The sequence below is a fragment of the Acinetobacter sp. genome (assembly GCF_036666595.1).
Lineage (GTDB): Bacteria > Pseudomonadota > Gammaproteobacteria > Pseudomonadales > Moraxellaceae > Acinetobacter.
On the sequence record NZ_JAVWVO010000013.1, the window covers coordinates 57,203 to 100,532 of the forward strand.

Consider the following 43,330-nt stretch of genomic DNA (forward strand, 5'->3'; position numbering starts at 1 on the left):
AAAGAAGTGGTCGATTATTATTTAGAAAAAACAGGTTTAGAAGTAGAAAATTGGACCTTTTATGAAGTCTTTGGTATTTTCCGTTTAGCCGTGATTGCCCAGCAAATTTATTATCGCTATCACCACAAACAGACCAATAACCCTGCCTTCAAAGATTTTTGGATTTTAATTCATGCTCTCCATATTCGCGCACTTAAATTGATTGGTTTACAAAAAATTGAAGCCAATGAAGTCGCTCAAAAATACATTGTTAAAATGAAGGAAATATTAGGCAAATGACCACTATTTATTTCATTCGCCACGGGCAAGCATCTTTTGGTGCAGAAAGTTATGATCAACTCTCTCCCAATGGTGAACTCCAAGCCAAAATTTTAGGTCAATATTTTGATCAGATCTTAAAAGAAGCACCTGTGGTGGTGTCAGGCTCCATGCAGCGACATCAGCAAACGGCATGTATTTCTTTGGCTGAATGCTTTCCTGAGGTGGATGTCTTAACAGATTCTGCATGGAATGAGTTCAATCATCAGCAAGTCTTTGCTCATTACGAACCACGTTTTAACGAGCCACATTTACTAAAAGCCGATGTGGCTAAAGAATCGAACCCACGTGCATATTTGGCCAAGATATTTGAAGGGGCAATTGAACGCTGGACAGGTGGCGACTATCACCATGAATACGATGAATCATGGCCTAAATTTAAAAGTCGAATTGAAGCCGCTTTACAAGATTTGTGTGATGAATTGGCTCAAAGCAAACCACGTTATGCTGTGGTGTTTACTTCAGGTGGTGTAATTTCAGTGGTTGCAGGTAAGCTGTTGGGTTTAAGTCCAAATAAAACCTTTGCTCTAAATTGGGCTATTGCCAACAGCAGCATGACCACATTACGACTGGTGGGCAATGAACCGCAGCTTTTAAGTCTCAATGAACATCATTTTATTAAAGCCGAAAACTCAAACTTACTGACATGGATCTAAGGACAGGATTAAGACATGGCTAAAACAATTTTAATTACAGGGGCAAGTTCTGGCATTGGTGCAGGTATGGCGCGCGAATTTGCACAAAAAGGCTATAACTTGGCGATTTGTGCACGACGCTTAGATCGCCTTGAAAGTTTAAAGCAGGAACTTGAGAGCAAGTACGGCATAAAAGTCATTCCTAAAGTTTTAGATGTAACCAATTACGATCAAGTGTTTGCAGTTTTTCGTGCATTTAAACAAGAATTTGGTCATTTAGACCGTGTAATTGTGAATGCTGGAATTGGAGATGGGCGTCGAATTGGCAAAGGCAGTTTTGCGATTAATAAAGCCACGGTTGAAACCAACTTTATTTCAGCTCTAGCGCAGTGTGAAGCTGCAGTCGAAATTTTCCGTGAACAAAATGCAGGACATTTGGTTGTTATCTCTTCTATGAGTGCAGTTCGCGGGATGCCAAAACATTTGACAGCGTACGGTGCGAGTAAAGCAGGTGTTGCACATTTGGCCGAAGGTATTCGTGCTGAACTGCTCAATACTCCAATCAAAGTCACCACGATTTTCCCTGGCTATATTCGTACAGAAATCAATGAGGGCGCAAAACCACTACCTTTTGAAGTGGATGAAAAAACAGGTTCACGACTGTTGGCAGCAGAAATTGAAAAAGCCCCTGTAAAAGCCTATGTCCCTAAATGGCCGTGGTTACCATTGGGTTTGGCGATGAAAATTTTACCGCTGAAATTGGTCAATAAACTGGGCTAATGATTGAAATAAAAGGCTGTGAATCAGCCTTTTTATTTTTAACTAAGCGAGTGCCTTCTAAACAATAACTGCTATTTCAAATGAGCATTTGAATGTATTCATGAGTTGGTCATAAACCCGAGGTAGCATTGCAGAAAAAGGTGATTAAGATGTCCACACAATTCGACTTTGTTTCAGTTAGAAAAAAGCCCAATGTCCATTTTGGTGGGCGCTCAATCAGTCATGTCATTCAATGTGAAGATGGTTCACAAAAGACCCTTGGGGTTATTTTGCCTACAGATCAACCACTGACTTTTGAAACGCATGTCGCAGAGCATATTGAAATTGTTTCAGGTCAATGCCAAGTTAAAATTGGGCTACAGACTGAAATGAGGTTGTATCATGCAGGTGAAAGTTTTGATGTTCCTGCCAACAGTCGCTTTAGTATGATGACAAGTGAAGTCGTAGATTATATTTGTCACTTAGAAAAATAGCCGAAGATAAAGACTTAAAATGGCTAGAACAATGTTAATTCTTGTAACTTTATGATTATATGTATTTTTATCATTAACTTTAAAGCAATATTTCTGAAGAATATTTAAGTCTGTGTATCGGTGCAATTCAACGTATACTATTTTCATCTTTCACCTAGCTTAGACCCAGTCACTGAATATGCGATTAAAAATTTATACGCTGGCTTTGATTCCAGTCATTCTTTTTCAAGGTTATGCCGTCAAAAAAAATACACCAAGATTGGCTGAACCCGAAGGAGAGCGCATTGGACAAAAAGGCGTGGGTAAGTCGCTTTCCTTGCTCATTTTGGGGGATTCAGCGGCGGCTGGAGTTGGTGTAAATGTTCAAGATGATGCCTTATTGGGTTCAATTTTAAAAGAACTGTCATCTGAGTTTAGTATTCAATTTTATTTACACGCAACGACGGGATTCACCACAGATCAGGTCATTCAGTCCATCCAAACGCTTGAGACACAGCATTTTGATGTCATCATTACTTCTGTGGGCGTAAATGACATTACAAAATTCACTTCGCCGCAGGCTTGGATCGCAAAACAGAAGGAGCTTTATGACATACTCAAACATAAGTTTAGTCCACAACTAACAATTGCATCGGGTGTCCCCCCGATGGATCAGTTTCCCGCACTTCCAAACCCACTTGCATGGTTGTTCGGTCAATATGCCAAAGCAATGAACTTAGAATTAGGCCAATTTGTCGCACAGCACAATCAGATGGAGTGGGTAGAGTACGATCTAAAGAAGTTTTTGGCTTTAAACTTAGCTATGGCCAAAGATGGTTTCCACCCCAGCAAAGAAATTTATCAGTATTGGGGTAAACAAGTGGCTGAAAAAATACGCCAATCTTTTTAAAATGCAATAAAGACAATTTTTTATAGCTTATGACACATTCAGTTGAAATCGAAAAACATCCACTTAAACCGTTCCTCCCAGCTAATGCCAAATTATTGATGCTGGGCAGCTTTCCGCCGCCCAAGACCCGCTGGAAAATGGACTTTTACTATCCAAACTTTCAAAATGATATGTGGAAAATATTTGGCCTGTGTTTTTTCCAAGATAAAAATTATTTTCTCAATATCGAGCAGAAGACATTTAAAGAACAGCAGATCCGTGCATTTTTAAATGAATGGGGCATTGCGATTTTTGATACGGCCTATGAAGTGATTCGCCAAAAAGGCAATGCTTCAGATAAGTTTTTGCACATTATTACCCCAACCAATGTACAACATTTACTGGAACAAATGCCCGAATGTCATAGTGTGATGACCACGGGTGATAAAGCTACGGATACGCTCATGCTGTCTATGCCTACAGGTACGTTAAAACCACAAATTGGCATGAAGTCCGAGACACATTTTGCTGGGCGAGACCTGAGGCTTTATCGGATGCCATCTTCTTCTCGTGCCTATCCTTTGGCTTTAGAGAAAAAAGCCGAGGCTTATTACAACTTATTTTCTGAAATAGGCTTACTTTAGGTAACTATTGAAATTGCCTCTATACCTGAATTTTTAAGTATTCGTAGATGGTTGGTCTGCTTTAGTCTTCGTACTCAACATAGTCCCAGAGATTAAGCCTCGCTTTAATCTGTTTACGTAGTTGTGGCAGCATAGGGAATAATGTTCCATCAAGCCAAAGGCTGAGTGCACCTGCCGAAAGTGGCTGTTGCGATTCATCGATCAATTGTGCACCTTTCACCAAAACAAAAGTCTCTTCGCTTGCAGCTGTTTCGATCCCTTTAAACTGAACCAAAAGTTCATGGCCTGTATCTTGGATTTGCCACTCCAGTTCAATTTGGATATTTTGATTGGATTTTAAAACGACTTGCCCTTCAACCATGTCACTGTCACTCAAGCAGTCATGTTCAACACGCACTTTACTTAGAAACCATTCTTGTCGAGCAAGATCTTCTAGTGTTTTGTAGGGGGTTAAAATATTGCTGAGATTAAACTGACGACTTAAATCAAAAAATTGCATTACTAAACTTTATAGAGGAGAGATAAAAAGAAGGGCTGCATGTTAAATCAAAGTGTGTACTGAGTAAAACCTTTCAAGACCTTGAATGAGTTTAGGTATCAGAGCCAATTATTCTGTTCGGATTTTATATTCAATGGTGTTTATTAAAAATAGCAATAGATAAAGCATTTTTAAGCTGAGCCTAAAAAACAAAGCACTTAGCCTAAACAGAAAGCTATCGTACGTTAGAGAATATGGATAACGTCATTCACCTGTAATTACATCATCCATTCAATTGGTAGGTATGACACGGCTTTCATCATAAAACGCTGAAATTTTGTAGTTTCGGGTTCTTTTTGATGTTCAATGACACTTCCATCTTTTTGATGCTCAAGCCAAATGATATCGCCTTGAGAGTTGAGTTTTAACTCATAAGCAATATGCGGGAGAAATTCATCTAACTTATGTGAAATTGCATTTTGCAATTGATCTGACTCTACCACTAAGCCCACTTCTGTATTTAAATGGGCTGAGCGTGGGTCAAAGTTAAACGAACCAACAAAGACTTTTCCGTCTATATCAAAAAATTTGGCATGGAGCCGTGAGGAACTTCGACCTTTAGCTGGAATCACATGCCCAGTTGCCACTTCATACCATGTGTATTTTTCTCGTTCGATATAGGGTTTAAATTCATATAATTTGACGCCATTTTCGAGTAAGCCACGGCGATATTTTTTATAAAATGCATGCACAATGGCAACATCATTAGCCAATAACGAATTGGTTAAGACCCGAACTCGAGTTCCATTTTTTGCCAAATTGGAAAGATAGTCGGCACCTGCTGTGGTTGGGACAAAATATGCGGAGACCAACTCCATATGCTTTTCAGGCTTGCCCATCAAATCAAACATTTGTTTGACAATGATTTCATCAGGCTTTGCTTCACCACGAATTTTATTGGGAGAATCAGCAATGAAATGAGCCTTTGCCCAGTTAACAGGATGTTTAGTCAGCTCTGAATCCACTTGTATCCGAGCCAGATCAATTTTCTGTTCAATCACATTTTTATCTAAGGCATCCGCTTCATAGTGCTGTTTTAATTGAGCCAGTTCTTCTTTTGTTCCACGACCCACTAATTGGGGAATTGTATAACTGAGATCATCATTCCAGAAATTTAGAAATACGCTATTCGCATGTTCTACAGCTTGCCCATAAAACAAAATGTCCAAATCGGTAAATTGGAATTTTTCACTGGCATCAAAGTATTCACTGCTGATGTTACGACCACCAGTTACCGCAATTGCACCATCAGCAATGATCAGTTTGTTGTGCATACGATGGTTAATGTGATTGAAGCGGAAAGCATAATCAATCACACGTAAATGACGGTATTTGTAAGGGTTAAATAATTTGATTTCAAAATTGGGGTGAGCGCTCAGCTTTTTGAAAGTTTCATCAAGTGCCGTGCCGTTTTGGTCATCAATTAATAAACGTACTTTCACCCCACGATCCGCAGCATTCAGCAGTTCGTGCAACATCATATGGCCTATAAAGTCATCTCCCCAGATATAGTATTGGACATCTAGACTGTGCTTGGCCTCTCGTATCAAGTGTAAGCGTGAGGCAATGCTCATAAACGCTTCGTCCAACGCCAAATAAGCCGTAAGTCCCTGTTTTTGCTGTGCAGACGCATCTTGACCCTTGAGCCAATGCTCTGCATATACCTCTACAGGGGCTGAAGGCTTAGCCTGATTGGGGGCGAGCTGGCATCCCGCGAGTGTTAAAACGGTGCTTAACAAAATCAGCGGTCGACAATGAGTTGGTATCGCCATATTTCTTTTAAAGACCTAATTTTTATAAGTTATATATTTCACATGTTATAGGTTGAAACAAAGAATAAAAAGCGGTTACTGTAGCGCATCTGTTAAAGACTTCCTTAAGGATAGCGAAAATGAAATCACGTGCAGCTGTTGCCTTTGGACCTGGACAACCTCTCGAAATTGTAGAAATTGATGTTGCTCCACCGCAAAAAGGTGAAGTTTTAGTCAAGATTACCCATACAGGTGTATGCCATACCGATGCATTTACTCTATCTGGTGATGATCCCGAAGGTGTTTTTCCAGCAGTTTTAGGCCATGAAGGTGCGGGTATCGTAGTTCAGGTCGGTGAAGGCGTAACCAGTGTTCAGCCGGGTGATCATGTTATTCCACTGTATACGGCTGAGTGTGGCGAGTGTTTATTCTGTCAGTCAGGCAAGACCAATCTATGTGTTGCAGTCCGTGCGACGCAGGGCAAAGGTCTGATGCCAGATGGTACAACGCGTTTTTCTTATAATGGGCAACCGATTTATCACTACATGGGCTGCTCAACGTTTTCTGAATATACCGTTGTCGCAGAAGTGTCTTTGGCTAAAATCAATCCAGATGCTAACCCTGAACACGTCTGTCTATTGGGTTGCGGCGTGACCACTGGTTTAGGTGCAGTCAAAAATACAGCCAAAGTACAAGAGGGTGATACCGTTGCAGTCTTTGGTTTGGGTGGTATTGGTCTAGCGGTTGTACAAGGTGCAAAAAAAGCCAAAGCCAGCCGTATTATTGCGGTTGATACGAACCCTGAAAAATATAAATTAGCAGCAGAATTCGGGGCAACTGATTTTGTAAATCCAAAAGACCATGACCGTCCTGTACAAGAAGTCATTGTTGAAATGACGGGTTGGGGGGTTGATCACTCATTTGAATGTATTGGTAACACCAATGTCATGCGCTCAGCACTTGAATGTGCACACCGTGGTTGGGGCCAGTCGGTAATTATTGGCGTGGCAGGTGCAGGTCAAGAGATTTCAACACGTCCATTCCAACTAGTAACTGGCCGTACCTGGAAAGGGACAGCTTTTGGCGGCGTAAAAGGTCGTTCACAACTGCCAGGTATGGTTGAAGAAGCAATGACTGGTGACATTCGTTTAGCCCCATTTGTTACACATACCATGGGTCTCGACAAAATCAATGAAGCCTTTGACTTAATGCATGATGGAAAATCAATCCGTACAGTGATTCATTTTGAAGACTAATTCTTTGTAATATGTTTAAAAAACCAAGCTTCGGCTTGGTTTTTGTTTTTGGCTTGAAGAAAAGTGAATTGGCAGAACTGTTCATGTTGTTAGACAAAAATGATAAAAAATGTCAATTCGTTAGATTTTGTCCTTTTATGACATAGTCGAAAATAGGTTCTGACCTTATCTTGATGGCTCAATAATGCACACTTGTATAAAAATAAACTAAAGCAGAGGGTGACTATGGGAAAGCATGTTGAATACCGTCCTGAATGGGTACGTGAAGATTTCATCGATTTTTTGGCTGAAAAAGTAAATCCGCTATGGTCATGGAAAAAAGCCAAAGCTCGGATTGTTGCAAAGCATCATTTGTCAGATGACTTCGTGTACATGCAGTTACAGCCAAATCATCATTTTAAAGCAGCCGACTATCAAGCTGGGCAAAGCATTTTAGTGACAGTACTCATTGGTGGTGTACGTTGGCAACGCAGCTATTCAATTGTCGAGATTTTAGAAAATGGCAATCTTGTGATTGCTGTCAGACAACAGGGCAAAGTCTCAAATGGACTCACTCAACAGCCTGTAAAAAGTGTAGTTGAAATTTCCCAAACGCAGGGCGAATTTGTTTTAAAAAGTCAGCCTCACTCTGCACTGATGATTGCCTCGGGAAGTGGTATTACCGCAATTTACGCATTGATTAAGGCTGCATTAAAACGCCCACAAACAGTTTCCAATATCGATCTCATTTACTTTACGCGGGATGATGCCTTTCACGCAGAACTGCAACGTCTGGCCGAACTCTATCCGCAGTTTAAATATCACCATATCAATACACGGACTCATAAACAACATCTGAGCCAAGACGTGCTTAGCCAAAAGGTTGAAGGTTTTGAACAACGTGAATGCTATGCCTGCGGTGCTGCAAATATGATGCAAAGCCTGACAAAAATTTATCAGGCTTTAGACTTAGTTGACCATCTGCATACAGAATACTTTCAAATTGTTGTCGATCACACCCAGAGCGCTCAAGTGGTCACGTTTCAACGTTCGCAGCAACAGTTTCAGGCCCAAAGCAATTTATTAGACAGTGCAGAACAGGCGGGTTTACGTCCCGCACATGGCTGTCGTATGGGCATTTGTAATACTTGTTCATGTACAAAAGTTCAGGGTGTGGTGCGGAATCTGCTCACAGGCGAGCTTGATCAAAACAATAACACACAAATTAAATTATGCATTTCACAAGCTGTCAGTCCTGTTGTGATCAACCTCTAAGAAGGTATAGATATGAATCTTCCCGTTTATTTTAATGAAAGCAGTAAATCCAAATATTTAAGTCCTGCACAAATCGAAGAGTTTGGTTTGAAGGTTGAAGCAATCCGTCGTGAAGTGATGGAAAGTCTCAATGAAAAAGATGCTCAATATATTTACAAAATCCGAAATTTTGTGCGTTATAGCGAAATAAGCGCACGTGCAATGCTTATGTTTGCAGGATGGTTACCTCCAGTATGGCTCTTGGGCACGGGTTTATTGGGGGTATCTAAAATCGTAGAAAATATGGAGCTTGGGCATAATGTCATGCATGGTCAGTTTGACTGGTTAAATGACCCGAGTCTCAACGGGGCAAATTATGACTGGGATACTATGGCCACAGGCCCCGACTGGAAACATACGCATAATTATATCCACCATACTTACACCAATATTGTTGGTATGGACCATGATGTCGGCTATGGCTTAGTCCGTGTGAGCGATGCACAGGTCTGGGAACCTCGCTTTTTGCTGAATCTGCCTTTAGCTGTACAATTGATGGTATTTTTTGAGTGGTATGTTGGTATACAAAATCTGCATATAGAAGATGTAGTGGCCTATAAAACAAAAACTTGGCGCGAAGTTTGGATAGAGTCATATGATTTTAGGCTGAAAATGAAACGCCAAGTGATTAAGGACTATATATTTTTCCCAATCATTGCTGGGCCAAATGCACTGCCAGTCTTTGCAGGAAATGCAGTAGCCAATGTTATTCGTAGTTTATGGGCATCCGCAGTGATTTTTAATGGTCACTTTACTGAAGACGCTGAAAACTTTGAAATGGACAATATCGACAATGAAACACGGGCCGAGTGGTATCTGCGCCAAATTCGAGGCTCAAGTAATTTTAGTGGGACACAGGGCTTGCATATCTTAAGCGGGAACTTGAGTCATCAAATCGAACATCATCTGTTCCCAGACATGCCTGCCAATCGCTATGCACAAGTAGCTCCCAAAATTAAAGCACTGTGTGCAGAGTATGGAATACATTATAATGAAGCGAGCTTTATCAAACAGTTTTCATCTGTTTGGGTGAAATTGGCTAAATACTCGCTGCCAAATGAATGTTATGAAAAGAGCGACCCTACACAGTCTTTTCTGAAACACAATTTGGGTTTATTGAAGAAAAAAATCTTTAAATCATAACTCACAACCATGTACCAGATCAGAAGCCTTATTGGATAATATTGACCAATCAGGCTTCTGCTTTTTTTGCACAAAATTAGGGCGTAAAATGCCTATGAATGATGTCTTTGTGTAAGTCGGATTAAATTTAATCATTATGTGAATAGTCGGTATTTACTTAAAATAAATTATTGTTATTATTGGTTTTTCATTGAAAAAATTTTAGCTTCATTGTGTTGTTCAAATGAATGCTCATTTACTATTGAAAACCGCTCTCTGTTATTTGTCTGATTTGTGTAATAGTTGCAATTTTTCATTGGTATACGCTTATATAAGTTGTATATGATGCATATTGTGATGGTAATCACGCAGCGTCATTATACTTATTATTTACTTTTTGTTTTTTTTATTGTTTTTCATGACTTTGCTTGATTTCTTTTTTAAACAATATGTCTGGTTATGGACTAAACCAGCGAGTTTAAGTTGCAGATAATTATTATGTCTCGAACCCATTCACAGCCTAAAATTAAATCTAAAAATATTGCTTATGATCAACAGGCAGAGAAGAGTTCTACTTCAAAAAAAGACCACCATCTGATTGATACTATTCCTCAGCTTTTTTGGATTCATAATAATGTCTGCAAATATTTAAATTTACCCTTACGCCAGTATGTAGGGGGGATGGATTTATCCGCAGATAGCTTCAATTTAATCGAATATATTCATCCTGAAGATGTGCCAGCATTAGATGAATTTTTGCATCAACCGATAATTGTTGAGCTCACATTTGAAAAAACCTGTCGTATTCGTAATCATCAGGGCCAGTATCATTGGTTCTTAGTCCAAGGTGAAATGGATCGCTCTACGGCGGGATTTCAACTGAGTTGTACTGATATTCATCAGGGCATGAAAATTTATATCGAGTCTTTGGCGCTGTTACGTGCTCATTCGGATATGTTAAATGCCAGCGTAGACTGCATTATTGTGGTTGAGCCAGATGGTACGGTCACCCATATGAATAAATCGGCATGTGTCATGTTATTGGGAAGTGCAGATATTAATGACTTCGGTATGTCTTGGGTTGAACTACTGCCTCCTGCGGTGCGTAAAAAAGCCAAAAAAGCATTGCATGATGCGGGTCAAGGCCAAATTTCCCATTTTAATGGCATTAGTTTATTGAATGAAAAAGTTTATTATTGGGATAATGTTCTGACACCTGTACTTGATGTTAATGGAAAAACCCAAAGTATTTTATGTGTTTCACGTGATATCACATTGCAATATCTGACCGAAAAAAAATTAAAACAAGGCAGTGAACGTGATGAATTAACAGGTTTAAATAACCGACGTGCGTTTAAAGAAAAAATCAGAAAGCTTTATAGTAGTGCGCGAGATAAAAAACAAAAGTTAGCCGTGATGCTGATGGATTTAGACCACTTTAAAACCATTAATGACACACTCGGTTATGCCGCAGGCGACCACCTTTTAAGAATTTTATCAAAACGCTTAAAACAAATTCTAGAAGGCCGTGCTTTCTTGGCACGTCTTGGTGGGGATGAGTTTGGTGTGATTATTCCGCATGTGCAGGATATAGGCGAGCTCAATCAAATTGCCCAGCAGATTTTGCAACAACTCGAGATCCCTATTACATTTTCGGGGAACTACATCAATGGTGGCATGAGCATTGGATGTGGCCTATACCCAGATGATGCCAATGACCTCAGTGAGTTACTCAAGTGTGCCGACACAGCCCTTAATGATGTTAAAGCACAAGGTCGCGGTGGTATGCGCATGTTTGATCAGGATATGTTTAATGCGGTACGTGAACAATCGGAACAACTTAATTGTGCACATCAAATTATCCGTAATGTTGCCATCGAGGCTTTCTTTCAACCGAAAGTCTGTTTAGATTCAGAACGAATTATTGGTTATGAAGCGCTATTACGCTGGCGTGATGATCAAAATAACATTCAAAGCCCTGCACGAATTGCAGCAGCCTTTAATGATTATGAGTTATCCAGCCGTATTGGTGAGATTATGCAGCATCAGGTCTTCAAGCAGATTACTGAATGGCGGGCAAAAGGCTTACAGATTGTACCCATTTCAATTAATGCAGCACCTGTTGAGTTTATGCGTGATAATTTTGCAGAGATCTTTTTAAAACGTCTCAAAGCCTACCGCATCCCCTCAAAATTTGTTGAAATCGAGGTCACTGAATATCATTTGGCTGAACGCGGCTATGAATATGTGGTTCGTGCCTTAAAAAAACTCAAAGCAAATGGTGTGCGAATAGCACTGGATGATTTTGGTACTGGGCATTCTTCTCTTACTCATTTACGTGACTATCCCGTTGATATTATTAAAGTTGACTGCTCTTTTGTGCAACGTTTAAGTGATGATAAATCGATTTATGCCATTGTCGAAGGGTTAGCCAAACTTGGCCCGATTTTATCGATGGATATCGTTGCTGAAGGGATTGAAACTGAAACACAATTGCAGCTTTTAAGAGATATGGGTTGCCATATTGGGCAAGGTTATCTGTTTAGTCCACCTGTTTGTGCTCAGCAGGCAGAAATGCAGTTGCTAAAACTACACTAGGCATGGCTATATTGTTCTCATGAACTCAAATATGATGAGGCAATTGAGCTAAAGGCTAAGACAGCAACTTAAACAGGGTGGAACTGAATTTTTTGTATAAAAAAGTGTTGTAAAAGCAAAAAAATCAGCGTATTTTAAATTTCAGATAACATATTTTTTGAAGATATAAAAATGTTAAAGCAACCTGTAATCTCTAACGCAAATTATTACTTTTGGCAATTTAGATAATTGCCTGAACGCGTTCGGGCATCAAAAGGTTGCCCACCTAGTTAATACCTGATCGGCAACCCTGGTCAGGTTTTTTTATATCTGCTGTTTTAATAAATTTTGGAGTACTTCATGAAAACAACTAACTATTCATACTTTAGCAACTTTTATTGGTTTTACTTTAGTCAATTTATGACTTTAGCCCAGCAATCCATTAGACCCATAACGCTCAAATAAAAGATCGGACTGAAGACCACAGTCCAAAGGATACAAACCAATGAATGCTCTAAATACTGCACTACAAAGTCCTCAAACGACAGTTCAAGAAACACTTTTAAGTTTGCCACAGCAACTCAAAGCACAGTTGCCACTTTCAGCGGCATTAAAACTACAAATTGCTGAACAGCGTCAAACCATTCAAAATATATTAGAAGGCAAAGACCATCGTTTAATGGTCATTACTGGCCCGTGTTCCATTCATGACCCTATTGCGGTTTTAGAATACGCTGAAAAATTAAAACAACTACAAGCCAAAGTTTCAGATCAGATTTTCTTCGTGATGCGTGCTTATATTGAAAAACCACGGACTACAGTGGGTTGGAAAGGTTTTTTATACGATCCTCTACTCGATGGATCCTCCAATATGCAGTTGGGATTAGAGCAGTCTCGAGCATTGTATTTAGCGATTATTGACATGGGCCTACCGATTGCTACAGAAATTTTAAGTCCAATGGCGACTGCTTATTTCGATGATCTGTTGGCATGGGGAGCCATTGGTGCGCGTACCAGCGAGTCGCAGATTCATCGTGAAATTTCGAGTCATATGCCGTTCAGCATTGGTTTCAAAAATGGCACAGATGGTTCAATTCAAATTGCACTGGATGCGATTCAGTCTGCATCAAACCCTCACCAGTTCATGGGAATTGGGCAGCAAGGCATGGCATGTATGCTTCAGTCTCAAGGAAATCCGAAGCCACACTTGATTTTACGTGGTGCAAACTCAGGGCCTAACTATGCTTTAGCAGATATTCGTCATATGCAAGGTAAAGTCAAAGGTGAATTACCTGCTTTGGTGATTGACTGTAGTCATGGGAACAGTAGTAAAAATCCACTTAATCAACCTGATGTACTGCGTAGCATTGTTGCAGAACGCACGCAAAGCAATGTGTGTGGTGTCATGCTTGAAAGTCATTTAGTTGATGGCAATCAGAAAATTTCAGATGACATGGTCTATGGTCAGTCTGTTACCGATGGCTGTTTAGGCTGGGAAAAAACCGAGCAAGTACTTTTAGAGGTTGCTGATACATTACGCAGCCATGCTGTTCAACGGAGTGCTTAATCAACGCAGCCAAAAAGACCTTTCATTGAAAGGTCTTTTTTTTGTGATGTAGTTCAATAAATGAAGATAATAAATTGAAAAATAAGTTAAAAGTTATTTATCAAACGATAAATTAGGTTGAGCTAGAGCATAAACTTATGCAAAATCAGAAGCCTGAAACAACACGATAAAAATTGTATTTTGAATAAAAGAAATGCTTTTTAAAGTCAGCTATTTGTACTAATTTTTAGAGAACACTATGTATTCTGCAGAACTTTTAGAAGAAGCCCGTCGGATGATGTTTCACATGCTCAGCAAAGTGGTTGAGTATGGTGGCTCAGACTTATTTATATCTGCAGACTTTCCGCCAAGTATTAAGCATCAGGGCCTTATGAAGCCATTGGGTCAACAAAACTTGCCATCTGATCAGACCAAACTCTTTGCTTATAGTTTAATGAACGAAAAGCAACGATTGGAGTTCGAAACCGAGCTTGAGTGTAATTTTGCAATTAGCGTTCCCAATGTTTCGCGTTTTCGTGTCAATGTTTTTCAGCAGCAACTGCATGTGGGGATGGTGATTCGTACGATTACCGCGGAAATTCCTAACTTCACCAAGTTACAACTTCCGACGTCTTTAAAAGACGTGATTATGGAAAAACGTGGTTTAGTATTGGTAGTTGGGGGTACAGGGTCGGGTAAATCTACGTCTTTGGCGGCCATGATTGATCATCGAAATGAAAACTCGGCAGGGCACATTATTACGGTTGAAGACCCTGTGGAGTATGTACACAAGCATAAAAAATCGATGATTACTCATCGAGAAGTAGGTGTGGACTGTCACTCTTGGCACAATGCTTTGAAAAATACTTTGCGCCAAGCACCTGATGTCATTTTAATTGGTGAGATTCGTGACACGGAGACTATGGAGCATGCCATAGCTTTTGCAGAAACAGGCCACTTATGCCTAGGCACATTACATGCTAATAATGCAAATCAGGCTTTAGATCGAATTATTAACTTTTTCCCAGACGAACGTCGCAATCAACTTTTGATGGACTTATCTTCCAATATGAAGGCGATTATTTCACAGCGTCTGGTGCGAACTGAAGATGGGCGTGGTCGCCGAGCAGCAGTGGAAATCATGCTCAATACGCCGTTGATGTCAGACTTGATACTTAAAGGGAATTTCCATGAACTCAAAGAAGTGATGTCTAAGTCACGAGAGCTAGGTATGCAGACCTTTGATCAGGCTTTGTTTGATTTATACAATCAAGGTGCAATTGCTTATGAAGAAGCGCTTAGAAATGCAGACTCGGTCAATGAATTACGTCTACAGATTAAATTAAAGAGTAGTCGTGCCAACCCGCAGTTAAATTCAAATAGTGCTTTGTCTTTTGATCAAGCGGTTGCTGAAAAGGCCAAAGAAGCTGAAGAAGAGAAAGACGACGCTTAATTTGTGAGTCCGTATGTTCATTACTATGCGCATACGGACTGATGTGTTAAGCGGTTTTCTTTTTATTCGCGATAAAGGCATAGAAAAATAAACTTAAAATAGTTGTTAGTGCACAGAATAAATAAGTGAAGCTATAACCTTGCTTAGAAATGAGTATACCCAACAATACAGAACCAAGTGCAATACCTAAGTCATACATGGTAAAGAACGTGGAGGTCGCATGGCCAATCCGATGCTTTTCAGCACCTTGAATAGCGAGAGTTTGTAGACAAGGCTGTGCAGAACTAAAACCCATACCAACGCATACAGCCGCAACCAATAAACCTGTCAAAGATTGAATCTGACTGAGAATCATAAGCCCCAAGCTAAATAATATAATTGCTGGGTAAATCACATAGCTTGCACCGCGACGGTCATAAACTTTGCCTGTAATCGGGCGTAGACTCATCATGGAAATTGCAAAGACGATAAAAAACAAGCTCGCGTAGTTCAGCAGATATTTAGACTCTGCATAAGTTGAAATGAACGACATGATACTGGCATAGGAAAAAGAAACGATCATGCCCATAATTGAAATATTCAAGGCTTTAGTTTCAACAAAGTCATGGATACTGAGCTTGCGTTTCACGGTGGGTGTCAATTTTTGAGTGGTCTGCTGAATTGGGATAAAGAAGCAAAACAAGAAACCGAGACAGACACTAAACGCTAAAATCCCTGCGACCATTGGATAGGATGCAGACTGAATCAAGGTTAAACCGAGGAATGGCCCAAGCACAATGCCTAGATTAATGGACATGACAAAATAGCCCATACCTTCGCCTTTACGTTTTTCTGGAATAAACTCATTGACGATAGGTACGGCAACTGTGGTGACGATGCTGAACCAAATACCATGTAGAAAACGAATCAATAACAACAGTTGTAAATTATCGGCAAATAAATAAGCCAAGGAAAATAAACAAAATAGGGCTTCTGCGATAAAAAGCGTTTTCTTATTGCCAAACTTCTCAATAATGAGTCCGCTAAAAGGACGAACTGCGATAGACGATGCCATGAACAAAGTCATGGCTAAGCCTGCTTGTGCAAGGTTTCCTCCCAAATCATTCAAAATATAGATTGGGAGGATTGAGGTCTGTGCAAAGTAAAAGATGAACAAAAACATATTGTTCGCTAAACAAAGAATAAAAGACTTATTCCATAGCGATGATGTATTAAGAGCAGACATGCAGAACCTTTGGTTCGAAGATGAGGCCACAAGGCGTGAACTGTTGCTATTATTTTATGCAGAAGCTAGGTCACGGCTGTGAAATTTTAAACAACCAAATTATAAGATAATGCACGTGAAAAGTATAATTATAGTAATAAATACTGGTTTTTAAGCGAGATGAATATGTAAATATCGAGTTAATTTATCAGAATAAGAGTATAGGTATAAAAAATCAGTCCGCAGACTGATTTTTCTTGAGCAGTAAATATGAATACTAGGCTTATAGACCCGCTTCATAGGCTGTGCTTGAAAGGAGTTGTTCTACATCTGCGATATTGTCTGGTTTGATTTTATAAATCCAACCTTTACCATAAGGGTCATCATTGACGAAGTCAGGATCATCTTCCAGATTGGGATTGATTTCTACTACGGTGCCAGAAACCGGTGCATGAATATCAGAAGCCGTTTTTACAGATTCAACCACACCCGCTTGTTCGCCCGCAGTGATTTGTTGACCAACTTCTGGTGTTTCAACGTAGACTAAATCGCCTAAGGCATCCTGTGCATGGTCTGAAATACCAGTTACAACAAGATCACCTTCAATACGCACCCATTCATGTGTACTTGCATACTTCAATTCTGAAGGATGATTCATGAATAACTCCTTAAAATACAAAAATCATTTTTCGCATGATTTATACATGCTTTTCTATCAAAACAAAAGATCTATAAATACGGATCTTTACGCCAATTACTCGGGCTGCGCCCACTCCAACGCTTAAAGGCTCGGCTGAAATTTGCCACATCACTATATCCCAGTTCATCCGCAATTTGCTCTAAGCTATAGTCTGTACGTGACAAAAGTGACGTGGCATGACGGTAACGTACTTCATCCACAATGGTGGAAAAAGATGTGCTTTCAGCAGCCAGTTGGCGTTTCAGTGTTCGATCAGACATGTGTAAGAGGTCAGCCACATGCTCGATGCTTAAATAGTGTTGTTCTGAGCGCGTTAAAATGTCACGAACACGCATCGATAATCTTCGGCGTTCGCCCATGGCTGAGAGTTCAGCTTCACATTGATTAATGGCTATTTGGCTTGCAAGTGGGTCAGCATTGACCATTTTAAAGCCGAGATAATGCTTATCAAAACTCAAAAGTAAATGTGGTTGATCAAAGCGAACACTATGGTTAGGTAGCTTTGCACGATAGCGATCAAAACCTTCAGGTTCTGGAAAATCGAAATCAATTTCCCCAGCCAGATTTTCAATGCCAGTGAGCGCCTTACTCATAGAAACAATGCCAAAAATAATACTGATCGCAATATCGGTACGCAACGGCTCTATATCGACATCACAGCGTAATTGTAAAGTCGCTTTTTCTCCGAAAGTGGAAAAGAAAAGCTGCAAAAAAGGCATGCGTAGTTGAATAAAACGGTTAGCAAGTACCAAGGCTTCGCCAATATCATGAGTTGTCATAATGGCATAGCCAATGAAGCCATGAATTGAAATACGCATTTGCGTGCCTAGATGGTAGCCAAGCGTGGGCTCACCAGTGAGACGGCTGGCCAACTTCACAAGTTCATTGGCAGTATGAACAGGTATGCGAAAGTCAGGCTCTGCGAGTTGTTCGCTCGTGAGTTGAAAAGGGGAAAATAGGGTCTCTGCGTTATAGCCCCAACGAGACACAACATCTAACAACAATAAACCATAAACACCAGGAATTCCTTGATCTTGGCGAAGTGAAACTGTTTTCATGCGCGATCCATTGCATTTTTCTTTCTTTTCTGACTGAAGTTATATTGGCATGAATATTTCAAATTCATGGAGCATATTGTCCAACAATATGCTCCGAGCCTATATCAATTCAGTATCCTTTTCATTTCTGATTTAGTGGAACGATATTATAAATATCATAAATTTCTGAGCAAAAATATAAGACTCTCGATAAAAATAAAGGCTCAGCAAATGATGCTAAAAATTAAGTGAAATCTTTTAAAATCAGCATGCTAAAATCATTGATGATAATGATCTAAGCGTGCTGAAAATGGAAAGTAAAGTTAGGCTTCTTTCTTTTTAATTGGATGTTGTTCCGTTAAAAATCCACCTGTTTGACGCTGCCAAAGGTGCGCATAGATACCATTTTTTTGAATCAGTTCTTCATGTGTGCCTTGTTCTGCAATACGACCTTCATCAAGCACGATCAAACGATCCATTTGGGCAATGGTTGAAAGACGGTGCGCAATCGCAATCACCGTTTTATCTTGCATTAAGTCATCAAGACTAGATTGAATTGCAGCTTCAACTTCTGAGTCTAGGGCACTGGTGGCTTCATCTAAAATTAAAATCGGTGCATCTTTTAAGAATACACGAGCAATGGCGATACGCTGACGTTGACCACCTGAAAGTTTCACCCCACGTTCACCAACATAGGCTTCATAACCTGATTTACCACGTAAGTCAGTCAGCTGAGGAATAAACTCTTCGGCTTTGGCTTTACGTACAGCAGCATACATCTCTTCATCACTGGCATTTGGACGGCCGTATTTAATATTTTCTGCAACACTACGGTGTAGCAGGGAGGTGTCTTGAGTCACTAAGGCAATATTACGACGTAAGCTGTCTTGGGTGACATCTTCGATATTCTGTCCATCAATTAAAATTTCACCCTGTTTCAATTGATAAAAATGCAGCAATAGTTGAATCAGTGTTGATTTCCCTGCACCCGAGCGACCTACGATCCCAATTTTTTCACCAGCTCGGATGCGTAGGTTTAAATTATCGATGACATTTTTACTGTTGTACGCAAAAGTTACGTCTTTAAACTCAATCACACCTTGTTTAACCTCAAGGTCTTTGGCATTAGGTTTGTCTTGAATGGTGATCGAACGACCGAGAGTTTTCATGCCGTCTTGAATGGTACCGACACTTTCAAAAAGTGCTGAGGTTTGCCACATGATAAATTCTGCGATACTGCTCAGTTTTAAAATCATAGCCGTTGCAGCAGCAATAACACCGAGTTCAACTCGCCCATTCATCCATAACCAAACCGCTGTGCCCAATACGCCCGCATAAAGCACTATGTTTAAAAACAGGATGCCGATTTCATATTTAGCACCTAAACGCATTTGTTTATAAACAGTGACCATGAACTCTTGCATCGAGGATTTGGCATATAAGCTTTCACGTCCTGCATGGGCAAAAAGCTTCACTGTTTGAATATTGGTATAGGCATCAGTAACACGACCAGTCATTACAGCTCGGGCATCAGCCTGTTCATTTGAAACTTTGCTCAAACGTGGGATGAAGTAATATGCTGCGCAGATAAACAACGCCAACCAGACCAGTAAAGGCAATATTAGGAGTGGAGAAATAGCAGCAAGCACTAGATTGACCGTGACAAAATAAATTAGCACATAAGCCAACATGTCACCCAAAATAACCCAAAACTCACGTATTGCTAGTGCAGTTTGCATGACTTTTGCGGAGAGTCGTCCTGCAAAATCATTGTGGAAAAAGTCGAGACTTTGCTTCAGCAGTAAATTATGAAAGCGCCAGCGCAGACGCATGGGAAAAGTGCTAAATAATATTTGATGTTTAATAATCGACTGTAAACTGGCAAATAAAATATTGGCCAATAAAATACAGAATAACAGGACTAAATTTGAACCATGTTCTGCTAAAAATGTTTCTGGCTGGCTTTTACTGAGCCAGTTTACTAAGTCACCAATTTTGGCATAAAACAATGCTTCAAAGCTGGCAGCACCAGCCGTGAATAAAATCAAAATCAGCAAATAGCCACGTACACCTTTAGCGGCCTGCCATACAAACGGAAAGAACGTGGTCGGTAAAGGTTGGTTTAAACCTTCTTCTGGATAGGGATCAACACGTTTTTCAAACCATTTGAACATGAATAAAACCTTCTAAAAATAAGCCATTTATGAGGTAATGACTTGTTTTATAAATAAGTAGAGTTTGAAAATTTTAGCATGAAAAGACTTCAGTGGTCTGTGTAAATTGCGAGAGATTAAACGTGGTTGTAGCAGTATTGATGGCAAGAAATGTAGATGAATAGATATAAAATTCTGATATAGAGAAGAGTGATAAAAGGGAATCCAACCAAATGAATCCCCCAAGATGCTTAAAGCATTAGTTTGCTTGAGCTTCTGAAGCAGGTGCTGCATTTTCAGTTGCAACAGCAGCTTGAGTGGTTTCTACAACTTGAGTTTCTGCTGCAAAAGAAGATGTCGCTGCTACAGCTAAAAGGGCAGTACATAAAGATTTATTTAAAGTATTCATTTTAGAAAGTCTTACAAAGTGAAAAGGAGTGGCTAATTTAATGAAGAGAAAAGGTTGATATTGTGATATTGCGGTATATTTCATGTAAATAATCACGTATTTAATTTACATAATACACAACGTAAATAACACAGTTGTTGAAAAACCAATGTTATGTATTTTCAAAATCTTTATTCTAAAACTAGTAATTTAGACCGTATGTTGAGATGCTTATTCTGCATTTTTAAGACCTTGGTATGCCAAAACTAGGATGGTTTTAGCATACCAAAGTGAAAAAATTACTGGTTTGACAGTGCGATTTGCATGTCATATCCCGATGGTGCTTGGTAAATTTTGAGACCAAATTCGGGAAGAATGGCAATCAAATGATCGAAAATATCCGACTGAATCGCTTCATAATCTTTCCATGCAATTTGATTGCTAAATGCATAAATTTCCAGTGGCAAGCCTTTTTCAGTCGGCTGTAACTGACGTACGATTAAAGACTGATGTTTTGAAATGTTCGGATGCTGATTAAGGTACAGCTCAACATACGCACGGAAGGTTCCAATATTGGTTAAACGTCGCTGATTGCAGGGAGATGTATTGCTCAGTTTTTGATTAAACTCAACCAGCTCTGTACTTTTGTGATCTAGATATTGGTCTAATAATAAAAACTCTTTAAGTTTGCTTTGTTCTGCTTCAGACATAAAGTGAACGCTACTTTGGTCAATATAAAGTGCGCGTTTGATACGACGTACGCCTGCCTGTGACATACCACGCCAGTTTTTAAAAGTATCTGTGACTAATTTGTTGGTTGGAATCGTGGTAAAGGTTTTATCAAAGTTCTGTACGGTGATGGTATGTAATGACATATCAATGACATCACCGTCTGCATTAAGGGATGGCATTTCAATCCAATCTCCAATACGGACCATGTCATAGGATGAAATCTGAACAGAGGCCACCAAAGACAAAATGGTGTTTTGGAAGACTAACATCAGCACTGCTGCCATAGCACCGAAGCCCGCTAGCAAGGTGAAGACATCTTTTTTCAGGAAAGTTCCTAAGATCATCAAACCACAAACGATGAAAATAATCAGTTTGATTAGCTGTAAATAGCCTTTGATGGGTTTATTTCTAGACTTCGGATTGCGTTGATAAACCAAATTGAAGATATTCAGTAATTCACCAATCGCGAGTGCAATGGTTAAGAAAATAAAGGCCTGTGCCGCCATTTGGACAAAGCTGACCATTTTCGCAGACAGGTGAGGAACGGTGACGATACCATTCATAATGACGATTGCTGGGACAATGTTCGCAATTCGACGAATCACGCTATGCTGCGACATAATGTCGTGATTGGCAAATTTTAGCTTAGTGATGAGATGCCGAATACCACGAACGACAACATGCTTGGCAATAATATACGCCAGTATAGCCACTAGAATGAGTATGCAGAATCCTGTCAGCATTTCGATCCACGGATACTGATCCGACCAGTCTTTTAAACTCTGTATAAAATGAAAATTATCCAAAATGCGATCTTCTTTTGATTAAAACACTGTAAATAGTGTAATCAGCTATACGAATTAAGCAAATTGTGTCACTAAGTTTATACATGTTTTCAACGACTTGTTTATTTACTCTCTTAGATTCGGCTTTTAAGTCGTTATTTGGATGTCGTGAAATATAGTTTGTTGATGGTCGGGATGGTGTCAGGTCAGTAGAAGACGGGTGAGTTTGGTTTTTAATCGATTAGGAAAAAAAGAAGCTTCCAATGCGGAAGCTTCTGATGGTTTAAATTACCACATAAGATCATCAGGGATCACGTACGCAGCGTATGGATCTTCCTCATCGGTGACTGCTTCATTTTTCTCTGAGGTATTTACGATAATAAAGCCTTCAAGTTTGGCATTAATACGATCAGCTAAGGCTTTAGGTAAGAAGGCATAGCTTTCATGATCTCGTGCAATCACGAGGCTACCAGCAACCAAGGCATTATAAATTTGTTGATTGATATATTGTTTTTTGATTTTGCCATCATCAATAAATTGATAGGTCACTTCACCATCGGTATCCCGAATTTTATGCTGCGTGATCATTTGAATGATCGTCGCTTTGAGCTCTTTTTCTTGCAATAGCGCTTTCTTTTCAAGCTCAATGGCTTGATCTTTAGCTTGTTTTTGCTGTTTGTCTTGTGCAATTTTTGCCTTTATCTCAGCTTCACTGCTTTGACCTGTTCTTTGCTCATGCACTGCTTGTTTAGAAAGTTTTTTGGCCTTTTTGTTGTCAACTAAACCGGCTTTGAGTAACTGAGCCTGTAATGCATTTTTTACCATAGCGAATTCCACAACTGCGTTTAAAAACGACGATAACGAAAGTAAATGATCCAATATACAACACTAAGGATCAAGCTTAATGCTGTTGGAACTAAAAAAGAATTGAGTTTTAAATAGGGATACATCCAACTTGCACAGAGTCCGCCGATCAAAAAGCCACTTAAAATCAAAAGATGTAAAACCACACGTCGACGCTCAACCACGAGTCCGCGCATACGATAACCAAGCGCTAAACCGAGGTCGGTAAGGACACCCGATAAATGTGTAGTGCGAATGATAGTACCTTTATAGTGGCTCACCATTGCATTTTGCACACCCATCGCGACGCAGGCCCACAGTAAAGCATAGCGTGGAAAATAAGGTAGAAAGAACCAACATAGGAAAATAAAAAAAGCCACTAAACTAAGTGGTACGCCATAGCGGCGTCCCAATCGAAAGTGACTATTTCCCAGAATTACACCGCTATAAAATGAACCGATGACATAGCAGACAGTTACTAATAGCAAATATAAAATGCTTTCGGGTTGCCAATGTACAAGCGACATCGCCAAAACACTTACATTTCCAGTCATATGAGAGACGGACTGGTGTAAAACAGTCACCAGTCCTAAGACATTAATCATTCCTGCATTGACTGCAAGAAAGAATGCCCCCAGTTGAATCCAAAGCGGTAAGTGTTGAAATGGCATAACTTCAAAAAAGAAATAATATACTGATTCTACAATATATTATTTTGAAGCGCGGTCAACTGCTGCGGTAAATAATACGTCAGTGGATGAGTTCAATGCGGTTTCAGTAGAGTCCTGTAGGACGCTAATCACCATACCAATCGCAACAACTTGCATTGAGATATCAGATGAAATACCAAATAGTCCACATGCCACGGGAATCAAAAGTAGAGAACCACCCGCTACACCTGAAGCACCACATGCTGAAATTGTAGCAAGTACTGATAAAATCATCATGGTGGTAAAATCAACATTAATACCCAGTGTATTGACTGTTGCAAGTGTAAGCACCGTAATAGTTACTGATGCACCGGCCATGTTAATGGTTGCACCGAGTGGAATGGCTACACTCGCTGTAGATTCAGACACTCCCAAACGTTTTGCAAGGTCTAAGTTCACAGGAATGTTCGCAGCAGAACTACGCGTGAAGAAAGCAGTGATACCGCTTTCACGTAAACATTGAAATACCAAAGGATACGGATTGCTACGTGTTACTGCGGCAACCATAAGCGGGTTGATGACTAAGGCAACGAAAGCCATTGTACCGAGTAAGACTGCCAATAAATGTGCATAGCTTGCTAATGTACTTAAACCTGTTTCTGCAAACGTTACTGCTACTAGACCGAAAATACCAATAGGCGCAAAGTTAATCACCAAACGAATCACGCTATTTACTGCGTGTGCAGTATCATTTAGTAAGTCTTTGGTTGAGTCTTTTGCATGACGGAACGCAGCACCCAAGGCCACAGCCCACGCTAAAATACCAATGAAGTTTGCTTCACTAATAGCAGTCACAGGGTTAGCAATAAAGCTCAGTAGTAGGTTCTTAAAGATTTCAATCAAGCTACTAGGTGCTTGTAAGTCAGTATTTGCAGGCAAGTTTAAGAACAAAGTACTTGGGAAAATGATGCTGACTGCAACTGCTGCAAAAGCCGCCAGTAACATACCCACTGCATACATGATGATGATGGGACGTAGATTCGCACTATGACCCACTTTAAAATTTGCAATAGAAGCAAGAACCAAGACAAATACAAGTACAGGCGCGACAGATTTTAACGCTTTAATAAATAAGTCGCCTAGCAGGCTCAAATAAGGTGCAACGCCCGGGAAAACGAGGGCAACACCAATACCCAAAATAATGGCAATGATAATTCGAGTAACTAGACTCATTCGCGCTAAAACAGAAAACATAGAGGCGCCTTGTTGAAATTACGAGGACAAAATACGGATTTTAAGTGCGCCATTTTATACCTAATTTGCTAACTGACTGAAAAATATTTAAATATAAAAATTAAGTTATTGTAATTTCAGTTTTTATTATTCATTTTAATTCATAAAAATGACATGTTTAATGGATTTTTATCACAAATGCCTGCTTGATATTTCTCACTATATTGAAAAAGTGCAAGCAGGCATTCTGTCTCTTATAAGGTTTTAAGCAGCTGTGGAGAAAGGGTTTGAATGGCTTGATAATGGGTTAAAAAGACATTCCCACTCAAATGCTTCAACAGTTTGGAGCTTTGTAGTCGATCCATCACAGGGCCCTTAACTTCGGACAAATGCAGTTGAATGTTTTGCTTGGCCAATTCTAGATTAATATCTTCCAGCATTTCTAAAGCACTCAAGTCGATACTGCTCACACTGGAGCAATTAATCACGACATGGGCTAATTCAAGTTGTTGGCTCACGGCATTGATCAGCTCGCCTTTGAATATATTGGCATTTAAGAAGGTTAGGCTTTCATCTATACGCATCGACAGTACTTGTGCCGTTGTTTGAACTTGATGTCGTTCAACATTGCGAAAATGTTGCGTCCCTTCGACCAAGCCAATCACAGCGATATGAGGCCGACTAATCCGCCAAAGTAATAAAATAAAGGTTGAGATCATGCCAATGATCAGGCCGGCTGAAATATCGATACAGACAACACCAAAAAAGGTAATCCACATTGCGATGCCATCTGCTTTAGAATACTTCCATGCTTCTATAAAGGGTTTAAAGTCCACAAGTTTCCATATCGAGACGATAATCGTTGCAGCCAAAATAGCTAAAGGAAGGTCCTGAAAGAAACCTGTAAAGTATAAGCTCACTACAATAATCAACAGCGAAGAGAGCACACCAGCCATAGGCGTTTGAGCACCTGCATCTGCATTAACAACAGTACGAGAAAGGCTGCCTGTCACAGGAAAGGCTGAACTGAAACCTGCACTGATATTGGCTAATCCTAAAGCGATAAGTTCTTGGTTGCTGTTGAGTTGGCTTCGGTTCTGTAAAGCCGTGGCTTGAGCAATGGAAAGTGATTCAACAAAACTGATCATCGCGATCATGGTTGCACCTGGTAAAAGTTGCAGAACTAAAGTCCAGTTCCAATACGGCATATCGAGTGGAGGCATACCAGATGGAATGATTCCAACCGTTTTGATTCCAAGCGTTTGCAGCTGGAAAAAATAGACCAAGGCAATCGAGGCAACCACTAAAAATAAAGGAATAGTACGCGAAAGTAATAGGGTCGATCCGAACCAACCTTTTAAGGCATTAGTATTCAGCAGCTTTGGTACATAAATTAAAAATGCGATTGCACACAGGCCAAACAGCAGCGTACCTATGTGAGTCAAACTGATGTATTGCCAAACACTAACCACAAACTCGGGGATATTATTGGCTTTTAAGGGCAGATCGACAATAAACTTCAACTGACCCAAAGCAATCAGCAAAGCAGATGCAATAATGAAACTTTGGATGACGGGGTGGCTAATCAGTTGGATGAGGAAACCAAACCGAAATAAACCCAACAGCAGGGAAATGATACCGACCATTAGGGCTAATAAACATGCCGCTTGTATATACACAGGTGAACTAACTTCAAACATAGAGTTCAAAGTCGCAAAGGTCATCATCGAAATGATGGCAACAGGCCCAATAGAAAGAGTCGGGCTGCCACCAATTATGGCATAAATAATCATTGGAATAATACTGGCATATAACCCAGTGATTGGCGGTAAGCCTGCCAACATGGCATAGGCCATGCCTTGAGGAACCAACATGGCAATGACGATAAAAGATGCAAGTAAATCTGACTTAAACGTAGGCGTGTCATAGTGCTTGAGCCATTGCCATGCGGGTAGATAATGGCTTAGACGACGATTCCAATCAGACATAAAAAAATCTAAATCACAAATTTAGATATATTATGCATAAAAAATGCTAAGAAGTCTTAGCATTCGTTTTCATAGCACAGAAAATATAGCAGTGATTTGGTTTAGAGACGTGGTTTTGGGCAGTACAAGCTATACAAAGTATTTAAAACTTCAATCATGCGTTCATCTTTAATGGAGTAATAAATTTGTTTACCATCACGGCGCGTATTTACCACATCACTTTTACGTAGCATCATTAATTGTTGAGAAAGTGTCGGCTGTTTGATGTCGGTAATTTCTTCAATTTGGGAAACATTAAGTTCTTGTTGTGACAAATGACACAAAATTAATAAACGATCAGTATTGGCTAGAGATTTTAAAATACTCACAACAACTTCAGCAGAGTCGCGCATAGACGTTATTTCAAGTCCTGTGTTCATTTAAAACCTACTCATAAAACAAAAACAACTGTGCACTTAGTATAAAACCAAGCCGTTCATAATGCTGTGTTTTCAAGTCCAATATGCATGGCTTTTAGTGAAATGAAATATTAGTTTAAGTTATATATACTTTATTTTTACATCAAAATTAGTTATCTGAAATTTAGCTTAAGTTCCAGATATTTATATAATTTAAGTAGAAAATTGCATTAGAAATAGTTTTCTTTATGACTTTTTATAATAAGCTTTGAATATTTTATCATATAGTGTGTTTTAAAATCATAATTACATAGCTATTTTAAGATAGCATTATAAAAATAAAAAATATATACATTTATTAAAGGCATAATTGTTACTGGATAATATTTTTGAACAAAAAGTAAACTTTGAGATGAGTGTATAAATTTTTCCACCTCCTACAAAAGATGCTGATTATGTGGTTTTATCGTCTGGCTTCTTGGTAAAAGCGGCTGTTTTTTTCAAGTAAAAGCAGGGAGAAACTCATGCTTTTTCTGTTTAAGTGATTTATTTATCAAATAAAAACATAAGCTCGACCAAATGTCAGTTTGCATTTAAAAATCAGGGTATGATAATGAGTGGATCATTAAAAACAACATAGGAAACATTGGTATGAGTACTGACTCAGCTTTTCCAACGCCTAATAATTTAGGGATAGCGGTTTATAGTAATAATGCAGAAGCGATTGGTAACACACCATTGGTTCGTATTAACCGAATTATACAAAGTCCAGCCACCGTTTTAGCCAAAGTTGAAAGCCGTAATCCTGCATTTTCAGTAAAATGTCGTATTGGGGCTGCGCTGATTGCGGATGCGGAAGCACGCGGTGTACTGAAAGCAGGAATGCACATTGTCGAACCAACCAGTGGTAATACAGGCATTGCTTTGGCATTTGTTGCTGCTGCAAAAGGTTATGCGTTAACCTTGACTATGCCATCAAGCATGAGTATCGAACGTCGTAAAGTGATGAAAGCTTTGGGTGCGAACTTGGTTCTTACCGATCCTGCAAAAGGGATGCGCGGTGCGGTAGAAGAAGCCCAGCGTTTGTTGGATGAAAATCCAGACACTTATTTTTTGCCACAACAGTTTGAAAACCCAGCAAATCCAGCTATTCATGAAGCAACCACTGGCCCAGAAATTTGGGAAGCAACAGGTGGTAAAGTTGATATTTTAGTTGCTGGTGTCGGGACGGGTGGTACGATTTCAGGGATTTCAAGTTATTTTGAAAAAGTAAAAAAACAAGCCTTGTATTCAGTTGCGGTAGAACCTGCTGAGTCGCCGATTATTGGTCAAACCAAACGTGGTGAAGCTTTGACGCCTGGACCACATAAGATTCAGGGTATTGGTGCTAACTTTATTCCTAAAAACTTAGACCTCGACTTGGTCGATGAAGTGATGCCAATTGATGCAGCAACAGCAATTGATTGGGCGCGTAAAACAGCAAGTCAAGAGGGTATTTTGGTGGGTATTTCAAGTGGTGCAGCGATGGCAGCAGCAGCTGAACTTGCTGCACGTCCTGAAAATGCAGGTAAAACCATTGTGGTGATTTTACCTGATGGTGGTGAACGTTATTTATCTTCAGTCTTGTTTGAAGATATTTCCGTAGACTAATTTTCTGAAATGTATGAAAAAAAGCTAAACATGAAATGTTTAGCTTTTTTTATGCCGTTTAGAAACTTAAAGTGCTGCGTGTGAAATTTTATCAGGTGTCATAAGGGCTTGGTTGACATACAGTTTAATCAGACGGTCACGTGAACCGATTGATTTTTGATAATGCGTTGAATTGAGTAACAATGACGCACCGTAGGTCACTGTCCATACATAAGATAAATAATCACGAATGGACATTGCACTGTCTAAAGACTTTAAGTAGTCAGAAGTCATGTCTTTAATTTCGATAATACGTTGCTCACGTATTTGATAGAGCTTCTCAAAAAGTTCTTTGAGTTTACGTTCGTTATTGGTTAAACGTTCTTCAATAACGTGCAGTAAAATCGTACGGTTCGAGTTCAACATATTATAAAGCATGTATTCGGAAACATACGTTTTAATATCGTTGTTATGCTTTTGAGAAATTTCTAGCAGGCGAGTTTCATTCAAGATAATCAGCTCTAAATAAAGTTGATTTTTACTTTTGAAATGCTTGTAGATTGTACCCTTTGCAATATCGAGTTCCGTTGCTAATTCGCTTAAGGTGATGTCTTGATTATTGTCTAATAATAAAGTCTCAGCCATGGCTAAAATTTTCTCTTTGCGTAATAGAAAATTTTGTTGGCGTACTGAAGTCATTGGCTTATTCCAGTGTATTCCATGAGAACTATAGAGAGGCTATTGAACTTGGTTGAAAATGAAAATTCAACTAAGGTCTTGGATATTACTACAATCGTTTTAAAAATATCCACTTGTTCAACAATAGAAATAAATACAGGTGCATTTTCGCATTTCGTTGTCAATAAATTTGATCTCTAGAGATCAAATTTGGGCCATCGCATTCCTTTTTCGTGATTTTTACACTATTGTCAGTATAGCCACTGTGTTCTTAGAGATGAGAACCTTTAGTGCTAAAGTCTCAAATGCAGTGCGGGTTGATAAATGGATCATCTATCGTATGGATCGATGTCTTATTCATGTGTGTTTGTTTTAATGTCTTTATAGATGACTCGCTTTGAGACGGTAGCACTATGAAAAACATTAAAATAAGATATGAAACGATTAACCCCTTTGTAATATGAAAAAATAGATAGGGAATGTCTTTAAGCCTTTTAATTGGGCTTAAAGCAAGTAAACCGCGAAAAAGGATGAAATAGAAAATGATTGTTATTGTAGACGGTGTACGTACAGCAATGGGTGGTTTTCAAGGTTCACTGTCGAGCTGTACCGCACCTCAACTTGGTGCGGTGACAATTAAAGAAGTGTTAAACCGTTCTGGCTTACAGCCGACCGATGTGGATGAAGTGATCTTTGGTTGCGTACTTCCAGCAGGTTTAAAACAAGGCCCTGCACGTCAAGCAATGCGTATGGCAGGTCTACCTGACTCAACGGGTGCAACAACCATCAATAAAATTTGTGGCTCTGGGATGAAAGCCGTTATGCAAGCGGCTGACGCGATTAAAGCGGGTTCAGCTGAGATTGTGGTGGCGGGTGGTATGGAGTCGATGTCAAATGCGCCGTACTTACTTGAAAAAGCACGCGCGGGTTACCGTATGGGACATGGTAAAACCACTGATCACATGTTCCAAGAAGGTTTAGAAGACGCTGAAACAGGTCTGTCAATGGGTGTACTTGCTCAAGAAATGGCAGATAAAAAAGGCTATACCCGTGAGCAGCAAGATCAATATGCCATTGGTTCTTTAAATAAAGCCGTTGCTGCGATTCAAGGTGGTTTCTTTAAAGATGAAATCGTGCCTGTGACGGTGAGTAGCCGTAAAGGCGATGTTGTGGTTGATCAGGATGAACAGCCGCTCAATGCCAAAGTGGATAAAATTCCAACTTTACGTCCGGCATTTAAAAAAGACGGCACGATTACTGCTGCAAATTCGAGTTCTATTTCGGATGGTGCCTCTGCATTGGTTGTAACTTCATCCGAAGTGGCTGACGCACGTGGTCTTAAGCCATTGGCAAAAGTTGTGGCTTATGCAAGCAACTCTCAGCATCCATCTGAGTTCACCATTGCCCCTGTAGGTGCCATTGAGAAAGTTTTAGCCAAAGCAGGCTGGTCTGCGGATGATGTAGATCTGTGGGAAGTCAATGAAGCATTTGCGATGGTCACAATGCTTGCAATTGATGGTTTTCATTTAGACCCTGCAAAAGTCAATGTGAATGGTGGCGCTTGTGCACTTGGTCATCCATTGGGTTCATCTGGTTCGCGCATTATGGTGACTTTACTGCATGCTTTGAAACGTACTGGTGGGAAAAAAGGTGTAGCTGCTTTATGTATTGGTGGTGGTGAGGCGACTGCTATTGCCGTAGAGTTGCTGGACTAAAGCTGTAATATCCTTACTGTGGCTACTGAAAAAATGATTTAAATAGCTATAATTCGGCATGGTTGATTTCATCAAAGGTTCGATTGATTCGAGCCTTTTTTGTTATGTAAAATACATGCAGATCATGCTACATAAATTTTCAGGAAAAGCATCCATTGTTCAGTACAGCTAAAGGTATAATTAATGTACTTTTATTGCTGAAACGTCTGATATTAGACCTAGATGCCTGTAAAAGTAAGTTTTGAGCATTGGATCATCGCTATAATGGGTAGATGATGGATCGTCTACCATCACCATACATATAAGGAACATTTTTTTCGTGTTTGAACTGGACTGTAAATTACTCAGTATCTTTTTTTACGTTTATAAGTTTAAAAGTGTGTCACTGGCGGCTGATCATTTAGAAATGAGTCAACCGACGGTGAGTAACATTCTGAATAAAATTCGCCAACATTATAATGATCCACTGTTTTTACGGATTGGCAATGAAATGGTGCCGACTGAGCTGTCGAAACAGCTGTTTCCATTGGTCAGTGAGGCGTTAAACAAGGTTGAAATCATTAATAACTTTACGATTGATTTCGACCAAGCCACTTCACAGCAACAGTTTAGTTTGGCTATGACCGATGTTTCACATTTGGTGTTGTTGCCGAAAATTTCGCAATACTTAAAGAAACATGCGCCGCATATTCGTTTGAATATCCGTCCAATTACCTCTGAAACCAGTTATCAAATGGCAAATGGCGAGATTGATTTGGCGCTGGGTTTTTTACCTCAACTGGAAAATGGCTTTTATCAACAGCAACTATTCGAGCAGTATTATGTGGTGATTGCCGCCAAAGATCATCCTCGTTTGACAGGTGACAGTATCAGCACAGCGCAGTACTTGGCTGAGTCACATATCGATATTGATGCGGGCATGGGGCATTACCATATTGAAAATGAACTGCTTAATTTAGAACTAAAACGTGACATTTTGATGCGTTTACCGAGCTATTTAGGGGTTGGCTTGGTGGTACAAGAAACCGATGCGATTGCCACAGTCCCGTATTATTTGAGTGAAGTGCTGCTTTCACGTGGCAATTTAAAGATCTTCAATGCTCCAATTGCCTTCCCAAGTTATGGGGTGAAACAGTATTGGCATATGTCTTGTCATCACAAAACCAGTCATCAGTGGCTGCGTCACATGTTCCATGAAATTTTAATGAAGTAATTCTTAAAATTTGATGCTTTTTAGTGCGCATAGCGAAAATATGTGTGCTTGAAATCTAAAGTGCCCATTTATTGCTCATAAATAGTATTACGAAGTTTAAAAATCGTAATACTAAATTGGCACAGCCTTTGCATCGTCTAATCTGAAAGAGTGATCTAGGGTTCCGATACATATCTATTTTATGTATGTCTGCGACCGAGAGTTCACGGTTCGAAAGAGCTACACGGAGGGATAAAAGCCCGGGAGGTAAACAGTTACGATTTAGGCAGAAGCGCATGAGCACAATAACTTATCACGACGATAACGCACTATGGACTGAACTTTTACCGGGTGGGCATCACTGGTCTGGGCGTATTCAACGCGGCACTGTTTTACAGTTTAAAGCCTTGGGGGCACAAGCCAACGTTTCACTTTTCTGTGTCAACAGCGAAGACAAGCTCGAACGTTTTAATATGCCAGATAGCCTAAAGGCACAACATACGGCATTTCTAAGTACAGGGCATGTGTTGTATTCAGACTTAGGTCGGGTTATGGCCTCAATCATTCAAGATGAGCATGGTTGGAATGATGCCTTGTGTGGTCCAAGTCGCACAGAACAAATTCAAAAACAGTTTGGTACTCAAACTTTTCAAGATATACGAAATGAGATGTATCGGAGTGGACGCGACAGCCTGTTGCTTGAAATGACCAAGTTCTCATTAGGTCAAGCCGATCTGTCAGCTACGGTCAACCTATTCTCTAAAGTTCGCCCTGATGATGCAGGCAACTTATCTTATATTGATACTGACAATACCCATCAAATCATTGAACTGCGTTTTGAAATGGACTGTCTGGTGTTCTTATCTGCTGCGCCACATGGTTTGAGCCAAGCAGCAAAGTATCAGCCTGCCGATATTCAAATGCGCTTATTCAAAGCCTCCGCTTTAGCAGTACACGATGTCTGTCGTGATTCATGCCCACAAAACCAACGCGGTTTTCAAAACAACGCACGTTATTACGCATTTGATGCTGCTTAAGCCCGAGGAGAATACGCATGACCAGTTTACAAGCATTTGATCAAACCGTTTTAAATGAAGTCTGTCCAGCGGGTGAGGCATGGATGTGTGAAGTCCAGAAAGGGCAATATTTCCGCATTATTGACCTCGAAGGCAACCAAGCAGTCGATACTTTATTGATTTCTGCGAACAATCCTGAAGAACGTTACAGCGCAACCGATACTCTAGCCATTAATCAGCAGATTTATCTCGAAAAAGGCACAGCCCTATATACCAACTATGGCAACAAAATCGCCACGATCCATGATGATAACTGTGGTCGCCATGACACCTTAGGCGGTGCTTGTTCATGTGAGAGTAACACCGTACGTTATGCACACGACACATTTCCGATGCACAGTTGCCGTAATAACTTTATGACAGCTTTAGCTTTGCATCCAATCGCGAAAAAGTATGGACTGAATGTCCGTCATATTGGCCCGAATATTAACTTCTTTATGAATGTTCCTGTGAGCAGTGATGGGCATCTCAAGTTTGACGATGGAATATCGGCACCGGGTAAGTATGTTGAAATTCAAGCAGAGATGGATCTTATCGTGCTGATTTCTAATTGTCCGCAGTTGAACAATCCATGTAATGCCTATAACCCGACCAAAATTCAACTGATTGTACGTGACGGCAAGGAGTAATCAGCATGTTTAAAAAAGTTCTTATTGCCAACCGTGGTGCAATTGCTTGCCGAGTAATTCGGACATTAAAGAATTTAGGTATTCAGTCGGTTGCGGTGTATTCAGAAGCAGACCGTGATTCCTTACATGTGACTTTGGCTGATGAAGCGGTATTTATTGGTGATAGCCCAGCCAACCAAAGTTATCTAAATATTCAAAAAATTTTACAGGTTGCCAAAGAGACAGGTGCTGAAGCCATTCATCCAGGCTATGGTTTCTTGTCTGAAAATGCAGAGTTTTGTGATTTGTGTGAGTCACAGGGCATTGTGTTTCTAGGGCCGAATTCTGCGCAAATGCGTAGTTTTGGCTTAAAGCATACTGCGCGTGAACTTGCCATTCAGGCGAACGTGCCATTGTTACCGGGTAGCCAACTTTTAGCAGACGAAGCGGAAGCACTGGTGGAGGCGAATCATATAGGCTATCCCGTGATGCTGAAAAGTACCGCAGGTGGCGGTGGTATTGGTATGCGTTTGGTGTGGAACGAAACAGAGCTTAAAGATGCTTATGCAACGGTATCTTACTTGGCCCAAGCGAACTTTAAAGATGCAGGCTTGTATTTAGAAAAGTTTGTGGAAAATGCGCGTCATATTGAAGTCCAAATTTTTGGTGATGGCCAAGGTTTGGTTTTGGCTTTGGGAGAGCGGGACTGTTCAGTACAGCGCCGTAACCAGAAAGTAATCGAGGAAACTCCAGCGCCGCATTTAAATGATGAACAACGTGCTTATATTCAAGGTGTTGCGGTTCAACTGATGCAGTCAGTGAATTACCGTTCAGCAGGTACGGTTGAATTTGTGATGGATAGCGACACACAGCAATTCTACTTCTTAGAAGTGAATACACGTCTACAAGTTGAACATGGTGTGACTGAACAAGTGTTTGGTGTAGACCTTGTGGAATGGATGATCACTTTAGGTAGTGGTGACTGGACTGCACCGATAGAGGCGCTTAAATCTAAAGGCCATTCGATCCAAGTCCGTTTATATGCCGAAGATCCAATTAAAAACTTTCAGCCCAGTGCTGGCTTACTGACCTATGTCGAGTTTGACCCACAGGCCCGCAATGAAACATGGGTAGAAACGGGTTCAAATGTATCTTCCTTTTATGATCCGATGATTGCCAAGATCATTGTGACCCGTGAGAACCGTGAGAGTGCAATTCAGGCCATGAGCGATACTTTGGCAAACACCTCAGTGGCAGGAATTGAAACCAATCTTGAGTATTTACAAAATATTATTGACTGTGAAGTGTTTAAAGCAGGGACACAGACTACACGTTTCTTAAATACTTTTGAGTGGAAAACCCAAAAAATTGAGGTATTACAGTCCGGTATTCAAACGTCAATACAAGACGTCACAGGTCGTTTGGGATACTGGGATGTTGGAGTGCCACCTTCGGGTGCGATTGATCCTTTATCTTTAAATGTAGCCAATCAACTATTGGGGAATCCATTTAATACCGCAGCGTTAGAATGTACATTACAAGGCCCAACTTTAAAGTTTCACTGTGATAGCCAAATCGTGATTACGGGTGGCGACATGCTTGCGACATTGGATGGTGTCGACGTTGCCATGTGGCAGACCCTCAATGTTAAAAAAGGGCAAATTCTTAAAACGGGTAAAATCACCACAGGTTGTCGCAGTTATATTGGCATTAAAGGCGGGTTCAATGTACCTACCTACTTAGGCTCACAAGCGACTTTTACTTTAGGTCAGTTTGGTGGTCATGCAGGACGCAATTTACTCATAGGAGATATGTTGCCGATTACGGCTTATACCTCGGCAGAAACTGTTGCACTGAGTACAGCACAGGTGCCGAGCTTTAGTCAGACTTGGAACATTGCAGTGATGTATGGACCGCATGGTGCGCCAGACTTTTTCACCAAACGAGATATTGAGCGCTTCTTTGAGCAAGAATTTGAAATTCATTTTAACTCAAGTCGTACAGGCATTCGATTAGTGGGTGAAAAACCTGAATGGGCGCGTATCGATGGTGGTGAAGCGGGGCTGCATCCTTCGAATATTCATGATAATGCTTATGCCATTGGCGCGATTGATTTTACTGGAGATATGCCGATTATTTTAGGACCCGATGGTCCAAGTTTAGGCGGTTTCGTTTGCCCAGCAGTTGTGGTCAGCTCTGAACTTTGGAAAATTGGTCAGCTTAAAGCGGGTGATAAAGTTAAATTTATCCCAATCTCTTATGATCAAGCGCAAGTATTGAATCAAAAATATAGCGCAGCGTTAACAGCGGATACGACTGAAAACGTAGAATTTTCTCCAAGCTTTCATGCTGAAATGGAGATCTTATCAGATGCCGTTTTAGCGACTTTAAAAGGTGAGAACGCTAGACCTGATGTGACTTATCGTCCTGCAGGTAATAGTTATCTGTTGGTTGAATATGGAGAGTTGGTTTTAGATCTCAATTTACGCTTCCGTATTCATGCTTTAATGCAATGGGTTAAAGACCAAAGTATCGAAGGGATTATAGACTTAACACCGGGTATTCGTTCGCTGCAAATTCATTTTGATTCATTGGTGCTAGATCAAAAACATTTATTGGGCCTTTTACAGCAAGCAGAAAGTGAATTGCCTGATGTGACCGCAATGGAAGTCCCGTCGCGCACAGTCTATTTGCCTTTGGCTTGGGAGGATTCTCAAACTCAGTTGGCGACTGAACGTTATATGCAAACAGTACGTCCAGATGCGCCGTGGTGTCCTGACAATGTTGAGTTTATTCGTCGTATCAATGGGCTAGATTCAAAGCAAGCAGTGAAGGATATCGTATTCAGCACCAATTATTTGGTGATGGGTTTGGGGGATGTGTACTTGGGTGCACCTGTGGCAACGCCGCTGGACCCACGTCATCGTTTAGTGACCACCAAATATAATCCTGCACGCACTTGGACGCCTGAAAATGCAGTCGGCATTGGTGGAGCGTATATGTGTGTCTATGGCATGGAAGGCCCGGGCGGTTATCAGTTTGTTGGGCGTACAACCCAAATGTGGAGTCGTTACCGCAAAAATCCAGACTTTGAACAGGATAAGCCATGGCTACTACGTTTCTTTGATCAAATTAAATTTTATGAAGTGTCTGAAACAGAACTGATGCAAATGCGGGACGACTTTAAAGCGGGGCGCTTAAAGCTTCGCGTAGAAGATGGGGTTTTAAATCTAAAACAATATAATGACTTCCTCATTGAAAATGCAGCATCCATTTCAAGTTTTAAAGCGGTACAGCAAGCAAACTTTGAAGATGAACGCCGTCGCTGGCATGAGGCAGGTTTGGCTGAATATGTTTCTGAAAGCATAGATGTGGTTTTAGATGACAGTGAAATCCAAATTCCTGAAGGTGGCTGTGTAGTAGAGTCGCACATGCCCGGTTCTATTTGGAAAATTGAATGTACCTCTGGAGACATTGTGGAAGAAGGGGCAACTTTGGCCGTGATTGAAGCCATGAAAATTGAAATTCCCATTATTGCACCTGAGCGAATGAAGGTTGAAGCCATTACCATTGAAAAAGGGCAAACGGTAAAAACAGGTCAGGTGCTGTTTACACTGGCACCTGTAGCCTAAAGTCCAATATTACGACATAGAAAAAAAGACTGCTTAGGTGGTCTTTTTTCGATTCTGAAAATACAATTTATCTAGTACTGGCAATAAGTCGTTTTGTTAAATCGAGATTGCAATGCATAGCAAAAATAGATTGTTATGAAATGGTTATAAAATGATGTTTTGAATCAAAATATGCTAATTTAGTGGGACGCTTAAAAACATTATGGCTTGTATGAAAAAAACATTATTCGGCATGTTATTCATGTTAACTTCATCAGTGCTTATGGCAAATACGCCAAGTCAGGTTGAGGATACTCAAGCATCAAATCAAAATAATATTCGTGTAACGACTCGCCCTGAAATTGTGGGCTTATGGGGAATGGAAATTCCAAATAATCGTAAATGCGTTGAATACTATAATTTTAAAAGTAATAGTGATGTTGTGATTAAAAGTGGGGAAGAATGGTCTACAGGAATTTATGATTACCAGCCATCTACCGATAAAAATGTGCAACTACCTGTTTTGATTTTACAGGTCAAATTTGACAATAACCAAGTGGATTGTTCTGGGTCTCAAGAAGATCAGACTGGTGAAATGTCTCAGTATTTTGTGAAATGGCAAAGTCCATCGACCATTAATTTTTGTGCCAATGATAAAGCACAGCAATGCTTTGCAACACTACGTCGCGTACTACCTTAATTAATGATTTTATAAATAAAAAAACCGCGATAAATCGCGGTTTTTTTATTTAAGGATCAAGACAATTATTTGTCTTGATTACCTTCAATTTGCTTTAATAAGTGCTTTTCAAGGTAGTGAATATCCATTGCTTGTTCACAGAATTTTTCATCTTGAAGAATCAAATCTTTATGCAATGGAATATTGGTTTTAATACCGGTCAAAATCATTTCATCAAGTGCTTGGCGCATGCGAGCAAGTGATGTTTTACGATCCTTACCGTGTGCAATCAGCTTTGCAATCATCGAGTCATAGTAGGGCGGAATGCTATAGCCTTGATAGATATGTGAATCAAGACGAATACCTGCACCACCTGGCACATAAAAATTCTCAATTTTACCTGGTGAAGGTAAGAAGGTCGTTGGATCTTCAGCATTGATACGGCATTCAATCGCATGGCCTTTGACTTCAACTTGATCTTGTTCAATTTCAAGACCTAAGCCACCAGCAATGCGGAGCTGTTGTTCAATAATGTCGATACCTGTCACCATTTCAGTTACAGGGTGCTCAACTTGAACACGTGTATTCATCTCAATAAAGAAGAATTCACCATCTTCAAACAAGAACTCGAATGTACCTGCACCGCGGTACTGCATTAATTTACAAGCATTTACGCAAGCTTCTAAAATGTCAGCACGTGCTTGTTCAGGTAAATTTGGCGCTGGCGCTTCTTCTAGCACTTTCTGATGACGACGCTGTAAAGAGCAGTCTCGGTCATACAGGTGAATCGCGTGGCCATTACCGTCAGCAAGAACTTGAACTTCAACGTGACGAGGTGTTTGTAGGAAACGTTCCATATACACCGTGTCATCTCCAAACCACATTTCAGCATCACGCTGTGCGGCTTGAACAGATTCAAGTAGGGTGTCGACACGTTCTACAATACGCATACCACGGCCACCACCACCAGAAGCAGCTTTCACGATCAATGGGAAACCAATTTCTTTAGCTTCAGCCAGTGCATTTTGCGGTGTCACTGCATTTGCAGAACCGGGTACGGTTGGAACACCTGCTTTACGCATTGCAGTAATGGCAGAAACTTTGTTACCCATCAAACGAATATGTTCAGGGCGTGGTCCAATAAAAATGAAACCTGAGTTTTCTACAATTTCAGCAAATTCAGCATTTTCTGATAAGAAGCCATAACCTGGGTGAATGGCATCTGCACCTGAAATTTCAGCTGCTGTAATAATGGCAGGAATGTTCAAGTAGCTTTCGCTGCTCGCACCTGGTCCAATACATACAGCTTCGTCTACAAAACGTAGGTGCATTAAGTCTTTGTCGGCATCTGAATAGATCCCTACCGTCTTAATTCCTAAAGTTTTGCAGGCACGGGTGATGCGCAGGGCAATTTCACCACGGTTTGCAATTAAAACTTTTTGCAACATTATGAGTCCCCGTCTATTACGCGCGGTAGCGGAATAATGGTTGACCGAATTGGATCACTTCGCCGTTTTTCACTAAAATTTCTTCAACCACACCGCTTTGCGTTGCTTCAATCGGGTTCATGATTTTCATTGCTTCGATAATACCAAGTGTTTCACCAGCCGTGATGGTTTGACCAACTTTAACAAATGGCGCTTCACCTGGGCTTGGAGCAGCGTAGAACACACCAACCATTGGAGAAGTTTCTACAGCACCACGTGGTGTTTTAGCCGCTGGAGCCTGAGCAACAGGAGCTGCCATAGCAACAGGAGCACCAGCTGCAACAACTGGACTACGACGAGTCAGTGCAATCGATTGATCGCCTTCTTTAACTTCAATCGCTTGTAAGTCAGATTCAATCATCAGGTCGATGAGTTTCTTGATTTTACGAATATCCATGTGACAGTATTCCTAATTATGATTGCGTAGAGGGTTGAATTTTAGTGAGAGCGTAATTGAGCGCAGCGCTATAACCTTGAGCACCTAAGCCACAAATAACGCCAACGGCTTTATCTGATAAATATGAATGATGTCTAAACGCTTCGCGCGCATGAACATTTGATAAATGAACTTCAATAAATGGGATGGCTACACCAAGCAGGGCATCACGTAGAGCAACAGAGGTATGCGTGAGTGCAGCAGGGTTAATAATAATAAATTGGACACCATCCGCTTGGGCTTGATGAATACGGTCGACAATGGCACCTTCCCAATTACTTTGGAAAGTGTCGAGAGAAATTGAAGTATTTTCAGCTTGTGCAATGAGTTGCTGATTGATGTCGTTCAGCGTTAGAGAACCATAGACCTCTGGTTCGCGCATTCCTAGCAAATTTAGATTCGGTCCATGAATAACCAAAATGGTCGAACTCATTTAGCTTGCTCCATTTATAAATTGCAATAAATCTTTGCAAGATGGCTGCAAAGTTTGCGTATTATGGCATAAAGTTCTACATTTTTTTTATAGTTTGTTTGAATTGACGTAGATGCTTAGTGCCAAACTTCGGCAATATAATGTAAATTTTGCAAGGAATTGGCAATGTTAAAAGATTACAAATTTTCGGATTATTACTCTTTTTTACATTGTAAGCCAAATTGACCAAAAGCAGCAGATTTGTTTTCGTTTTGTGCCACAGGTGCAACTCAAGTCTTGAAAAGAGGGCAACTCAGACTTCTTAGTCGGTAGCTCACTCTGCATCAGATCTAGATCAATTCTTATATGACTAAACTGTATATCAAAATAAAACTAAAGTCTGATATGGTTTGTATCTGTGCATGATCTGATCAATTTATTCCAGCTCTTTTGGCTGGCTGGACGACCATGATCAATTCAGCTTCTAAGCTTTATTGGATCAATATTTAACTTGAAAAATATCACTTTCATCAATTAAAACATCAACTTGTTACACTGAAATGTATATGGACGTTTTTGTCTGTTGTTAAGGTCTATTTAGCTGATGCCATGAGCTTTTAGAAAAAAACTGAAAAACTTGAAACAGTAAAAGGAAAATTCAGGTTTCTAACGGTGTTTTTCAGCATCCTCTTCGCTGAGAAATTTTGCCGTTAATTAAGCAAAAAACTGTAGAAAAATTGCTGAGTAGCAGAATGTACTGAAAAAATATCCTCTTGTTGAGTATTGGCTTTTGCTGTGCGAGAAAAATTATAAAACAAAACGATTGGCTATTTTGCTCATTTTAACTGGGTAGATGTGGCTATACATGATGGGATCTGGTGAGTTTAGGATTGGCAATAAGTGAAATTTCGAAGAGATAATTTTGCAATCATAATAATTTCAGTTTGTTTTATATACAATTTTTGAGTTTTGATGATTTTAAGAGGAAAAATAGAATGAACCAAAGCCAGCATATTTTTAATAATGAGTTTTAAGCATTCCTATCGCTTTCTTTAGATAGGTACGAAAAAAACAGCCCATGTAGGGCTGTTTTGAGTTCAGATCTAGATCATTAAGCAATAAAGTCTAAGATGGCCTGATTGAAGGCTTTGGGCTGTTCGATATTTGAAATATGAGAGGCATCGATTTCAAATAGGGCACTACTTCGGATGTGATTCACCATGTACTGTGCATCTGAGACTGTTGTTACGGGGTCTTTACGCCCTGCAATAACAAGTAAAGGCACCTGAATGCTTTCGAGTTTTTCACGTAAATCCGCTTTAGCCAAAGCTTCACAACAACTCGCATAACCTTCTGGGCTGCCAGCACATAAGTCGTTTGAAAGCGCTGCTACAGTTGCTGCGTTGCTTTGGATAAAGGGTTCGGTAAACCAACGGCTCGCAGCCGTTGATGCAATTGGTTCTAAACCTTGGGTGCGTACTAATGATGCGCGATCATTCCATGCCTGTTGATTGCCAATTTTGGCAGAGGTATTACATACAATGGCACGATGAAAACGTTCAGGTTTATGAATGACTAACCACTGACCTGTAAGTCCGCCCATTGAGATACCGCAAAAAATGGCTTTCTCAATGTTTAAATGATCCAGTAAATGGATCAGGTCTAGACCAAGTTGTTCAATATCATAAGGCCCTTGAGGCGCAGAAGACTGGCCATGCCCACGAGTGTCATAGCAAATCACAAAATAATTTTTCTGGAAAAAAGTAATTTGTGGTTTCCACATGTTGAAGTTCGTGCCTAGCGAGTTTGAAAAAACGATCGCGGGATTTTTTGGGTCACCAAAAGTTTGATAGTGAATTTCGGCATTATTTGAAGTAAAACTTGGCATATGCTTTTCCTTAATTCATTAAAAATTTTGAGTGTTTCCACTGTTCTGTTGTTATCAGCAAAAAGTGTTATGAGCAGAAACACCACGTCAGATTAGAAGAAGGGTTAAACGCGCTGAATAATCATTGCAATGCCTTGACCGACACCAATACACATCGAACATAGCGCATAGGTTCCACCCGTTTGTTCCAATTGATTTAATGCAGTCGTCACCAAACGTGCACCCGATGCACCGAGTGGATGACCAATCGCAATCGCACCACCGTTTGGATTCACCTGTGTCGTATCATCCGCTAGACCAAGGTCACGCGTGACCGCCAGTGCTTGTGCTGCAAAGGCTTCATTCAGTTCAATCACATCCATCTGCTCGATTGTCAGATTGGTTTGTTTCAGTAACTTTTTGATGGCAGGTGCTGGCGCAAAGCCCATGATGCGCGGTTCTACACCCACTGCTGTTGAGGCAATGATTTTGGCACGGGGTTTAAGTTGATACTGTGCAACGGCTTGTTCTGACGCAATCAGTACAGCAGCCGCACCGTCATTGATGCCTGACGC

The 43,330-nt window shown here is 40.2% G+C and carries 37 protein-coding genes, 1 pseudogene and 1 riboswitch (1 of these 39 only partly in view); of the genes and pseudogenes, 19 read left to right on the forward strand and 19 right to left on the reverse strand.

Going from position 1 to position 43,330, the window contains the following annotated elements; translation table 11 throughout:
• The 6 genes from RR876_RS14685 to RR876_RS14710 form a co-directional block, all read left to right on the forward strand.
• Positions 1–279 carry the end of a phosphotransferase family protein gene (locus RR876_RS14685; protein WP_332477873.1) on the forward strand. It extends 843 nt beyond the left edge of the window, so only the last 279 of its 1,122 coding nucleotides appear in the window; the start codon falls outside the window, past its left edge; it ends in the stop codon at positions 277–279.
• Complete coding sequence (locus RR876_RS14690; RefSeq protein ID WP_332477874.1) at positions 276–974, forward strand: histidine phosphatase family protein; 699 nt, start codon at positions 276–278, stop codon at positions 972–974. The genes RR876_RS14685 and RR876_RS14690 overlap by 4 nt, the downstream gene beginning before the upstream one ends.
• A 15-nt stretch (positions 975–989) precedes the next feature.
• Positions 990–1,733 carry an SDR family oxidoreductase gene (locus tag RR876_RS14695; RefSeq protein WP_332477875.1) on the forward strand — a complete coding sequence of 248 codons (744 nt, stop codon included), beginning with the start codon at positions 990–992 and terminating at the stop codon, positions 1,731–1,733.
• Between the two features lie 149 nt (positions 1,734–1,882).
• On the forward strand, positions 1,883–2,206 hold the full coding sequence (locus tag RR876_RS14700; protein ID WP_332477876.1) for a pyrimidine/purine nucleoside phosphorylase: 324 nt from the start codon (positions 1,883–1,885) through the stop codon (positions 2,204–2,206).
• 178 nt (positions 2,207–2,384) lie between these two features.
• Positions 2,385–3,095, forward strand: coding sequence for an SGNH/GDSL hydrolase family protein (locus RR876_RS14705; RefSeq protein WP_332477877.1), 711 nt, complete (start codon positions 2,385–2,387; stop codon positions 3,093–3,095).
• A 29-nt stretch (positions 3,096–3,124) separates the two neighbouring features.
• Entirely contained in the window at positions 3,125–3,718 is a 594-nt protein-coding gene (locus RR876_RS14710; protein WP_332477878.1) for a uracil-DNA glycosylase family protein, read from the forward strand.
• 61 nt (positions 3,719–3,779) lie between these two features.
• Here the strand turns inward: RR876_RS14710 and RR876_RS14715 are convergent, their stop codons facing one another.
• Complete coding sequence (locus RR876_RS14715) at positions 3,780–4,217, reverse strand: hypothetical protein (RefSeq protein WP_332477879.1); 438 nt, start codon at positions 4,215–4,217, stop codon at positions 3,780–3,782.
• A 257-nt stretch (positions 4,218–4,474) separates the two neighbouring features.
• A complete protein-coding gene (locus tag RR876_RS14720) occupies positions 4,475–6,028 on the reverse strand; it encodes a phospholipase D family protein (RefSeq protein ID WP_332477880.1) in 1,554 nt (517 codons plus the stop codon).
• A gap of 119 nt (positions 6,029–6,147) precedes the next feature.
• Here RR876_RS14720 and RR876_RS14725 point away from each other — a divergent pair, with 119 nt between their 5' ends.
• From RR876_RS14725 to RR876_RS14750, 6 genes are all read left to right on the forward strand, one after another.
• Entirely contained in the window at positions 6,148–7,263 is a 1,116-nt protein-coding gene (locus tag RR876_RS14725) for an S-(hydroxymethyl)glutathione dehydrogenase/class III alcohol dehydrogenase (RefSeq protein WP_332477881.1), read from the forward strand.
• Between the two features lie 225 nt (positions 7,264–7,488).
• Positions 7,489–8,517, forward strand: a complete 1,029-nt coding sequence (locus RR876_RS14730; RefSeq protein WP_332477882.1) for an iron-sulfur cluster-binding domain-containing protein — start codon at positions 7,489–7,491, stop codon at positions 8,515–8,517.
• A gap of 12 nt (positions 8,518–8,529) precedes the next feature.
• On the forward strand, positions 8,530–9,699 hold the full coding sequence (locus RR876_RS14735) for an acyl-CoA desaturase (RefSeq protein WP_332477883.1): 1,170 nt from the start codon (positions 8,530–8,532) through the stop codon (positions 9,697–9,699).
• Positions 9,700–10,176: 477 nt separating this feature from the next.
• Complete coding sequence (locus RR876_RS14740) at positions 10,177–12,276, forward strand: EAL domain-containing protein (RefSeq protein WP_332477884.1); 2,100 nt, start codon at positions 10,177–10,179, stop codon at positions 12,274–12,276.
• A gap of 484 nt (positions 12,277–12,760) precedes the next feature.
• The gene (locus RR876_RS14745) at positions 12,761–13,822 is read left to right on the forward strand and encodes a 3-deoxy-7-phosphoheptulonate synthase (RefSeq protein ID WP_332481889.1); all 1,062 of its coding nucleotides are present in this window, start codon (positions 12,761–12,763) and stop codon (positions 13,820–13,822) included.
• 238 nt (positions 13,823–14,060) lie between these two features.
• The gene (locus RR876_RS14750; RefSeq protein ID WP_332477886.1) at positions 14,061–15,254 is read left to right on the forward strand and encodes a PilT/PilU family type 4a pilus ATPase; all 1,194 of its coding nucleotides are present in this window, start codon (positions 14,061–14,063) and stop codon (positions 15,252–15,254) included.
• Positions 15,255–15,300: 46 nt separating this feature from the next.
• Here the strand turns inward: RR876_RS14750 and RR876_RS14755 are convergent, their stop codons facing one another.
• From RR876_RS14755 to RR876_RS14805, 11 genes are all read right to left on the reverse strand, one after another.
• Complete coding sequence (locus RR876_RS14755; RefSeq protein ID WP_332477887.1) at positions 15,301–16,479, reverse strand: MFS transporter; 1,179 nt, start codon at positions 16,477–16,479, stop codon at positions 15,301–15,303.
• A 262-nt stretch (positions 16,480–16,741) separates the two neighbouring features.
• Entirely contained in the window at positions 16,742–17,116 is a 375-nt protein-coding gene (gene gcvH, locus RR876_RS14760) for a glycine cleavage system protein GcvH (protein WP_332477888.1), read from the reverse strand.
• A 71-nt stretch (positions 17,117–17,187) separates the two neighbouring features.
• Positions 17,188–18,216: an AraC family transcriptional regulator gene (locus RR876_RS14765; RefSeq protein WP_004979806.1), complete on the reverse strand. Its 1,029-nt coding sequence runs from the start codon at positions 18,214–18,216 to the stop codon at positions 17,188–17,190.
• 302 nt (positions 18,217–18,518) lie between these two features.
• On the reverse strand, positions 18,519–20,369 hold the full coding sequence (locus tag RR876_RS14770) for an ABC transporter ATP-binding protein (protein ID WP_332477889.1): 1,851 nt from the start codon (positions 20,367–20,369) through the stop codon (positions 18,519–18,521).
• 238 nt (positions 20,370–20,607) lie between these two features.
• Entirely contained in the window at positions 20,608–20,841 is a 234-nt protein-coding gene (locus tag RR876_RS14775) for a hypothetical protein (RefSeq protein WP_332477890.1), read from the reverse strand.
• Positions 20,842–21,035: 194 nt separating this feature from the next.
• Complete coding sequence (locus RR876_RS14780; protein WP_332477891.1) at positions 21,036–22,274, reverse strand: mechanosensitive ion channel domain-containing protein; 1,239 nt, start codon at positions 22,272–22,274, stop codon at positions 21,036–21,038.
• Between the two features lie 267 nt (positions 22,275–22,541).
• Positions 22,542–23,078, reverse strand: coding sequence for a DUF2058 domain-containing protein (locus RR876_RS14785; RefSeq protein WP_332477892.1), 537 nt, complete (start codon positions 23,076–23,078; stop codon positions 22,542–22,544).
• 20 nt (positions 23,079–23,098) lie between these two features.
• Positions 23,099–23,767, reverse strand: coding sequence for a YoaK family protein (locus RR876_RS14790; RefSeq protein WP_332477893.1), 669 nt, complete (start codon positions 23,765–23,767; stop codon positions 23,099–23,101).
• 39 nt (positions 23,768–23,806) lie between these two features.
• The gene (gene sstT / locus RR876_RS14795; RefSeq protein ID WP_332477894.1) at positions 23,807–25,000 is read right to left on the reverse strand and encodes a serine/threonine transporter SstT; all 1,194 of its coding nucleotides are present in this window, start codon (positions 24,998–25,000) and stop codon (positions 23,807–23,809) included.
• A gap of 233 nt (positions 25,001–25,233) precedes the next feature.
• Positions 25,234–26,967 (reverse strand): sulfate permease, encoded by a 1,734-nt coding sequence (sulP, locus tag RR876_RS14800; RefSeq protein ID WP_332477895.1) that lies wholly within the window; start codon positions 26,965–26,967, stop codon positions 25,234–25,236.
• Positions 26,968–27,068: 101 nt separating this feature from the next.
• Complete coding sequence (locus tag RR876_RS14805) at positions 27,069–27,386, reverse strand: metalloregulator ArsR/SmtB family transcription factor (protein WP_004693230.1); 318 nt, start codon at positions 27,384–27,386, stop codon at positions 27,069–27,071.
• A gap of 630 nt (positions 27,387–28,016) precedes the next feature.
• Here RR876_RS14805 and cysK point away from each other — a divergent pair.
• Positions 28,017–29,015, forward strand: a complete 999-nt coding sequence (cysK, locus tag RR876_RS14810; RefSeq protein ID WP_332477896.1) for a cysteine synthase A — start codon at positions 28,017–28,019, stop codon at positions 29,013–29,015.
• A gap of 66 nt (positions 29,016–29,081) precedes the next feature.
• On the opposite strand, the gene RR876_RS14815 is transcribed toward cysK, so the two are convergent.
• Positions 29,082–29,693, reverse strand: coding sequence for a TetR/AcrR family transcriptional regulator (locus tag RR876_RS14815; RefSeq protein ID WP_332477897.1), 612 nt, complete (start codon positions 29,691–29,693; stop codon positions 29,082–29,084).
• A gap of 521 nt (positions 29,694–30,214) precedes the next feature.
• Here RR876_RS14815 and RR876_RS14820 point away from each other — a divergent pair.
• From RR876_RS14820 to RR876_RS14845, 6 genes are all read left to right on the forward strand, one after another.
• Entirely contained in the window at positions 30,215–31,387 is a 1,173-nt protein-coding gene (locus RR876_RS14820) for a thiolase family protein (RefSeq protein WP_332477898.1), read from the forward strand.
• A 319-nt stretch (positions 31,388–31,706) separates the two neighbouring features.
• Entirely contained in the window at positions 31,707–32,600 is an 894-nt protein-coding gene (locus RR876_RS14825) for a LysR substrate-binding domain-containing protein (RefSeq protein WP_004979763.1), read from the forward strand.
• A gap of 144 nt (positions 32,601–32,744) precedes the next feature.
• Positions 32,745–32,848, forward strand: a riboswitch (guanidine-I (ykkC/yxkD leader).
• Between the two features lie 27 nt (positions 32,849–32,875).
• Positions 32,876–33,616: an urea amidolyase associated protein UAAP1 gene (locus RR876_RS14830; protein WP_332477899.1), complete on the forward strand. Its 741-nt coding sequence runs from the start codon at positions 32,876–32,878 to the stop codon at positions 33,614–33,616.
• Positions 33,617–33,633: 17 nt separating this feature from the next.
• Positions 33,634–34,284, forward strand: a complete 651-nt coding sequence (locus tag RR876_RS14835; RefSeq protein WP_332477900.1) for an urea amidolyase associated protein UAAP2 — start codon at positions 33,634–33,636, stop codon at positions 34,282–34,284.
• 5 nt (positions 34,285–34,289) lie between these two features.
• Positions 34,290–37,895 carry an urea carboxylase gene (uca, locus tag RR876_RS14840; protein ID WP_332477901.1) on the forward strand — a complete coding sequence of 1,202 codons (3,606 nt, stop codon included), beginning with the start codon at positions 34,290–34,292 and terminating at the stop codon, positions 37,893–37,895.
• A gap of 262 nt (positions 37,896–38,157) precedes the next feature.
• On the forward strand, positions 38,158–38,574 hold the full coding sequence (locus RR876_RS14845) for a hypothetical protein (RefSeq protein ID WP_332477906.1): 417 nt from the start codon (positions 38,158–38,160) through the stop codon (positions 38,572–38,574).
• A gap of 65 nt (positions 38,575–38,639) precedes the next feature.
• Here RR876_RS14845 and accC read toward each other — a convergent pair whose 3' ends face one another.
• The 5 genes and pseudogenes from accC to RR876_RS14870 all read right to left on the reverse strand — a co-directional run.
• Complete coding sequence (gene accC / locus RR876_RS14850; RefSeq protein WP_005399493.1) at positions 38,640–40,001, reverse strand: acetyl-CoA carboxylase biotin carboxylase subunit; 1,362 nt, start codon at positions 39,999–40,001, stop codon at positions 38,640–38,642.
• A 16-nt stretch (positions 40,002–40,017) separates the two neighbouring features.
• Entirely contained in the window at positions 40,018–40,437 is a 420-nt protein-coding gene (gene accB, locus RR876_RS14855) for an acetyl-CoA carboxylase biotin carboxyl carrier protein (protein ID WP_004979753.1), read from the reverse strand.
• 16 nt (positions 40,438–40,453) lie between these two features.
• Entirely contained in the window at positions 40,454–40,909 is a 456-nt protein-coding gene (gene aroQ, locus RR876_RS14860; protein ID WP_332477902.1) for a type II 3-dehydroquinate dehydratase, read from the reverse strand.
• A 1,090-nt stretch (positions 40,910–41,999) separates the two neighbouring features.
• On the reverse strand, positions 42,000–42,776 hold the full coding sequence (pcaD, locus tag RR876_RS14865) for a 3-oxoadipate enol-lactonase (RefSeq protein WP_332477903.1): 777 nt from the start codon (positions 42,774–42,776) through the stop codon (positions 42,000–42,002).
• A gap of 104 nt (positions 42,777–42,880) precedes the next feature.
• Positions 42,881–43,330 (reverse strand): annotated as a pseudogene (locus tag RR876_RS14870) (acetyl-CoA C-acyltransferase); the annotation flags it as partial.

Bases quoted from the DNA above. Each gene is read 5' to 3' on its own strand.
- RR876_RS14690 (WP_332477874.1), top strand. From the start codon at position 276: ATGACCACTATTTATTTCATTCGCCACGGGCAAGCATCTTTTGGTGCA.
- RR876_RS14695 (WP_332477875.1), top strand. From the start codon at position 990: ATGGCTAAAACAATTTTAATTACAGGGGCAAGTTCTGGCATTGGTGCA.
- RR876_RS14700 (WP_332477876.1), top strand. From the start codon at position 1,883: ATGTCCACACAATTCGACTTTGTTTCAGTTAGAAAAAAGCCCAATGTC.
- RR876_RS14705 (WP_332477877.1), top strand. From the start codon at position 2,385: ATGCGATTAAAAATTTATACGCTGGCTTTGATTCCAGTCATTCTTTTT.
- RR876_RS14710 (WP_332477878.1), top strand. From the start codon at position 3,125: ATGACACATTCAGTTGAAATCGAAAAACATCCACTTAAACCGTTCCTC.
- RR876_RS14715 (WP_332477879.1), bottom strand. From the start codon at position 4,217: ATGCAATTTTTTGATTTAAGTCGTCAGTTTAATCTCAGCAATATTTTA.
- RR876_RS14720 (WP_332477880.1), bottom strand. From the start codon at position 6,028: ATGGCGATACCAACTCATTGTCGACCGCTGATTTTGTTAAGCACCGTT.
- RR876_RS14725 (WP_332477881.1), top strand. From the start codon at position 6,148: ATGAAATCACGTGCAGCTGTTGCCTTTGGACCTGGACAACCTCTCGAA.
- RR876_RS14730 (WP_332477882.1), top strand. From the start codon at position 7,489: ATGGGAAAGCATGTTGAATACCGTCCTGAATGGGTACGTGAAGATTTC.
- RR876_RS14735 (WP_332477883.1), top strand. From the start codon at position 8,530: ATGAATCTTCCCGTTTATTTTAATGAAAGCAGTAAATCCAAATATTTA.
- RR876_RS14740 (WP_332477884.1), top strand. From the start codon at position 10,177: ATGTCTCGAACCCATTCACAGCCTAAAATTAAATCTAAAAATATTGCT.
- RR876_RS14745 (WP_332481889.1), top strand. From the start codon at position 12,761: ATGAATGCTCTAAATACTGCACTACAAAGTCCTCAAACGACAGTTCAA.
- RR876_RS14750 (WP_332477886.1), top strand. From the start codon at position 14,061: ATGTATTCTGCAGAACTTTTAGAAGAAGCCCGTCGGATGATGTTTCAC.
- RR876_RS14755 (WP_332477887.1), bottom strand. From the start codon at position 16,479: ATGTCTGCTCTTAATACATCATCGCTATGGAATAAGTCTTTTATTCTT.
- gcvH (WP_332477888.1), bottom strand. From the start codon at position 17,116: ATGAATCATCCTTCAGAATTGAAGTATGCAAGTACACATGAATGGGTG.
- RR876_RS14765 (WP_004979806.1), bottom strand. From the start codon at position 18,216: ATGAAAACAGTTTCACTTCGCCAAGATCAAGGAATTCCTGGTGTTTAT.
- RR876_RS14770 (WP_332477889.1), bottom strand. From the start codon at position 20,369: ATGTTCAAATGGTTTGAAAAACGTGTTGATCCCTATCCAGAAGAAGGT.
- RR876_RS14775 (WP_332477890.1), bottom strand. From the start codon at position 20,841: ATGAAATATACCGCAATATCACAATATCAACCTTTTCTCTTCATTAAA.
- RR876_RS14785 (WP_332477892.1), bottom strand. From the start codon at position 23,078: ATGGTAAAAAATGCATTACAGGCTCAGTTACTCAAAGCCGGTTTAGTT.
- RR876_RS14790 (WP_332477893.1), bottom strand. From the start codon at position 23,767: ATGCCATTTCAACACTTACCGCTTTGGATTCAACTGGGGGCATTCTTT.
- sstT (WP_332477894.1), bottom strand. From the start codon at position 25,000: ATGTTTTCTGTTTTAGCGCGAATGAGTCTAGTTACTCGAATTATCATT.
- sulP (WP_332477895.1), bottom strand. From the start codon at position 26,967: ATGTCTGATTGGAATCGTCGTCTAAGCCATTATCTACCCGCATGGCAA.
- RR876_RS14805 (WP_004693230.1), bottom strand. From the start codon at position 27,386: ATGAACACAGGACTTGAAATAACGTCTATGCGCGACTCTGCTGAAGTT.
- cysK (WP_332477896.1), top strand. From the start codon at position 28,017: ATGAGTACTGACTCAGCTTTTCCAACGCCTAATAATTTAGGGATAGCG.
- RR876_RS14815 (WP_332477897.1), bottom strand. From the start codon at position 29,693: ATGACTTCAGTACGCCAACAAAATTTTCTATTACGCAAAGAGAAAATT.
- RR876_RS14820 (WP_332477898.1), top strand. From the start codon at position 30,215: ATGATTGTTATTGTAGACGGTGTACGTACAGCAATGGGTGGTTTTCAA.
- RR876_RS14830 (WP_332477899.1), top strand. From the start codon at position 32,876: ATGAGCACAATAACTTATCACGACGATAACGCACTATGGACTGAACTT.
- RR876_RS14835 (WP_332477900.1), top strand. From the start codon at position 33,634: ATGACCAGTTTACAAGCATTTGATCAAACCGTTTTAAATGAAGTCTGT.
- uca (WP_332477901.1), top strand. From the start codon at position 34,290: ATGTTTAAAAAAGTTCTTATTGCCAACCGTGGTGCAATTGCTTGCCGA.
- RR876_RS14845 (WP_332477906.1), top strand. From the start codon at position 38,158: ATGGCAAATACGCCAAGTCAGGTTGAGGATACTCAAGCATCAAATCAA.
- accC (WP_005399493.1), bottom strand. From the start codon at position 40,001: ATGTTGCAAAAAGTTTTAATTGCAAACCGTGGTGAAATTGCCCTGCGC.
- accB (WP_004979753.1), bottom strand. From the start codon at position 40,437: ATGGATATTCGTAAAATCAAGAAACTCATCGACCTGATGATTGAATCT.
- aroQ (WP_332477902.1), bottom strand. From the start codon at position 40,909: ATGAGTTCGACCATTTTGGTTATTCATGGACCGAATCTAAATTTGCTA.
- pcaD (WP_332477903.1), bottom strand. From the start codon at position 42,776: ATGCCAAGTTTTACTTCAAATAATGCCGAAATTCACTATCAAACTTTT.